Raw genomic sequence first — 57,671 nt, forward strand, 5'->3', positions numbered from 1 at the left:
GATCGCAAGGGGCACCGCCATAGCCGAGGACGGAAGGGCTTGTCCATGACGCATCGACCGCTCGGAGCGAGCCCAGTTGCACCAAGCCAGGAGTGGGAATACGACGGACGATGCGATCAGCAGGATCAACGCGAAGACGCCTGCGACGGATCCATCGCCGATGTCGAAAACGTGCAGAGCTACACCCGCAGCCATCATCGCCAGGGATGTGCGGATCCATGCCAGATAGGTTCGCTCGTTCGCAAGACTGAAGCGAGGGTCGGGTTCCTCTCCTGCAGCAAAGACCCACCGAGGAAACCTCTTTCGACCAACGCTGCCATCCTTACCGCCCATTCTCCAACAACCTCACAATGCGTCGATTTTTGCGATGCAGAAGACGATGCACCGACACCGACGCTACTCTTGACATGAATTCACTTCAATAGATTTGAGGACGGTTATGGCGAACGGGTCACCGGCGGAAACGTCTTCGATATACGACGATGCACTGCGACTGCAGGTCTGGGCGTATCCCATTGTGTTCGCCCAGCGTTTGAGGCTGCGCTTCACGTCTCCTCTGAACCCGCACGCTCGGAGACCGCCGACTTCGGCCGGTGCCGCCCTGAACAGTATGGGGCATCAACGTCGCTTGTCGGACCACACCCTGACGGCCGGGGTAGCGCCGAACGTCGACACTCTGTACTCGCTCGCATTTGTCGACCTCGATGCCGGTACTTTCAAGCTCGAACTCCCCGATTTCGCGGACCGCTATTATTGCGTGCAGATCGGCGAGGCCGACTCGACCACAAACACGGTTTTCGGTAGTCGCACGCACGGATCACAGAGCCCACCGAAAGTACTGCGCAGGTTTCGTCACCATACGGGGCGTGCTGACACTTCCGTCGAATTCGTCGACTGCCTCTCGCGATACGTCATGGTCGCCGTCCGAATTCTGGTCGACCCGTCAAGTACAGCAGACTTGGCGCACGTCCACGACCTACAGGACCGGATTACCCTGACCGGCCCCACGTCCGAACAATCTCTTCACGATGGCGAGGCTCATCTTCTCACGCGCGACCGGACTCAGGAGATGCTGCTTCCGTCTGCATTCCTGGCTTCCACCGAATACGCGCTCGCAGCGCTCAGTTGCGAGGACATACCGAATTGGGTAACCGTGGCCCACGCCCGGTTACTCCTGGCCCTGAATTCGCCCGATCACAACTACAGTTTTGTACAACAGCAATTCAAGGACGGCTTGCAGGCAGGTCTCGACCGTATTCGTGAGCACGTCCGTTCGATTGGAACGATGGTCAACGGTTGGGCCATCAATCACACGGGCTCGGACTTCGGAGAAGACGATCTCCTGCGGGCGGCCGTCGCGTACGCCCAGATCTACATCAACCCCGCCGAAGAAGCCTTGTATCCCGTCTGCGAGCAAGACTCCGACGGCGTCTTGCTCAGTGGCACAGCGCGGTACAAAATTACCTTCTCGCAACGCGAACTACCACCAGCGCAATACTTTTGGTCAATGACGATGTACCACGCCCGCGGGCTGCTGTACGGCAACGAAATCAACCGGTACGCAATCACCGACCGGACACGCGCACTATGTTGGGGCAGCGACGGATCGCTGACCATTCACATACAAACGGAAAGACCACCCGCCGGCATCGAAACCAATTGGCTCCCCTGTCCGCCCGGCGACTTCCGGCTCATGCTGCGACTCTACGGACCCAAAACAGCAGACTGGGTACCACCACCTGTACATCGGGTAGCCGGTCCAGCCTGATCGAACCGCGTACTGATTTACTGCCGACAGAGCGTGTGCGGCATCTACACCGACCCAAGATCACGATCGCTGGCTTTCGGCCGCCCGTGCATGCAACGAAAGGCCGAGCTGTAGACTCGCCCATCAAGCCGACATCAGCAGGCAAGAACTCGCTGATCGCCGCCGCCGTCATAGCCATGTACGGCGTCGGACAGGTAAGCGGCGACGGTGACCGGGTACGACGGGAGCGCCACGTGACCGTTCGCCGTGCACCAGTCCGTTAAGCGTCTCCACGCGGCGGCGTAGGTCTTACGCGTTCCTTACAGCGGGAGGACTCTACAGCGCTCGGGATTCGCTTCGCGACGGCGAGCTGGATCTCGGGCTCCACAGCCAAAATGTGAATCACCAACTCAACTTCTAGACCGTTCGATGCAAAGGCCTCACCCCGGCCTAGCCGGCGCTGTGAAGGTGTTGCTGGTGTGCAGTGATGCCGCAATGTAGGAGACCAGACGCATCACGCCCAGTAGCCGGGATTGTTGTTACCTGGCTGCACAAATCCAAGGTCGTCCAAGCGTGTAGGCCGACATTCGGGGATCTGCAAGACAAGCGAGTTTTCGATGACCTGTGATTGTCTGGGACACTGAACCTCTTGTCGACAACAATTGTCATTATCGGAGGAAGAACAAAAACCGCTGCTCAGCAGCGGTTTTTGCGTGGAGCCCCCTAACGGGATTGAACCGTTGACCGCTCGCTTACAAGGCGAGTGCTCTACCGCTGAGCTAAGGAGGCGTTGTGCGGGGACAGCATATCCGTTCATCGAACGCACAGTCCAAACAGGTACCTTGTCGGTGGATCACCCCAGCTACAGAAAACGGACATGAGCTTTCTGCAAGACTTGACGACCTCGCTGAGTCGTCTGACCGGCGAGCGTCGCGCCACTATCGATACACCCACTGCAGCGCCGTCACCGCTGCAGCCGATCGACCTCACCGACGACGCAGTGGTGGCGGAGGTGCTCGATCTGGCGGTTCGGGTGGGTGAGGTTCTGTTGGCGTCGGGCACCGCTGCGATGGATACGACGACCCAGGTCCAGAATGTCGCGGCCACCTATGGTCTTGCGCGCTGTGATGTCGATGTCACGTACAACTCCATCACCATCAGCGCCCATCGTGGTCCGACGCGTCCACCGTCGACGACGATGCGCATCGTTCATTACCGTTCGATGGATTTCACGCGGCTCGCGGCTGTCGACCGGTTGATCCGCAGCATTCGGTTGAAGCTGATTCCGCCGTCGCAGGCACTCGACACGTTGGACGCGATCACCACTGCCCCGCACCCGTACAACCGTTGGACGGCGACGTTCGCGTGGGCGGGCATGGCCGCGTCCATCGGTGTGTTGCTCGGCGGCGGTGTACTGGTGGCCGTCGTGAGCTTCCTGACGACGATGGTGATCGACCGAATCGGCCGCGTCCTCAACCGGGTCGGTCTTCCGTTCTTCTTCCAGCAGGTCGTCGGCGGCTTCGTCGCGGCGACACCGGCGATCACGCTGTTCAACTTCCAGGATCAGCTGGGCGTCACGGTGTCGCCGTCGCTCGTCATCGCGGCCGGTGTGACGGTGTTGCTGTCGGGCCTGTCGTTGGTGGGCTCGGTTCAGGACGCCATCACGGGGGCGCCCATCACAGCGTCGGCCAGGTTCTTCGAGGTCTTGATGATGACGGGCGGCATCATTGCCGGCGTCGCCACGTCGTTGAAGCTGGCGGCAATCATCGGCAGCGATCTGCCGCTCATCAGCAACACCGCCCCGCCGGACATCCTCGAGGTCCCGACGAAGGTGTTGGCCGGTGCTGCGGCAGCGCTGTTCTACGCCCTGGCGTGCTACGCGGAGAAGCGTGCACTGACGGCTGCGTTCCTTGGCGGTTTCGCCGGGGCGTTGGTGTCGCTGCTGGTGCAGACCGTCGACACGGGTCCGATCATCGCCTCGGCGTTCGCTGCCACGGTCGTCGGCTTCGCCGGTGGTCTGATGGCACGTCGCGCGCTGATTCCACCACTGATCGTCGCGGTCGCGGGCATCACGCCGCTGCTGCCCGGTCTGGCGCTGTACCGAGGCCTGTACGCGATACTCAACGACCAGCTGCTGCTCGGCATCAGTTCGCTGTTCGCCGCGTTCGGCATCGGCTGCGGAATCGCCGCAGGGGTCACACTCGGTGAGTGGGGCGCTCGTACGCTCCGCCGTCCGCGCATCCTCGCGCGCACCGAAGAGCTGCTTCGCCCGACTCTTCGCCGCAAAGAAGAACCGCGCCGTCCGACTGTTCGTCGGCGACGCGGTCCTGTCGAGCTGAAGAAAAAGAAGAAGGCCTAGGCCTCGGGAGTGCCCTCGGCGGACTGACGTGCTGCAGCGTCGGCCTCCATGGCCTCACGCAGGCTGCGGGGGCGCATGTCCGTCCAGTTCTTCTCCACGTACTCCAAGCACGCTGCGCGGCTGTCCTCGCCGAAGACGACGCGCCATCCCTGCGGGACATCGGAGAAGGTCGGCCACAGCGAGTGCTGGTCTTCGTCGTTCACCAGCACGAAGAAGCGTCCGTCTTCGTCATCGAATGGATTGGTACTCATCTCGCCTCACTCGTCGCATACGTAAATAGGCAGTCTTCATGGGTGAAGTGCCCCCTGACCCTAGCAACGCACACTAGCGCAGCGGGCAGTCAGCTCTTCAAGAACTCGAGAATGACGTCGTTGACGGCGTCGGGACGCTCCAGGTAGCCGTAGTGACCGACGTCGGGGATCTCGATGTACTGCGCGTCGGGAATGGCTTTCGCGAGCTCGGCTCCGAGGAACGCGGGAATCATCCGGTCGTGCTCGAACCCGACCGACAGGCAGGGCAGATCGATCTTGCCGTACGCCGAGGTGCGGTCGAAGGAATCGTCCATGCCGATCTGGGCGCGTACCCCGGGAGTGACGGGTGCGACGGAGAATTCCAGCAGATCCAGCCAGTCCCGAGCCGTCCTCGAATCCGCCAGCGTGGTCGGAGAGAGGTTCAGCGCAGCAGTGATGGCTGCCGCGTACTTGGGTGGCAGCTGCGTCTTGGCGTCGGCCAACGCGACCTCACCCTCGCCCAGAGTGCGCTGGAACTCGTCGAGGCGAGCATGACCGGCGAGGAACACAGCTTTCCGGAGGAGCTCCGGGCGTCGGAGAGCAAGCTCCTGGGCGACCCGAGCACCCATGGACGTACCGACGACGAACGCCTTCTCGTCGCCCTCGCGCACCAGCTCGATCAGCGCGGCGGTGTCTGCGACCAGGTCGTCGATGGTGATGCCCTGCACGGACTCGAACGAGGGCGCGATGCCGCGATTGTCGAAGAAGCACACCCGGTATCCCGCCTTGACCAGCGCCGGAACCTGATGCAGATCCCACACACGACCGGGGCTGCCGGTGCCCATGATCAGCACGACCAGCGGCCCGGAACCCTTGACCTGGTAGTTCAGCGTTATCCCGTTCACCGTCGCGGTGGGCATGAAACTCCTCGTCTGTTGCCTTGTGCTCGCGCAGAGTTTACGGCCGACCGTGGACATGCGTCGAACGACGGGTTTCCAGCATCGGCGTTCGGGTAGTTCTCTCCCGCCCTATCGACACGACTGCACAGGAGGCACCATGACCGACGACAGTGCATCGCACGAGGCACGAAAAGGCCTGCTCGACGCCGTCAAAGGCAAGGCCAAGGAGGTCGTAGGCGCCGTGACGGGCAATGACTCGCTGACCACCGAGGGGCAGCTCCAGGCCGCACAGGCCCGTGAGAAGAAGGAAGCCAAGGCCACCGAACTGGCGGCGGAATCACAGGCAGCCGAGGCCGGCGAGGGTCTGGCCGAGGTCAAGAATAGTGCGGACGCCCAGCGAGATTCCGTCGAGGCCAGTGCTCAGGCGTCCGAGGACGAGGCTCGTCGCGCTCAGCAGGCTCAGAGAATCGCTGCCGAGAAGGACAAGGACCGCGCCGTGGCCGCCGAAAGCGCCGACGCGGAGGTCGACGCTCGGGCCGAGCAGATCGAAGCCGCAGCCGACGCCCGGTCGGAGGTTGCGGACGCCGACCAGGACGAGTTGGAAGCCGTTGCCCGGTACCGGCAGGAAGCCGCCGCCGCGGACGCAGCCCGGGACGCCGCCGATCGCATTCGTCGCAATGCGTAGACCAGCCGACATCAAGCATCAGGAGAACCGACAATGAGTGTGCTCGACATACCGCGTTCGATACTGCGTTTCCAGTACCGGATCGTTCGCATCCCGCTCGACCTGTTCGAGAGCAACGTCGTGCAGACGTGGAGTACCGAAGCCCCTGCGCGGCTCGCGTACGAGCGGGCCGTCGGAACCCTCGATCACAAGGTCGGCAAGATCCTCGGCGACGCCGACGTCCAGTCGCGCGGTCAGGACAAGGTCGATCACGCGGACCACATCGGTCTCGCGAAGAAGCTCGACGCGCAAGCCGACGCCGCGGAGACCGAGGCCAAGACCAAGCTCGAGACAGCTCGTCGCACTGCCGAGCAGGAACGTGACGCCGCAGCGAAATCTGCACGCGAGGCGGCCGACAACGCACGGGCAGAAGCCGAGCAGCGCAAGGCCGAGGCCGAAGAAGAGGCCGACCGGAAGGCTGCGGCCCGCAAGAAGCAGGCCGACGACGCAGCGGCGGCGCGGGTGAAGGCCGCCGAGGACGCGGAGCGCAAGCAGAAGGAACAGATCGACAAGGTCGAGAAGGCCGCGTCAGCGCCTGCGGAGTCCGAGCTCGCCGACGCGGCGGAGCGTCAGGAAGAGGCCGAGGACAAGAAGGAAGAGGCAGCGCGGATCGAGAAGCTGTTCCTCGCTGAGAAGGAATCGGACTGATCACCCGGGCACGATAAATCGCTCGCTCGGCCGGCTCGATCGTCCTACGGTCAGGGCATGGGACCTCGTGTTGCGGTGGTGACCGGTGTCGGGCGGATCCGGTCGATCGGCTCCGCCCTCGCTGTCGGACTCGCCGGGGACGGGTGGGATCTGATCCTGAACTACTGGACTCCGTACGACGACCGGCTTGGATACGTCCGTGACGCCGACGACCCCGAGCGCGTGGCAGACACCTGCCGCGCGCTCGGGGTCTCCGTGTCTCTGGCACCGGGTGATCTGAGCGACCCGTCGGTGCCCGCTCGGTTGTTCGACGCCGCTGCACGTCCGGTGACGGGCTTGGTGATGTCGCACTGTGAATCGGAGGACAGCTCCGTCCTCACCACCGACGTGGACAGTTGGGACCGTCACTTCGCTGTGAACGCCAGGGCCACCTGGCTTCTGATCAAGGCATTCGCGGAGCAGCTCGACGGATCCGGAGGCAGAATCGCGGCGTTGACGAGCGATCACACCGCGCACAATCTGCCCTACGGCGCGAGCAAGGGGGCGCTGGATCGCATCGTCACGGCGGCCGCTGTGGAACTGGCGGATCTGAACGTTCGTGCGAACGTGGTGAACCCGGGCCCCGTCGACACCGGCTGGATGACCGAGAACATACGAGAAGCCGCCATTGCTGCAACACCTGCCGGCCGACTCGGAACCGCGGAGGACACGAGCAACCTCGTGCGTTTTCTGTTCTCCGACGCCGGTTCCTGGATCAACGGGCAGGTGCTGTACAGCAATGGCGGCTTCCGAATTACGTGAGACGGACGCTAGATGGCGTCGTCGAGCCGGACCAGGTCGCGTCCGCGAGTTTCGGGCGCGAGGTACGCGGACACCAGCGTGATTGCCGAGTAGACCACCAGCATTGCGGCGATCGGCCACCAGCTTCCGGTCACTGCCGTCAGCGTTGCTGCCATCAGCGGTCCGATGGCCGTGGCCAGGATGCCGCCGATCTCCTTGGCAAGTGCAAGCTGGGTGAATCGTGTTCTGGCACCGAACAGTTCGGCCATCGTGACGCTCTCGAGCGAGAACAGGCCGAGCACACCGATGTTGAGTGCGAGAACGACCGAGATGATCAGGGTTGCGTTGTTGCCGCTGGTCACCAGGTAGATCAACGGGAACGCCAACACCATGGTCGCGGCGCTGAGAATCATGTACATCGGGCGGCGACCGAACTTGTCACCCAGGATGCCGATGACCGGAATGGTGATGAATCCGAGCAGCGAACCGTAGACGATCGCCGTGGTGGCGATGGACTTCTCCAGCAGCAGAGTCGACGCGATGTAGCCCACCAGGAACGTCTGGATCAGACCCGAGTTGCCGGCCTGCCCGAAGCGAAGCCCGAGTGCGACGAAGAACGCACGGCCCTTGCGCTGACGCAGTCCGGACTCGAGAACGCTTTCCTTGGTTTCGGCGTCGACCTGCTCGATCTCCGCACGCGAGAGGGCGACACCGTCGACCACGTCGGCGCGATCCTCGAACACCGGGCTTTCCTTGAGGTTGGAGCGCAACCACACCGCGAAGAGCATCAGGAAGAAGCTCGCGAGGAACGGGATACGCCAGCCCCAGCTGACCAGTTGGTCGTCGGTCAGTACGACGAGCAGGATCGCCCAGATTCCCGACGCCGCAAGCGTTCCCGAGTTGGTCCCCAGCGAGACCAACGAACCGATGAGACCGCGACGCTTGTCCGGCGCGTACTCCACGAGCATGACCGTGGCGCCCGCGATCTCCGCTCCGGCGCCGAATCCCTGGATCAGGCGTAGTGCGACGAGCAGGATCGGCGCGAGGATGCCGATGGTCTGGTACGTCGGCAGCGCGCCGATCAGCGTCGTGGACGCTCCCATCATCGCGATCGTGATGAAGAGGACCTTCTTACGACCGATCCGGTCGCCCATCCGACCGAAGTAGATGGCACCGACGAGGCGGGCGACGTAGCCGACGCCGTAGGTGGCCATGGCTGCGATCAGGCCGATCGCCGGGCTGACGTCGGGGAAGAAGACCCGGTTGAAGACGATGGCGGCGGCCAGCGAGTACAGCTGGAAGTCCATGAACTCCATTGCTGTTCCCAGCCAACCGGACACCGCGGCCTTGGTCAGGTCGCGGGTCGACCGCTTCGGCTTCTCGTCGGCCACGGCTGGGCTCGGCGCTTCGTTCGTGTCGTGAGACATCTTGTGCTCCGTTTGTTCAAGGCTGTCCGGTCGTCCATCGCGGTGTCAACGGAATCCGTTGCACCTACGCCCCTACTGAGACCTACGACCTGCAAGAGATGGTGAGTGGCCCGTGCCACACTGATATACAAGCACTGTTATACCAATGAGTCAACAGTGCTGTCGGACTGAGCTGCGCAGACCTGCCGCCGCACGCGCCAATTCGCTCACTGCAGCCCACTCCTTGGCCTGCAGGAGGTTTCGAGGCGTCAACCAACTTCCGCCGACACACGCGACGTTCGGCAACCGGAGGTACTCGGTGGCGTTGCTCGACGAGATTCCGCCCGTCGGGCAGAACGTCAGATGCGGAAGCGGCCCGGAGAGGGCACCGAGGGCGGCTGCACCCCCGGAGGTCGACGCCGGGAAGAACTTCAGTTCGGTGTGACCCGCGTTCGAGACGTTCATCGCCTCGGTTGCCGTGGACACCCCCGGCAGCCACGGAATCGACCACCCGTGCGCAGCGTCGAGCAGGTCCGTCGGAGCGCCTGGTGACACCAGGAACCGCGCCCCGGCGTCGATCGATTTCTCCGCGTCCCGGCGAGTGAGCACCGTCCCGGCGCCGATGACGATCTCGGGCACCTCGGTCGCGATCGCTTCGATCGCAGCGAGCGCCGCCTCGGAGCGCAACGTCAACTCGATCACGTCGACGCCACCCTCGTGCAGGGCACGCGCCAACGGAACTGCGTCGGACGCATCGTCGACGACGACGACGGGAATGACCGGGCTGATGCCCATGACCTCACGTGTGTTCATGACAGTTCTCTTTCGATGGTCGCTACGGATTCGGTGGTGACTGCGGCAGAGCCGACGAGCAGATCGGCGGCTGCTGCAACCCGGCGACCGAACGGAGAATCCGGGCCGAGGTCGGCACCGAAGATCTGCTCGACGCTCAGTAGCGCCGCTACCGCGTCGTCCTGTGAGGCGGCCCGGGACAGGACGTCCGCCATCGGGTCGTCGAGGGCGCGTCCGGCGCGTAACTCGTCGATCACGTACGCGACCCAGGACGCCACCGCCACAGCGAGCCAGGTCGTCGACGATCCACGTTCCTGGGCGTCGCGCACGGTGCCCAGCAGCCTCGGACCGAGTTTCTGGGAGCCGTCCATCGCGACCTGACGGGTGGTGTGCGGCAACGTCGGGTTGGCGAAGCGCGTGAGCACCTCGTTCGCGTACGCGTCCGAGTTCATGTCCGGATGCAACGTCGGAGCGACGTCGGACACGATCATTCTGTGCGCCAACGACTTCAGGACCGGGTCCGCCACGGCGTCGGCGATGGTCGAGTGGCCCGCCCGCACCCCGAGGTACGCGAGGAGCGAGTGCGACGCGTTGAGCACGCGGAGCTTCATCGTCTCCCACGGCTCGACGTCGGTCACGAACTGCACTCCGACGAGATCCCACGCCGGCCGCTCGGCGGCGAAGCGGTCCTCGATCACCCACTGCCGGAACGGCTCGCACACGACGACGGCATCGTCGCGTAGGCCCGTCTCGTCCTCGAGCCGACGCCTGTCTTCGTCCGTCGTGGCCGGAACGATGCGGTCCACCATCGAGTTCGGAAATGCGACGGCGGAGTCGATCCAGCCCTGTAGTGCGGTCGAATCATCCCTCTGCGCAACGTAATCCCGGACGATCCCCGCCAGAAGGGCCCCGTTGTGCGGTAGGTTGTCGCAGCTCAGGACCGTCACGGGCGCATCGAGCTTCGCTCGCAACGCAAGCCCGGCGACCAGCTGACCCACCACCGTCCCAGGCGATCGACCGGTCAGGTCGGCCACGATCTCCGGGTCGTCCGGCCGGAGCCGTCCGGTCGCCGGGTCGAGCCGGTAGCCCTTCTCCGTCACCGTCAGGGACACGATTCGCACGCGCGGGTCGGCAATGGCGTCGACGACAGCATCCGCGTCGTGCACGGCGCTGATCACCTCGGTGATCGACCCGACGACGGAGGCGCGGTCGATTCCCGGCCCCTTCTCCACCAGCGTGAACAGCCCGTCCTGAGGGCGCAGCTGCTCGGCGACGGCAGCGCTTCGCTGCGTCACCCCGGTGATGCCCCACGACGAATCGCCGGTGAGCAGAGCTGCCTCATGGGTGAACGCCGCCTGGTGGGCACGGTGAAACGCCCCGAGCCCGAGGTGGACGATTCCACGCGTCACGGGCCTCGGTACCTCGGGAGCCGTCGCCGACGAGAGCCTGCTCATACGGCGAGCCGATCGCGGTGCGCACGGACCTCGTCGAGGGACGCGATCAGGCCGGTGCCGCCTCGGCCTCCGACACTGAGCGACGCCGCACTCGCAGCGAGCGCTGTGGCGTCGAGCAGGCTGTCCCCCAACGCTATCCGCGCCGTGAGGGTGCCGGCGAACACGTCGCCCGCCCCGGTCTGATCGACGACGGCCGGTGCCGGAATGGACGGCTGAAAGCGGACGTCGTCGCCGGTCACCACGGTGATGCCCTCGGACCCCTGCGTCACGGCGACAGCTTTCGCGCCCCACTCCATCAACCTCGTGGCTGCGGCCTGCGGGTCGGTGATGCCCAGAAGGTCGTCGATCTCACCGGGAGCCGACGGCACGACGACGGAGCAGTGCGGCGCGATCTCGCGGAGGAAGTTCACGGACTCGGCGGCCGTGGTGAGCCGGGGCCGGAAGTTGGGGTCGTAGACGAACGTCGACGCGTTCTTCGCGGCGAACGCCAGTGCGCGACGTGCGGAATCGGACAGTGCCGCCGTGATTCCGCTGCCCAGCACCGCCCCTGCCGCGGCGAGGACGTCGGCCGGGACGTCGGAGACGTCCAGTCCCGACCCCACGGAACCGGTGCGTGCATAGGAGAACTGACGCTGCCCCAACGGATCGATATGCAGGAAGTACGCGCCCTGTTGGCCGTCGACACGCCTGACATAGGTGTCGTCGATGCCGAGGGACCGGATCCGCGCACACACCGCGTCGCCCAGTTCGTCGTTGGATACCCGGGCGACCAGGGCGACGGACGCGCCTGCGGCCGCCGCTGCTGCGCCTGCGTTCACCACGTCGCCGGAGACACCGAGAACACTCGACGTACCGTGCGCGAACGGCTGCGTCGTCGATATCTCGACGAGTGGCTCGCCGAGGAGGACGACGTCGAAAGCTGTGTTGCTGTTCATTGTTCGTCTCACCAATCGTGCATGCTGCCGTCGAGGCGGCGGTTGACGGGAAGATAGCGGGGGTTGTACGGGTACTTCGCGGCGGCGGCCTCGTCGACGTCGACGCCGATGCCCGGCTTGTTGCCCGGATGCATGAAGCCGTTCTCGAACGTGTAGTCGGTCTGAAAGACGTCGGACGTCGGATCGACGTGGCCCATGTACTCCTGGACGCCGAAGTTCGGAATGGACAGGTCCACGTGCAGGGCCGCGGCGAGCGACACCGGTGAAAGATCGCCTGCGCCATGCGAACCGGACTTGACTCCGTACAGATCGGCGAGCGAGAAGATGCGACGCAGGTGCGTGATTCCGCCTGCGTGCGACACCGACGTGCGGATGTAGTCGATCCACCGGTTGGTGATGAGGTCCTGGCAGTCCCAGATGGAATTGAAGATCTCGCCGACGGCGATCGGAGTGGTGGTGTGCTGACGGATCGTCGCGAACGCGCTCTGATCCTCGGCAGGCGTCGGATCCTCGATCCAGAACATCCGCATGTCCTCGAGGTCGCGGCCGAGACGACCCGCTTCGATGGGCGTCAGGCGGTGATGGACGTCGTGCAGCAGGTGGAACCCGAAACCGTGACGCTCACGGACGGCACCGAGCATCTCCGGGGCGAACTTCAGGTACGGCGCGGTGTCCCACGAATCCTCCTGCGGCGCAGCGTCGGACGCCGGCTCGTAGAAGCCGTTCTTCGGGATGCCGTAGGTCTTGTCCAGACCGGGGATGGCCGACTGCGCACGGACGGCCTTGTATCCCTCGTCGAGATGCCGTGCGACGTCGTCGAGCATCTCGTCGACGCTGGTGCCGCTGGCGTGCCCGTAGACCATGACGCCGTCGCGTGCGGCGCCGCCGAGGAGCTGATAGACCGGCATGTCGGCGGCTTTGCCCTTGATGTCCCACAGCGCGACGTCGACCGCCGCGATGGCCGTCATCGTCACCGGGCCGCGTCGCCAGTACGCGCCCTTGTACAGGTACTGCCAGGTGTCCTCGATGCGCTGGGCATCGCGACCGATCAGCAAGGGGCACAGATGATCACGCAGGTACGACGCCACGGCGAGTTCCCGGCCGTTGAGGGTGGCGTCACCCCATCCGACGATGCCCTCGTCGGTGGTGATCTTCAGCGTGACGTAGTTGCGCCCGGGCGCAGTGACGATGACGGTTGCGTCGATGATCTTCATCGGTTGTCCTCGGAGTTCTGTGAAGCGGTGTCGATGACGATCTTGAGTTGAGTGGGGTCGGACAGTGCAGCGTCGAGCGCTGCGGCCGACTCTTCGAGCGGGAATCTGGACGTGACCAGAACGTTCAGGTTCACGCGGCCCTGAGCGGCAAGGGAAATCGCGTGGGCGAACGCGTCGGGTCCGTAGCGGAAGCAACCCCGGATGTCGAGCTCCCACCGTTGCACCAGGCCGATCGGGAATTCGGCGTCGCCGCGTCCTGGAACGCCGACCAGGGCGAGAACGCCGGCTGGGCCGAGGGATCTGGCGGCGTCGGCGATCGCGGCGGGGTGGCCGGAACAGTCGAAGGCGACGTCGGCGAAACCTGTGTCCAACGACGTTTCTCCGGAGAGCAACGCGACGTCGGCGCCGAGCCGGAGCGCGACGTCCAAGCGCGCCTGCGAGACGTCGGTGATCGTGACGTGCTGGGCACCGAGCGCAATCACGGTCTGCAGCACCAGGAGCCCGATAGGCCCTGCGCCGGTGATCACGACGGTCTTGCCCAGCACCGATCCGGCCCGGGCTGCCGCCCACGCGGCCACGGCCAACGGTTCGATCAGTGCCGCGACGTCGTCGGTGACGGTGTCCGGGAGTGTGTGCGCGAAGGCGTCCGGCATCACGACCGACCCGCGGAGCAATCCGTTGTTCGGCGGGGAGCCGAAGCAGACGACGCTGGGATCGACGTTGTAACGGCCACGCAGTGCGTGCTGGGCGTGCGGTCCCGGCACGGCAGGCTCGATCGCGACGCGCTGACCGAGGCGATGGGACGGGACCCCGTCTCCGACCTCGACGATGCGGCCGAAGCCTTCGTGCCCGAGCACCGTGGGTCGGGTGAGGACGTTGGTGCCGTTCTTGCCATCGGCGTAGTAGTGGAGGTCGGATCCGCACAGACTGACACCGGCGATCTCGACGCGCACCTGACCTGGGCCGACCTCGGCGCGGTCGACGTCTTCGATTCTCAGATCGCGGCGTGCGTGCAGGATCGCAGCACGATCTCGGCCCTGGGTGTTCATCGGTGCCTCGCAGTTCGTCAGTCTTGAATACCAGCACTGCCATACTAGTGCGTAAGTGACGTGCGTCAACTTTCCTGTCCGTGCCGCGCATAGCTCACGTATCCGACCGGCCATTACTGTTGACGCGGTGAGCACCCGAAAAGTCACCGCGCGCGAAGCCGCCTACAAGGAGCTGCGGCACCGAATCGTGTCGTTGAAGCTGCCTCCGGGCAGCCCCCTGTCGGAGAACGAGCTGGCCGAACACCTGTCGGTGAGCCGTACTCCCGTGCGCGAATCACTGATTCTCCTCGCCGAGGAAGGCCTGGTGCAGGTCTTTCCTCAACTCGGTACGTTCGTGTCGCGGGTGGACACCGAGAAGGTCGCCGACGCGCAGTTCGTCCGGGAGGCCATCGAGATCGCGTCGTTGAAGGACGCGGTCGCCGGACGATCCGACGCGGACATCGCCGCCCTGCGTGACAACCTGGCTCAGCAGAGCGAACCAGGCCTGAGCATGGACGACTTCTTCGAACTCGACGAGAAATTCCACCTGGCGCTTCTGGCCGCCGGTGGGCACTCGGCAGCATGGAGGTCCGTCGAGTCCGCGAAAGCGCACCTCGACCGTGCCCGGCGCCTCGGCCTACGGGACACCCGCCCCATTCCTGAGCTCATCGCCCAGCACACCGCCATCGCCGACGCTGTCGAGCAGGCAGATTTCGCAGCCGCGGAGCGCGCGATGCGTGATCACCTGCGCGCAGTGTTCGACGACGTCGAGCGGATCAAGGAAGCAAGTCCACACCTGTTCTCGGACAGCAACGAACGGCCCACCCGACGAGTCATCGCGAGCTGGTGACGCCGGCCCACGTCGCGCGGTAGGCCCTGGGTGAGACTCCGATGTCGGCCATCAGCTGCTGCCGCAGGGACGTGGCGGTACCGAAACCGGCCTCGGCCGCGACACGGTCGATGGTGTGATCGGTGTTCTCGAGCAGTTCCTTGGCGCGCTGCACACGTTGCTGTGCAATCCATTTCGCCGGAGATACACCCACTTCCGCGGTGAATCGACGCGTGAACGTGCGGACGCTCATGGACACCGACGACGCAAACGCCTCGTTTGACAGCGGCTCGTGCAGCCTCTCCAGCGCCCACTCCTGGGCCGCAGCAATCGAACTGGCCGTGGAGCGGCGAACGGGCGGCGCGACGTACTGAGCCTGACCACCGCTCCGATGCGGCGGAACCACCGTTCCCCGCGCAACCCGGTTCGCGACAGCCGAGCCGAAATCGCACCGAATCATGTACAGGCACAGATCGATACCCGACGCCTCCCCCGCCGCCGTCAGTACGTCGCCGTCGTGGGTGTACAGGACATTCGGTTCGAGACGAACCTGGGGATACAACGCCCGGAACTGCTCCGCCGACGCCCAGTGCGTCGTTGCGCGTCGGCCGTCGAGCAGACCCGCAGCGGCCAGAACGAACGCACCTGTACAGATCGACGCGATCCGAGTCCCGGGCCGAATCCGCTGGAACAGTGCGGTGTCCGAGACGGGATCGTCGCCGTAGTCCAGATCCGACGCAGGAACGATCACCGTGTCGGCATCGGCAACAGCCTCCAACCCGCGCTCCACCACGATGCTCACGTCCGAATCCGTGCGCACCGGACCGGGCGTCGCGGTACACGTCACCACCGAGTACAGCGGCTCACCGTCCTCGGACCTCGCCTGGCCGAACAATCGATGGACCGAGCCGAATTCCATCCCCAACAGTCCGTCACGAACGACGACGACCACCCGATGCGGACCTCGGGTGGTGTCACGATCTCGACGTGTACGCATGGCCGAATTCTTTCACATGTTGTCCGGTAGGCCACTGGTTCGGCCGATCGGCTGGTGACAGGCTCAGGACATGAACATTCTTTGGGTTTCCGCGCATCCCGACCCTCGCTCGCTCAACGGATCGTTGCGTGACTCGGCGCTGAAATGGCTCGCCGGGGCGGGTCACACCGCCATGGAGTCCGACCTGTACCGCATGGGATGGAATCCGGTGGTGACCGCGGAGGACTACGCACACGATCCGGCACACCGACTGCACGTGGCCACTGCGTCGTCGACCGCTCTCGCAGACGGGACGATAGCCGCCGACATCGCCGCCGAACAGGACAAGGTACGCCGAGCCGATGCCGTCGTACTGCAGTTTCCGCTGTGGTGGTTCTCGATGCCCGCCATCATGAAAGGCTGGGTGGACCGCGTGTTCGTCGAGGGCTTCGGATACGGAATTCGCAAGGCGGAAGGTGGAACTCGCCGCTACGGCGACGGTCTGTTGGCGGGCACCCGAGCACTGATCGTCACCAGTATGGGCGGCAGTGAACACACGGTGTCGCCGCGCGGTATCAACGGCTCACTGGACGAACTGCTGTTCCCCATTCAGCACGGATTCTTCTGGTACACAGGCATGTCCGTGCTACCACCGGTGCTGATTCCCAGCGCCGACCGAATGACCGACGACGGTTACGCCGCGGCCGAGACGCACCTGCAGGCCCGGCTGGCCACACTGTTCTCCGACCGGCCGATCCCGTACCGCACCCAGAACGGCGGTGAGTACGACGCGAACTTCGTCCTGGACGACACCCATGCCCCCAGCGAATCGGGCCTGCGAGTTCACACCCGCTGAGCTGCACCGAATTCCGAAAGGACCTGCTACCTGCCGCTCACCGGCGTGGTGCCCTCCCACGCCGCCCAGAGCTCTGCGTAACGGCCGCCGGCGGCGACGAGTTCGTCGTGGCCGCCCTCCTCGAGGATCCGCCCGTGTTCCAGCACGACCACACGATCGGCGGCGGCGGCCTGCGTCAGGCGGTGCGCGACGACGAGCGTGCTGCGGCCACGGGTCGCTGCCTGCGCAGCGGCCTCGAGATCGCGCGCACCGGAGCTGCCTGCCTCGGCGGTCGCCTCGTCCAGGACTGCGACGGCAGGATCGGCCAACACGAGCCTCGCCAACGCAAGTTGCTGCGACTGCGCCGCCGTCAGCTCGTGGCCGCCCTCTCCGACCTGAGTGTCGACGCCGTCGGCGAGCGCGTCGACCCACGCGCCTGCGCCGACGGTCGTCAGCGCCGCGTGGATCTCGTCGCGGGTGGCATCGGGAGCAGCCAACTGCAGATCCTCGGCAAGAGTGCCGGAGAAGACGTGCACCTCCTGGCTGACGATCGCGATGTGGCGACGCAGACCGTCGGCGCCGAGGTCGTCCAGGCTCGCACCGCCGATGCGCACCTGCCCGTCCGTCGCGTCGATGGACCCGGCCGCGATGGCTGCGATGGTCGACTTGCCTGCACCCGTGGAACCCACCAGCGCAACGGTTTCCCCGGCACGGACCGTGAGGTCGATGCCGTGCAGCACCTCGTTCCCACCGTCGTACGAGTGACGCAGCCCGGTGACCTCGAGGGTGGCGTCGGCGGGCACCACGCCGGTGCCGCGTGACCGCTGATCCGGGATGTCCATGACGCCGACGAGTCGGGCGAGAGACGCTCCCGCCGACTGCACGTCGTCGAACGAGAACATCAGCATGCCGATGGGATTGAACAGCCGATGGAACAGCAACGCCGCGGCGGTGACCTGACCGACGGTGACGTGGCCGTCCTGGACGAACAGGAAGCCCGCCGCGAGGATGACCGAGAGGCCGACGCATTCGGCGCGATTGCTGCGCGAACCGAATCGCGTGAAGAGGCGAAACACCGTGATGCCGATGTCCCGTGCCTTGCCCGACGCCTTGTCGATCTCGCCCAGGTGCGATTCCTCGAGTCCGTAGGCCCGAACGGTGCGGGCGCCCTGCATGCTGGAGATCAAGGCCTGCGACCGTTCGCCCATGGCGACGCGTTCGGCGGCGTACAGCGGCGCGGACCGGGGTAGGTACCAGCGCAGCGCGAGCACGTACATCGGAATGGCGACCATTCCTGCGAGTCCGAGTCGCCAGTCGAGGCTGAGCATGGCCACGACACTGAGGGTCACCAGCAGCAGAGCGGACACGATGTTGGGGATCACTTCGCCGATGGACTTCGCCATGACCGCCACGTCGTCGCCGACACGAGAGAGCAGATCTCCCTTGCCGACTCGCTCCAGAGTTCCGACGGGAAGGTGCAGTGCGCGTCCGAGCACGCGTTCCCGCAGCGACGCCAGGATGCCCTCGCCGAGCTTGCTGATCAGGTACGAACTCCACGCGGTGAACACGCCACCGACCACGGCTGCGACGGTGATGATCGCGACGACCGAGACGATGGTCGACGTCGGTGCACCGTCGGTGACCCGGTCGACCAGCACGCCGAACACGTAGACCGGCACGAGCGACATCGCCGCTGCGACAGCGGAGATCAGCAACGTGACAGCCCCGAGTCCGCGGCGCCCGTTCAGTTCGCCGCGCAGGAACGCCCACGATCGTCGGCCCGTCGCGATGGGCAGCAGTTCGGGTGTCGTGGTCATCGCAGCACCGTGTCCTTGTAGCGGTCGTCGTGGGCGGCGAGTTCGTGGTGCGTTCCCTCGGCGACGACCCGCCCGTCGTCGACGACGATCACCCGGTGGGTGACCGCGAGCAGCGCGGGACTCGTCGTGATCAGCACCGTGGTCTGGGCCTGGTCACCGTCGTGGCGCAGTTCCTTGATGCCGGCGGCGATGGCATGTTCGGTGACTGCGTCGACGGCGGTCGTCGGGTCGTGCAACACCAGCACCGGAGCGGACACCGACAGTGCGCGGGCCAGCGCGACGCGCTGCCGCTGACCACCGGACAACGAGGCACCCCGGTCGGTCACGGCATGATCGAGTCCGGTCTCGTGCAGCGCCACCACGTCCTCGACAGCCGAGGCCGCCAGGACCGGCGCCAGCTCGTCGTCGGCGCGTGCGGCTCCGGCGGTGATGTTGGACCGCACCGTCCCGGCGAACAGGTCGGTGTTGTGCGGCTCCACCAGCACCGTGCGGCGAACCTCCGTCAGACCGAGCGTGTCGACAGCGGCACCGCCGATGGTGACGTCGCCGACGTAGTCGTCGGACGCGACCTGACCGGACAGCACGGCAGCCAGCGCCTCCCCGTCCTGCGCGCGCAGAGCGACGACTCCCAGCAGCTCACCCGGAGCGACCGACATCTCCAGACCGTCCAACGACCGATATCCGACGCCGTGGACACCCAGATTCGTCGACGACGGTGCGTCCGAGCCACCCTCGGGAAGTACGTGGTCGGCGCCGAGAACGAGGGCGAGCCGGTCCGCGGAACCACGCACCATCGCCGCGACGCCCGGCAGCCGCGACATCGTCGTCAACGGCTCGATCAGAAACTGCGACAACCCGACGACGGTGATCAACTCGCCCACCGAGATTCGGCCCTGCAGCGCGAAGAATCCGGCGGTACCGGCGATGCCGACCGACAGAAGCGCGGTGACCGTCGTCGAAAATCCGAGGTAGACGCTGTTGGCCTTCGCCATCTTCATCGTCGCACCCAGTGCCGTACGGCTCGACGCGTGGAACCGCGCCGCAGCAGCGTTCTCGGCGCCGATGCCGCGCAGCGGCCGAACGCCACTGACCAGATCGGTGGCCATCCCGGAGACACGAGCGACCTCGGCCTGCTGCGTCGTCGCGGTCCGCGTGAGCAGCGGCGCTGCGCGCTGAAGCAGATACATGATGACGGGAGTGCCCACCAGCACGGCGATTCCCAACGGAATGTCCACGATCAGCAACGCCACCGCGCACACGACCGTCGCGGCGATGGCAGCCACCGTCCGCGCGATGACGTCGAGAATCCAGGACGTCTTCTCCGCGTCGGATGTGGACACCGTCAGCAGTTCACCGGACACCAGATCGGTGCGAACACCACGCGGATCGAGTACCCGACCGGCGACCTCGACGCGCATCATGTGCGCCTCACGTTCGATCGCGACGACGATGATCCGCGCCCCGAAGCGGTACGCGAACGACAGCACCACGAACAACCCGGCCAGGCCGAACAGCGAGACGATCATCGCCCGGCCGTCACCGGTGTCGATCGCGCGGCCGACGATCAAACCGATCGCGACGGGCACCATGGTCTCGCAGAACTGATGCACGCAGAAGAACAGTGACGAAATGATCATCCGGGCCCGTTGACGTACGACGGTTCGCCGAAGAATCGCACTGCCTGTCACAGGAGTGGAGCCCGCGGAACGACCCAGGGGGCCAGGAGTGGAGCCTGCGGGAGAAAAACGCATTGCCTGATGCTATTTCATTCCGGGGGTCCGTCGGGACGCTCGCTCGCGGCGCAAAGTGGCGAGAGAGCACCGCATTCTCATAGAGTCGGGGCGCACCATATTCGAGCAGCCACAGAAGATGGAGAACACCATGGCCGCCAAGACCACCACCGACACCGACATCGCCGACGAGGACCTGGAGCCGTTGGCCGACGAGACCGCCAGCCAGGCGCAACGCGTCGTCGCCGCCTATGCGACGGACGCCGACGAGTGCCGCATGCTTTTGTCGATGTTGGGTATCGATCCCACAGCGAAGGTCGACTGACCTACCCCGGTTTCGAGAAGATTGGACAGTAGTGGCTGACGCCTCGCAGGGCTCGGATTTTGTGGTCGTAGCCAACAGGCTGCCCGTCGACCTGGAGAAACTCCCCGACGGCAGCACGCGATGGAAGCGCAGCCCCGGCGGACTCGTCACGGCTCTCGAACCGATCCTGCGCGCCAACAAGGGCGCATGGGTCGGATGGCCTGGGGTCCCCGACGTCGACGTCGAGCCGTTCGTCGAGGACGAGCTCGAACTGTGCCCGGTCGCCTTGACCGAGCAGGAAGTCGCCGACTACTACGAAGGCTTCTCCAACGCCACCTTGTGGCCGCTCTACCACGATGTCATCGTCAAGCCGGTGTACGACCGCTCCTGGTGGAACGCGTACGTCGAGATCAATCGCCGCTTCGCCGAGACCACGTCCGCGGCGGCTGCGCAGGGCGCGACCGTCTGGATTCAGGACTACCAACTCCAGCTCGTCCCGAAGATGCTGCGGATGCTGCGGCCGGACCTCACGATCGGCTTCTTTCTGCACATCCCGTTCCCTCCGGTCGAGTTGTTCATGCAAATGCCGTGGCGCACGGAGATCGTCGAAGGCCTCCTCGGGGCCGACCTCATCGGATTCCACCTCGCGGGCGGCGCCCAGAACTTCCTCTACCTCGCCCGACGCCTCGCCGGCCAGGTCACCTCACGTGGCACCGTCGGCGTCCGGTCACGGCTCGGTTCGGTGCAGGTCGGGTTCCGTACCGTCCGCGTCGGCGCGTTCCCGATCTCGATCGACTCCGGCGACCTCGACGAGAAGTCCCGCTCGAAGGCTGTCCGTGATCGCGCGAAGCAGATCCGCAAGGAGCTGGGCAACCCGAAGCGCATCATGCTCGGCGTCGACCGCCTCGACTACACCAAAGGCATCGACGTCCGGCTGAACGCATTCCGTGAACTGCTCGAAGAGCACCGCATCGACCCGGTGGACAACGTCATCATTCAGCTCGCCACCCCGAGCCGTGAACGCGTCGAGAGCTACAAGGCGATGCGCGGTGAAATCGAACAACAGGTCGGCCGTATCAACGGCGAATACGGCCAGGTGGGCCACCCGGTACTGCACTACCTGCACCGTCCGATCCCCCGCGACGATCTCATCGCGTACTTCGTGGCCGCGGACGTCATGCTCGTCACTCCGCTGCGCGACGGCATGAACCTCGTCGCCAAGGAGTACGTCGCCAGCCGCAGCGATCTGGGTGGCGCCCTGGTTCTCAGCGAATTCACCGGTGCCGCAGCCGAACTGCGTCAGGCGTACCTGTGCAACCCGCACGACCTGGACAGCGTCAAGGACGCCATCGTCTCCGCGCTGGAACAGCCGGCGGAAGAAGGTCGACGCCACATGCGGGCGATGCGGCGCCAGGTCCTCGCGCACGACGTCGACCGCTGGGCGCGGGCCTTCCTCAACGCACTGTCGAACCCGCAGCAGGAGGGCACGCTCCCCACCCGGTCGCAGTAGAACACGTTTCTGTTTCCCGTGACCGGCGGGAGCACGCCTGACCTCGGTTCATGGCCGAATCAACGAGAACACGTTCCAACCGGTGCTAGCGTGCGTATCCATGACCCATACGCTCACCTGGCACGACGACATCAGCCGCCAAGCCCGCGTTCTGTCCTGCGCGATGCGCCTGACGTTGAAGCCGACGTTCTCGCTGTGGCCGTTGACCGACGGTGGCATCAAGGCCATCGGTCAGCTCGACCGTGCCGTCGACAGATTGCCCAAACCCAAGCGTGTGACCATCGAACAGGTTCGATTGGGCGGCGTCCCGTGCGAGAAGACGACGCACCCCAAGACCGCGACCGGATCACTCGACGGCGCGTCCGTGCTCTACTTCCACGGCGGCGGATTCGTGTTCTGCGGCCTCGCCACGCACCGAAGTGCGTGCGCGACGATTGCAGCTCGCGCAGGGGTCCCCGTCTACTCCGTCGAGTACCGACAGATCCCCTACGGCGGCATCGGAACATCGATCGCCGACGCCATGGCGTCCTACCGCGCCGCGCTGGAAACCGTCGCCGATCCCAGCAAGATCATCGTCGCCGGCGACTCGGCGGGTGGATACCTGGCGATGAAAGTCGCCGAACTGGCCGTACTCGACGGTCTCACCCCGCCCGCGGCGGTCCTCGGGTTCTCTCCACTGCTGAACCTCGACCTGAAGAGCCATCCGAAGGAGTTCATGAAGAAGGACGCCTACCTTCCGATGAAGCAGGTCATCGCGTTGGAGGATCGGTGGCTGAACGGGCCCGACGCCATCGCCGGCTCACCGTCGCCGATCGACGTCGACCCGGCGATCTTCCCGCCGGTGTTCCTGTCCACCGCGCAGTACGAGTTGATGCGTCCCGACGTCGAAGCGATGACGGCCTCGCTCGCGGCAGCAGGCAGAACCGTCGAGACGCACGTCTGGAAGGGCCAGGTTCATGCGTTCCCGGTGATGGCGGGCGCCCTGCCCGAGGCACGCGTCCTCCTCGATCTCGCCGTCGCGTTCGCCGCTCGCGTGCTGGCCGACCCGTCTCCGCAGTGAGCACCGTTAAATCGATGGCGTAGCCCAGTTCTGCCCTGATACTTTCCATCCACCCGAGCATTCGAGGCGAGACGAGAGGAGGAGAAACCATGGTCATTCGGCGTACGGCCGTGCCCACGGCCTCCTCCTCCCCCATCATCGGCTGACCCGGGCACCGGGTCGGCCCTTCGAAAGGCTCACCCGTGTCCTCACCGACCACACTGTCCCACTTGGGTTTCGACACCTACTGGCACCATCGATTCCACGAGAACAGCTCACCCGGAGAACCCGGGCGCGTCACCGCGGTCTACCGCGGGTCCAGCGACATCGCCACCGAACACGGAACGCTGCGCGCCCACACCGGACACCTCGACGTGTGCACCGGCGACTGGGTACGCATCGACACCCAGCCGACGGGCGGGGCCGTACTCACGACAGTCCTACCCCGCCGCACAGCCATCGTCCGAGCATCGGCAGGCACGACGTCCCACACTCAGACCCTCGCCGCCAACGTCGACACCGTCGTCGTGACCGTCGCCGCCGACACCGAACTCGACCTCGGCCGCGTCGAACGATACGTCGCCCTCGCATGGGACAGCGGCGCAACACCACTGGTCGTACTAACCAAGTGCGACACCGGCGATTCCAACCGAGTCACCGACCTGAAGGCGTCGTCACCCGGCGTGACCGTACTCGCGATCAGCTCCCGCACCGGTGATGGAATAGAGTGCCTCACCGAGCATCTCGGTGGAACCATCGCCTTGATCGGACCGTCCGGATCGGGAAAGTCGACGTTGGCGAACACGCTCGTCGGCCAGCATGTCCTGAGCACAGGCGATGTACGCGAAGCCGACGGCAAAGGGCGTCACGTGACGGTTCGACGCGAACTCGTGCCGCTTCCCACCGTCGGAATGACGGTGATCGACACTCCCGGACTTCGCTCCGTCGGCCTCGTCGCGTCGGAAGAGGGCCTGCAGCAGACCTTCTCGGACATCGAGGACGCGTCGGCGCGATGCAGATTTCGCGATTGCACTCATCGCAGCGAACCCGGATGCGCAGTACAGGAGGGTATCGACCCCCGGCGGATCGCCAACTACCACCGCCTGCAACGCGAGAATCACTGGGCCACAACGCGACACGACGCCCGCGCCAATGGGCAGAGACTCGCCGAGGCCAAACAGCTCGCCAAGCTCCAGCGGCGCATGTACAAGTCACGTGGCCGATGACGCATTCATCACGCCCCTCGTTCAATCCACCATATTGATGAGCAAAGGTAATGTTTCGCGCATCCGCCGAGGCCATTACTCGCAGTTAACTCGCGGGCAATACGCCGCCCATAGATTCTTGTCAGCTCAAAAGAGCAGCGCCGCAAGGCGAATCACAGAAAAGAGGAATCACATGGGACTCGTAGCCGGCCTGATCGCAGTCGTCGGAGATACTCTTCACCTGCTGCTCGGCGGACTGTAGAACGACCCACTTCCCGCCAGTGACCTGAGCGGGTAAGCCACGAGGACGCGGCCGTCGGGGACGCGTCTCTCTTGTTTCGCCGACCTTCAGTCGAAGAGGGTCGGCGAGTCCGGCTCGTCCACGACGGGCTTCGCAGCCTCCGAGGGTGACGCTTTGCGAACCACGGACAGCGTGGTTGTGCGGACCGACAGTCGATGACCGGCATGATGCTCGAGAAGTGCCAGACCCTGACGGATTTCCAGCACCTTCCACGGTCCGGCGTGCCCGGTCGCCTGAACCAGGTCGCCCACTGCGATCTCGGAAGCCACTGCTCGTCTCCTCTGGTAGTCACATGACTGTCGGACCGACGTCCGGCCCAGCCTAGCTGCCGGGCCGATGAGCGTGTCATCGAGCATGACTTCACCCCGTCCAATCCCGTCGATCCGACCGGTCGACCGCCCTCGGCGGACAAAACGGACTCGACCTCGACAAAACACCCATGTATCAGCGAATTCACCCGAATACTCTGATACGCAATACTTTTCGATTCGACTCCACACCTCGTCACCGATAATCTCCCAGTGTGTCGACTCCCACGCTCCCTGCCGAAACCTTGTCGGTCGTGATCCCGGCCCACAACGAAGAGGCCTACATCGGCCCCTGCCTCGACGCATTGGTCGCGCAGGGTGACGACATCCACGAGATCATCGTCGTGGACAACAACTCCACCGACCGCACCGCCGCTGTCGTCGAGGCCTACGCCGACGCCCACCCCAAGATCACGCTCCTGCCGGAGCGCGCACCCGGCGTCGCGCACGCACGCAATGCCGGATTTCGCGCGGCCCGCGGCGACGTCCTGGGCCGCGTCGACGCCGACACCCGCGTCACACCGGGATGGGCCCGGGCCGTTCTGAACTACCTGTCTGCGGACGGAGCACACGTCGGCGGTGTCACCGGGCTCAATCAGCCGTACGATTCGCCGGTACGCGGCCTCAAAGCGTGGTGGTTCGGTCGGCACCTGAGGAAGGGCGCGATCGGAGGCGGTCGCCTGGTCACCAACCTGCACGGCGCCAACATGGCAATCCGCAAGTCCGCGTGGCACCGCGTCGAGCCACTGGTCAGCACCGACGCCGAACTTCACGAAGATCTCGATCTGGCCCTGTGCCTGACCGCCGTGGACGTCAAGCTGGCTCAGCTGTCCGACATGAATGTCGACGTGTCGCCCCGCCGCGCCCTCACTCCGCCGTCGAAATTCGGTGAGTACATCGAATGCGGTATCAGGACGTTCGAGCGGCACGGGGTCATGACTCCCGAGCGACGCAAGGCACTCCGGTTGCACTGGTGGTGGCACATTCTCGTGTTCGCCGTGTATCGGCCGTACGACCCGGCCAAGGGTCGGTACTCCGTGCGTCGCTTGTTCTCGCCCGCGCCGCCGCGGGTGTTGCCGGTCGGCACGAACACCGCGCCGCACGTCGGCTGACGTACGGCGTCACCGCACGATGGCGGTCTCCGGGGTTCCGTTGTCGATCAACGCAGCAATCGTGGCCGCTTCCATCCCGGGTGAACCGCAGACCAGCACCTGGGAGTCGAGGAACGGCTGCTGCACACTCATGACGTCGGCCAGACTGCCCTCCCAGCAGTGCTCGGGGCCGAACATCTCTGCGACACCCGCGATCTCGGCTCCGATGGCGTCGTGCCAGCGGTCGGGAGCCCACGGATCCGTCAACTGGTCCACGACGGGAACGACGGTCAGCCACGGTAATTCGGACGCCAGTATCCACAGCAGGTCGGCCGCGTAGAGGTCACGTGGTGAGCGTCCACCGACGTACAGCGTCACGTTCGGCGGTGTCTCCCGCCGGGTCAGATCCAGAATCAGCGCACGCAGCGGTGCGAGCCCGGTGCCCCCTGCAATCATCACGACGTCGCGTCCGGAGTGGTCGACCTTCAGACTGCCCGCGGGATTGCCGAACGTCCACACGTCACCCGGCCTCGTCTCGTTGACGATCGATCCACTGACCCACCCAGCCGGCACGGCCCGGACATGGAATTCCAACTTTCCATCGAGCGACGGCGGCAACGCCGACGAGTACCGACGACTCAGCCGCGCATTCTGCGGAACAGTGACGTCGAGCGACTGACCTGCCTCGAAAGGTATCGCGTCACCTTCGAGTCGAACCACGGCCAGGTCATTGCGCAACCGGTGGTACTGCACCACCTCGGCATTCCACGTCTGCATGCGTCCAGAATATGCGGCGGGCCCGGGAGTGGAGCCTGCGGAACGACCCAGTCGGGGGCGGGAGTGGAGCCTGCGGAATGACCCAGTCGATGCTGCAACAAAGACCAGTCACCAAGGGTCGTGGCGGACGAGGGAGAGATCGACTCCTGCGCCCTGCAAGCGGAATTTGGTGGTGTTGATCATCGAGGGTGAGCCGACGATCTGAATGTCACGGCCGTCCCATGATCCGAACTCCGCGACGACCTTCCCGACCTGCCCGACGATCGGCGACGAGCCGCCGAGTTGGTTCCGGTACTGCGGTCCGTCGTACCACCACGGATCGGTCTCTTCCTCGACGATCCCGACGACGGACAGCCACGGATTGATCGCTGCGATCTGCTGGAGAGTCTGCAGATCGTAGAGGTCGCACGGGTAGTGGCCGCTGTAGAAGACGTGGACGGACGGGTTGTCGGCCTTGGTGGCCATCTCCATGAGCTGCGCGCGCAACGGCGCGATTCCCGTGCCCGATGCGATGAGGAGACGATCACGACCGGGCGCGGTGTGCCTCGTCATGCTGCCGAGCGGCGCTCCGATGGTCCATCGGTCCCCGACGGAGGTGCTCCCCACGAGCGCCGGGCTGACCCACCCGCCCGTGACGCGCCGGATGTGGAATTCGATCTCGCCCGCTGCGTTCGCGGGAATCGCCGGCGACAGGTACCGCCACATGCGCGGACGGCTCGGAATCGACACACTGACGTACTGTCCGGCACTGTAATCCAGAGGCTCGTCGAGCATGAGCCGCACGATCGACACGTCGTCGAGAACACGCAGATGCTCGACGACGGTGCCCTGCCACACCGGCGGTCCGTCGTCGGCCTCCGCCGCTTCCATCATCGTGCCCGCCATCACCGCGATGACCTCGCGCCAGGCGGCGTCGACCTCGTCGGTCCAGATCTCGTTGCCCGCGAACTGCTCCAGGGCCGTGATCAGAGCATCTCCGACGGCCGCGTAGTGCGCGTCGACGATCCCGTACTTGCGGTGATCGCGGCCGAGCTGAGCCAGGAACGGCAGCAGGCGGTCGAGGTCTTCGAGCTGATCGATGGCATAGGCGATTGCCGTCACCAACTTGTCCCGCTGGGACTCCATCGACGCGGGGAAGAAATCCCGCACCTCGGGATTGCGAGCGAACAGAATGGCATAGAACGAACGCGTCAGCTTCTCCGGACCACCGTCGACGGCCGCGACCGCTTTGAACGTGGTTCTCACAAGCGAAATCGCCCGAGCATCCATCTCTCGAAGGCCCCCTCACCGCGTAGAAGTCGGCGTCCGACGTCTACCCGGACGTGCGCCAAGGCAGCCGGCACTAGTTTCTCGACCGCCGTGATTTCCAGGCAGTCTAACCCAGTGACTCGGACATGACCCACCGAGCGGATTCACTCGACCTGATTTGACTGCGTTAACCGGGAAATAGCTTGCCACGTTCGGCAATAACCAACCCAGAGGTCGAAATCGCTTGAGTCGCATCGATTTCCAGGCCTTTTCACCGACAGTTCGAGGACCTAGGATTCGGTTGCGTCGAATCGAGAACATTCAGCGGGACCGATCGAAACGGGGTAGGCAAAACGTGACTGTCGCTGTCGGGGCGGACGTGAAGGAACCAGCGAACGGCCGAAAAGTCGGGCCACGTATCGACGATCCCGGCCTGAGCGCGCGCCTCACCGAGTGCCGCGAGTTCTTCGACCAACCGGAACTGCAACACCTACCCGCGTCTCGGGCGACGCAGGCGCTCGCCGAGCTCCGCGCCACGGGCACCTACGTCCAATCCGCCGAGGAGATCCTCGTCGGCGCCAAACTGGCGTGGCGAAACCACGCACGGTGCGTCGGACGGAAACACTGGCGCACCCTGAAGCTGATCGACGCACGGCACGCCACCACGGCACAGGGCATCGCCGACGCCTGCTTCGAGCACCTCCGCGTGGCCACCAACGGCGGCGCACTGCAATCCATCGTCACCGTCGGCCCGCCGCCCCTGCCCGACGGCCGCGAATACCGGATCATCAGCCCCCAACTCATCCGCTACGCCGGCTACCGCGCCGACGACGGCACGATCACCGGCGACCCCGCGCACCTCGAACTCACCGCCCTGGCCCAGCGGCTCGGATGGCGCGGCGAGGGCACCGCATTCGACGTACTGCCACTGATGATCTCCACGCCCGACGAGCCGATCCGCTGGTTCGACGTCCCCCGCGACCTCGTACTCGAAGTCGACCTCGTCCACCCCAACTACCGCTGGTTCGCAGGGCTCGGGCTCAAATGGCACGCCGTACCCGCCGTCTCCAACATGGACCTCGAGATCGGCGGCGTCCGCTACCCCTGCGCACCGTTCAACGGCTGGTACGTCAACACCGAAGTCGGCGCACGCAACTTCAGCGACACCGACCGCTACGACATGCTCCCCACCATCGCCAAGAAACTGCGCCTCGACATGAGCTCGGAACGGACACTGTGGCGAGACCGTGCACTGGTGGAACTCAACCGAGCCGTCATCCACAGTTTCCGCGAAACCGGCGCTTACATGGTGGATCACCACACCGTCGCCAAGCAGTTCGTCGACCACGTCGACCGCGAAGCCCGAGCCGGCCGCGCCTGCCCGACGGACTGGTCGTGGATCAACCCGCCCATGTCGTCCGGCATCACCCCGACCTTCCACCGGCTCTACGATCCACCCGACATGGACATCCGACCCAACTTCGTCTCCCGCGGGGCGTCGGGTTGCCCGTTCGGGTGATGCCAGGCCGAGTGACCGAACGACTCAGTCGGTCACCAACCGAGGGTGAACGCGTGGGTTCCAGCCCAAGCACCTGGTGCAGCACGCGCGCCCACTGAAACCCGCGCAGCCGGGGCCGAGTGCAGATGCAGCCGGGGCCCGGACACGAAAAAGCTCGCCGACGCACAGGCGTCGGCGAGCGTGGGTGGGGCGTCAGCGCTGGTTGCGCGGTTTCCAGACGACGAGGGCGTTGCGCTGAACCGGTACGAGGTCGCGGCGGTAGCTCGCGTGGACGTTCGCGAGTTCCTGGGCGAGCTCGGACACTCGCGCCTGTAGAGCTTCGACTTGGTTGGTCAGCTCGATGATGCGCTTGATGCCGGCGAGGTTGACGCCTTCGTCCTGCGACAACCGCTGCACCTCGCGGAGCAACGCGACGTCGCGGGGCGAATACCGACGCCCACCGCCGGTGGTCCGGTGCGGGGTGACCAGACCCAGGCGGTCGTAGGTGCGCAGCGTCTGGGCGTGCATTCCCGCGAGCTGTGCAGCTACGGAGATGACGAAGACCTGAGCGTCGGGGTCACCGGGAGCGGAGCCTGCGGAATGACCAGAATTACCTTGGCCCGAACCCCCGCCAGTAGGAACAGTCATTACGCACCTGCCCACCCGGCCCGCGGGTCGAATCCGCTGGCCTTCTCGGCTTCCAGATAAGCGTTCAATGCTTCGGTGGCCGGGTCGTCGAGCTTCTGCGGTACAGCGACCTTGACCGTGACCATGAGGTCACCGGGGGTACCTGTCTTCTTCGGGACACCTCGTCCGCGGACGCGCAGCACCCGACCGTCGACAGTTCCCGGCGGCACCTTCACGCCGACGCGGCCGTCGAGCGTGGGAACCGACAGCGTGGTTCCGAGTACCAACTCGCCGTAGCTGACCGGGACGGTGACCGTCAGATTGTCGCCGTCGCGTCCGAACACCTTGTCCGCTCGCACGCGCACCGTGACGAACAGGTCACCCGACGGAGCTCCGCGGAGTCCTGCTTCACCTTGGCCGGCGAGACGGATCTTCTGACCGTCGGACACGCCCGGGGGCACGCGCACGGTGATCGTGCGGGTGCGGTTCTGCACGCCCGTTCCGCGGCAGTCGGCGCACGGGTCGTCGATGATCGAACCGGTCCCGCGGCAGTCGTCGCACGGCTCGCTGAACCCGAACGCTCCCTGGTTGCGGTTGATCACGCCCGCGCCGTTGCACTTGGGGCACACCCGCGGACTGGTCCCGGGCTTGGCACCGCTGCCGTGGCACGTGGTGCAGGACGACGGACTGGTCAGACGCAGCGGAACCGTCACACCCTGCGTGGCTTCACGGAAACCGAGAGTGGTCTCGGTCTCGACGTCGCTTCCGCGTCGCGGACGACTGCTCGCGGTGCGCTGCTGAGTGCCGCCGCGGTTGAACAGGCCACCGAACAGGTCGCCGATACCGCCGTCGCCGCCACCTTGACCGAAGATGTCGCCGACGTCGAACGTCTGCCCGCCGCCGCCGAATCCGCCTGCGCCAGGACTGAATCCACCGCCGCCCTGGCGACCGAAGCCGCCCGACGCGAACAGCCGCCTGGCCTCGTCGTACTCCTTGCGTTTCGCCGGGTCCGTCAGGACCGCATTGGCCTCGCTGACGGCCTTGAACTTCTCCTCGGCCTTGGCGTTGCCGGGGTTGGCGTCGGGGTGATTGTCCCGCGCCAACTTGCGGTACGCCTTCTTGATCTCTTCTGCAGATGCGCTGGAGGAAACGCCCAGCTCCTTGTAGAAGTCCTTCTCGATCCACTCCCGCTGGCTCACCGGGCGTTTCCTCCTTCCGCGCTATCTCTTTTTACTGCTCGTCGGATGCAGGCGCATCCGAGTGCTGTCCAGCATCGTCGACGACGCCGACCATTGCTGTCCGCAGAACCCGCTCGCCGAGCTTGTAGCCCGGACGCATCAGGGTCCCGACGACGGGATTGCTTCCGTCGCCCTCGTGCGAGACGGCCTCGTGGACCGCCGGGTCGAACGCGTCACCCTCGGCGCCGAACGTGGTCAGACCGATGTTGGCGAACACTCCCGCCAACTTGTCCGCCACCGACTTCAGCGGCCCGGTCTCGAGATCGCCGTGCTGACGCGCACGCTCGAGATCGTCGAGGACGGGAAGAAGCTGGGACACGACGGACGCCTTGGCGTTCTCCGCTCCCGTCTGCTTCTCCCGATCGGTTCGACGCCGATAGTTGGCGTACTCCGCCGACACTCGCTGCAGATCCGCAGTGAGTTCGGAGACCTGCGTGTCACGCGGGTCGACGACCACCTCTGCTTCGATGCCCTCGTCGTCCACCGAGTCGGGTTGGGGCGCAGTGCCGGTGCCCGCGAGGGGCTCCGGTACTGCGTCACCTTCCCGAGGCTCACCGGTCTGGGGATCGATCTTTCGCTTGTCCACGAAAGTGACCGGTTCCTGCTCGGTGTGCTGCAGATCGTGATCGCTGTCGCGGGGGCTCACTTCTTCTCCGCGTCGTCGGCCGGCTCGTCGACAACTTCTGCGTCGACGACACCGTCGTCAGCAGCTTGAGCTCCCCCTTCTGCGCCGCCCTGTTCCTTGGCCTGAGCCTCGTAGATGGCGGTGCCGAGAGCCTGCGACTCGGTCGACAGCTTCTCCACGGCGGTCTTCACTGCCGAGATGTCGCTGCCTGCGAGAGCCGACTTGGCCTCTTCGATGGCTGTCTCGACGCGTCCCTTGAGCTCGGCGTCGACCTTGTCCTCGTTGTCCTTGACGAACTTCTCCGTCTGGTGGACGAGCGACTCGGCCTGGTTGCGGACCTCGGCCTCTTCGCGACGAGCCTTGTCCTCGTCGGCGTGAGCTTCCGCGTCGGCGACCATGCGGTCGATCTCTTCCTTGGACAGACCGGAGCCGTCCTGGATCTTGATCGTGTTTTCCTTGCCGGTGCCCTTGTCCTTGGCCGTGACGTGCACGATGCCGTTGGCGTCGATGTCGAAGGTGACCTCGATCTGCGGGACGCCGCGAGGAGCCGGGGGCAGCTCGGTCAGCTCGAAGGAGCCGAGGAGCTTGTTGTGCGAGGCGATCTCGCGCTCACCCTGGAAGACCTGGATCTGCACCGAAGGCTGATTGTCGTCAGCCGTGGTGAAGGTCTCGGACCGCTTCGTCGGGATGGTGGTGTTGCGCTCGATGAGCTTGGTCATCACGCCACCCTTGGTCTCGATGCCGAGGGACAGCGGCGTGACGTCGAGGAGCAGAACGTCCTTGACCTCACCCTTGAGCACACCGGCCTGCAGTGCAGCACCGACGGCCACGACCTCGTCCGGGTTGACGCCCTTGTTGGGCTCGCGTCCACCGGAGAGCTCCTTGACCAGCTCGGAGACGGCAGGCATACGCGTCGAACCACCGACGAGCACGACGTGGTCGATGTCCTTGACGGCGATGCCGGAGTCCTTGACCACTGCCTGGAACGGCGCACGGGTGCGGTCGAGCAGGTCGGAGGTGATTTTCTGGAACTCGGAGCGGCTGAGCTGCTCGTCGAGGAACAGCGGGTTCTTGTCGCCGTCGACCGTGATGTACGGGAGGTTGATCGAGGTGCTCTGTCCGGAGGACAGTTCGATCTTCGCCTTCTCCGCAGCCTCACGCAGGCGCTGCAGGGCCATCTTGTCCTTGGTCAGGTCGATGCCGTTCTGAGCCTTGAACTTGTCCACGAGCCAGGTCACGATCCGCTCGTCCCAGTCGTCACCACCGAGGTGGTTGTCACCGGACGTTGCACGGACCTCGACGACGCCGTCGCCGATTTCCAGCAGGGAGACGTCGAAGGTGCCGCCACCGAGGTCGAAGACCAGAATGGTCTGCTCGCTGTCGCCCTTGTCCAGGCCGTATGCCAGCGCAGCCGCGGTGGGCTCGTTGACGATGCGCAGAACGTTGAGGCCTGCGATCTGGCCGGCTTCCTTGGTTGCCTGGCGCTGCGCGTCCTCGAAGTACGCCGGAACGGTGATGACCGCGTCGGTGATTTCCTCGCCCAGGTAGGCCTCGGCGTCGCGCTTCAGCTTCTGCAGCGTGCGCGCGGAGATCTCCTGCGAGGTGTACTTCTTGTCGTCGATCGAGACGGTCCAGTCCGTGCCGATGTGGCGCTTGACGGAACGAATCGTGCGGTCGACGTTGGTAACCGCCTGGTTCTTCGCGGGCTGGCCGACGAGCACTTCACCGTTCTTGGCGAAAGCGACGATCGACGGGGTGGTGCGTGATCCCTCGGAGTTGGCGACCACAACCGGCTCGCCGCCCTCGAGGACGGACACGACCGAGTTGGTGGTCCCGAGGTCGATACCGACCGCACGAGCCATAGTGTTTCCTCCTGTTTGTTGCTTGATTGGTTCCTAGCTGAGCGAACTGCACTCAAGTCTGCAAGACGTTTTCGACTTCTGTCAAACCGGACTTGAGCCCCATCCACTCAAGGCTACGAAAGCTCCAACGGAGGCGGTTGCAGATTTGTTCCCGGCCGGCGCTCCGCGCCCTTATGTGAGTGGGACAGCACTACGCCGCGACGGCAGATGCTCGTCGCGGCGTAGTTCGTCGTGCGTAGTCGGTGCGCCCTGCGGTGTGCGGGCTGGGAGAAGTCTCTTACTCGTCGCCCTCGATGGGTTCGGCCGGGGAGCAATCCAGGGTCAGGAACTCGACCTTGACGTTGTCCACGTAGTTGGCGTCGAGCTGAGGAGAGAAGGCCACGGCCCCGGCGGGACGGGAGACCCACGCCGCGTCCCCACTGGGAACGGTGATGGTGGCGTCTTCGCCCTTGACGATCTTGTCCTCGGTGACGGCACCGGCGGGGGCCGGGATCGCTCCGTAGTTCACCGAGACGTTCGCGGCGTCGCTCTCGCCGACGTTCTTCACTGTCACCTCGAGTGCGACGACCTTGCCGTCCTCGGGCTTGTCGGCGGTCTTGTCGACGCACGTGGTTCCGAGCGTTACGACCAGGTCGGTCGATTCCGCGACCGAGGATCCGAATTCCGGGGCCGTCGGCTCGGGCTCGGCCGACGCGATGGGCGCCAGGGCGACCGCACCGACGGCGGCGGCGAACACGGCCGTCGAGGCCAAGACTGTGGTGCGGGCAAAGCGACGCATGTGTGACTCCTGTGACTGAAGTGGCTGTTGTTGCGTTCAACTATTACCTATTACAAGCAGACTTTCCATACCAGGCAGTCTCGATACGGACACGGTCCGATACACCGGTTGTCTCGGCTTACACGCCTGTAATTCGGTTTCGACCCCCAATTTTCAGGGCATGCGGGGAACTCTGCAGAAGCAGCGCCGGGTACGTAGGGTTTGGAAGAAAGCGAGGCTACGGAGGCACATGGATCCCGAAGTGCAGCACGAACCGAGCGAGATCACCTACGACGAGAAGTTCTATCCGGCCAGACCCAAGCCGCTGCGCCCCTCCGTACGTCGAGCGAACCGAAACGGTTCCACGCCGCAGGACGGCGAGCCCTCGGCCGACAATGCCGAATACGTCGAGTGGCTCACCGAGCAGTCGATGCTGCGCGACGCCAAGCTCATCGCCGAGCAGCTCTCCGGCAAGGGCAGCATGTGGCAAAACCCGTATGCGGACCCCAATCCGCGTGGTGCCGTCGAGCGCGCACCCGTCTGGTTCACCGCGTACCCGATCTCCGTGATCAACGCTCCGCGCACCAGCTTTCTCAACACCCTCGGCGACGAGGCCCTGTGGCAGGCGTTCTCGGACATCGGGATCACCGCGGTCCACACCGGACCGGTCAAGGTCGCGGGTGGTATTCACGGATGGCGACCGACACCGTCGGTCGACGGCCACTTCGACCGCATCGGCATGCAGATCGACCCGGCGTTCGGCTCCGAGGACGAGTTCCGACGCCTGTGCGTCGTCGCGGCCGCGTACGACGGGATCGTCATCGACGACATCGTGCCCGGCCACACCGGCAAGGGCGCGGATTTCCGGCTCGCTGAAATGGCGGTCGCGGACTATCCGGGCATCTACCACATGGTCGAGATCGAGCCGCAGGACTGGCACCTGCTCCCCCGCGTACGCGCAGGGGCGGATTCGCAGAACATCGATGCCGAGGCAGAGGCCAATCTCGCGCGCGCCGGCTACATCATCGGCCAGTTGCAGCGGGTGATCTTCTACGAGTTGGGCGTCAAGGAAACCAACTGGAGCGCAACGGCTCCCGTCGTCGGTGTCGACGGCGTCGAGCGACGCTGGGTGTATCTGCACTACTTCAAGGCGGGACAACCGTCGATCAACTGGCTGGACCCCTCGTTCGCGGGGATGCGCCTGGTGATCGGCGATGCGTGCCATTCGATCGCCGATCTCGGTGCGGGTGCACTTCGGTTGGACGCCAACGGATTCCTGGGCGTCGAACGCCGCGCCGAGGGTCCAGGCTGGTCCGAGGGGCATCCCCTGTCCGAGGCCGCGAATCACCTGATCGCCAGCGTGGTGCGCAAGATGGGAGGGTTCACCTTCCAGGAGCTGAATCTGACGATCGACGACATCAAAGCCATGGGCACCAACGGCGCCGATCTGTCGTACGACTTCATCAACCGGCCCGCCTACCACCACGCTCTGGTCATGGGAAACACCGAGTTCCTGCGCCTGACAATGACGTTGGCGCGCGATCACGGCGTCGACCCGGCATCGCTGGTGCACGCACTGCAGAATCACGACGAGCTGACCTTCGAGCTCATCCACTTCGCCACACTGCATGCCGAGGACGAGTTCGAGTACTGCGGTGAAGTGGTGAAGGGGTCCGACCTCGGTGATCAGATTCGCGCGGAACTGACCGATCGCCTGACCGGCCGCTGGGCGCCGTACAACCGCACGTTCACCACCAACGGAATCGCCTGCACCACAGCCAGTGTCATCACTGCCTCGCTCGGCATCCGTGATCTCGATCGCATGGACGAGTCCGACATCGAGACGGTGAAGACGGCGCATTTGATGCTCGCGATGTACAACGCGCTGCAGCCGGGCGTGTTCGCGCTGTCCGGCTGGGATCTGCTGGGCATCCTGCCCATCGACGCCGACGACGTGGCCGACCTCATCCGTGAGGGCGACACGCGGTGGATCAACCGTGGCGCGCACGACCTGATGGACAGCTACCCGGATGCGGTGCGCTCCGAGTCCGGTATTCCCCGAGGCCGCAGCCTCTACGGTTCGCTGCCCGAGCAGCTGAAGGACCCGTCGTCCTTCGCCCGCAGGCTCGCGCGAATCATCGAGTTGCGCAACAGGTACGGAATCGCCACCGCCCAGCAGCTGGACGTGCCGACGGTGTCGCACAAGGGCCTGCTGGTGTTGGTCCACGAACTGGGTCAGGGCACCATCCAGGCAACCGTCATCAACTTCACGTCCGACGAGGTGGCCGCGACAATTCAGTCGAAGCATCTCACCGTGGGTGCCGGGGTGTACGACATGTTCGACGATTCGGACATCGGCGTCGTCGACGAGTTGAACAGTTTCCCGTTGACACTGGGCCCGTACCAAGGAATCCCGGTGATCCTGCGCTAGTGCAGAAGCTCCGGTACGTCGACGGATAGGATCTTCACCCGTGACCGAACCGGAGAACACCCGCCGAGAACTTCGCCCGCAGCCGGAGCGCCCCGAGTTCGCCGTCGAGCCGCTCCGGCCGCGCCAGGACTCGAGGGGATCGAGCGTTGCCTTCCGGATGGCCCTCGGTGCTTGGGCCGCCGTGACCGTCGTCGCGCTGGCACTGGCAGCCGTCGTTGCTCTGAAGTACGACGCGGTGCGCTCTGCGCTCGAAACCTCGGTGTCGGACGACGGTTCCGGCGCCACCGCGTCGGAGATCTCGGACACGGTGACCGTGACGTTGCTCGGGAGCGCTGGGGTGGGCGCCGTGCTGCTGATCGTCGCGGCACTCGGTTTGAGCCTCGCGGCATCCGGAAGGTCGCGATCCCATGGGGCACTGAGCGGGCTCCGCTCCCTGTCAGGCGTCGTACTGCTCGTGGCAGGGTTGGCTGCGACGGGCGCGTTCGTGCTGTTCTGGTCCTTCATGTCCGACGCCGGGTCGGTGGCGGCGGGCGCGCTTCAGTGGGCTCCTCTTGTCGGGGCGGGGTGTGCGGGCATCGCCGCGGTGGCGGCGGGGAGCGGCCTCTCCGGGAAGTGATCTTCGCCGCCCGACTGTTGTATACATGCTTAGGCTTGCTTTACTTGCCAGGTGAAAACACCACTCCTCCGCGCTTCCGCCGCACTCGCGCTGATCGTGCTGGCCGCCTCGTGTAGCTCCACCGACGAGTCGACGCCGTCCGCGTCCGGCACCCATGACGTCGTCACCGAATTCGGCACCGTCGCCGTTCCGGACACGATCGAGTCCGTCGTCGTCATCGACGGCAGGCGCGACCTGGACATCGCCATCGCGTTCGATCTGCCGGTGATCGGTATGCCTGTCGAGACCGAAGCTCCGCCGGAAATCCCCGGCCCGCTCACCGAACCGATGAAGAGCCTGCGCGACGCCGGGGTGCCCGAGCTGTTCCCACGCAACGTCATCGACGTCGAGTCGATCGCTCGCGTCGACCCCGACCTGATCATCGGCCGCAACGAAGTGATCGAGGAGATCTACGACCAGCTCAGCGCCGTCGCGCCGGTGCTGCCCGTCGGCTCGAACGGCACCGGCATCACCTGGCAGCAGGACGTCGACGCCATCGGCGACGCCTTGAACATGCAGGACCGCGCGGCCGAGATCGTCGACGAGTACGACGCCCGCGTCGAGCAGATCAAGACCGACCACGCCGACGCCATCGCGAACACCGAGGTTCTGCCGATCACCACATCCGACGGCAGCGGAATCTCGATCGGTCGTGAGCGCGTGTCGGCCGCCGCCCTGATCGACGTCGGCGCCAACTTCAGCAGCGCGTGGGACCGGGCGACGCCCGAGCTGGATCTCGGACCGGAGAACCTGTCGGAGATCTCCGACGCGCAGGCGCTCGTCGCTGCGATCACCTCGGAGGAGGAGTTGCGTGCACTGAACGCCAATCCGCTGTGGACTGGCCTGCCTGCGGTGCAGTCGAACCGAGTCGTGCGGACCGACAAGTTCACCAACGACGGCGGGCCGATCACCGCGCTGTGGAGTCTCGATCTGGCCGAGCAGCTGTACACGCCTACGTCGTAGCCGCGATACCCTCCGCACTACGAGCGGCGACCCCGCACGCCCGCGCGGTGAACTGGTCGAGAAGCGGATGGTCGGCCAGTCTGCGCCACTTCTGGGCGGCGGCGCGCGCACGGTCGTAGCGTTCCGCCTGCCCGGAATCCGGATCGAGGCCGAGCCGCACCCAGGAGTCGATGCCGAATCCGCCGATGAGCCTCTGCAATTCGGCGAGTTCGGCCTCCGGGAGCGTGGGCGTCGTTCCGCGCATCTTGCCCAGCAACCGCAGCTCCTGGAAACCGTGGACGTCGGCGAGCATCCGCCCGGCTTCGGCACGGAACTGTGCAGACTCGGCAATGGGCCGAGCCTCCAGCGTCCGCTGCAACGTCACCAACGCCGAATGCAGTTTCAGCTGATCCGCGCGCTGGCCGAACTGGACGTCGATGACGGATCTGAGCTCGTCGAGCCCACTGCGTTCGACGAGTTCCGCTGCCAGCGTGGGCGAATCCCGCACACCGAGCTTGACGAGCGTGACGGCCATGCGGATTCCGAAGAGGCCGAACCGGTCGACGATCGATGCACGCAGGTCCGCGTCGACCGGCAACAGCCCGGGCCGTGAGAACCTGTCGGCGGACAACATCGCCAACTGCAGGTCCTCGTCGGGCACCTGGGCGAGGACCTCGAAGGCGGCGAACTCCGCCTGTCGCAACGTTTCCGCGGCCAACGCGAGCAAGCCGGCGACGGGCACGACGGCCTGGCACAGTCCGGTCGCCTCCAGTTCCGAGGCGAACCTGGCCGCCACTTCCTTGGCCGACATCATCGCGTCCATCCGGCCCGCGCCGACCTCGTCGGCGCGGGACACGACGCCGACGACGCCGAGAGGCCCCGATTCGCCGCCGACGTGCGCGCCGATCTGACCGAGAAACGACACATCCGTCGCGTTGAGCGTCCGCAGCAGATACACGACGGCATCCGCCCCCGACGACGCGTTCTCCGGCGTCAGCATCGACAGCGTCCGCGCCGAGACGTCCCGAGACAACGACGAGGTACCGGGGGTGTCGATGATGGTGGTGTGCGTCAACGCCCGCGCGGGCCATTCGACGTCGAGTCGGTCGACCTGAGTCGCCGTCAGGTCACCCAGATCGAACGTCAGACGCCCACTGCGACGCTGTACCGGAACGTGAGCGGATCGGTCGCCGTCGTACCAGGCCGTGACGCTCGGGGTCGCACCGCTGCGGTACCACGTCACGACCTTGGTGCACTCGGTCGCATCGGTCGGCGCGATGTCCTGGCCGACAAGCGAATTGAGCAGAGTGGATTTACCCGCCTTCAGCGACCCCGCCAGCGCCACCCGCAGCGGCTGATCCAACCGCTCCAAGCACGCGGTCAACGTCGCCGCACCGTAGGTGTCGATGGAGTACGCGCTTCGAGCCGCGGTGATCAGAGCACGAGCATCGGACAGCGTCGTCACAGTGACTTCTCGCTCGGAACCAACGCAGCCGCCCGCTCGCTCAACTCGGCGACCACTTTCATCTCACGATCCAACTGCGCTGTGCGCGTGCCGCGTTCTGCCTGTTCGACGTTGGCGGCTTCCTGCGCTGCCCGCAACGAATCGTTCAGTGACCGCAGCGTCTGCTCAGCTATCGACGTGAAGTGATCGCGCAGAACCCGTTGGATCTGCCGGAGGCGATCCTTCGATTCCTTGCCCACCTGGAAGCTCACGTCGTCGGTGAATCGCCTGATCGCCATCTTGGCCTCGGAGCGCCTGGTCCGAACGCGGTTCTCCTTGTCCTCCTTGTACGCCTTGGTTCCGAGGAGGACACCCGCGCCGATCGAGATGGGGTTGAGCAGACTCAGGCCGACGAAGGTGGTGATCAGGCCGAACATCAGCACACCGCCGTAGGAACCGCGCATCCCGACGAGCACCTTCTGCGTGATGCCGATCTTGCCCGTCTCCAGATCTGCCAGCGACGCAACGGGATCGAGCACGTCGTCGAGATCGCCGAGATCGAGATCGGGGAGCGCCACCGCCCCTGCGGCAGCGAAGTGCTCGGCAACGAGCTCGGCCAACCACAGCGCGCGCTCGTGCGCCCACACGAAATTGTCGCCGACCGACGCCGCGATCTGCTCCTCCAGCCAATCCCCCAGCTCGGCCCAGTCGGAGCCGGGATCGCCCTCGTCCACGGTCTCCTCCGCTTCGCGGGTCACCCTGCGCAGCCGATCCCGAAGATCATGATCGATGTCCGACGCCAGGTCGGCGATGCCGTCGGCGAGGGTCTGTTGCCATTGGGAGGTCTTCTTGTGCAGTTCCTCGGCGGCGGCTTTGGCTCGTTGCAGACCGGCCACTGCTGCAGCGGCTCGTTCCGGGTCACGAAGAGCGGCGAGTTCGCTTCCCATGGCGAGTGTCAGGTGTTCTGCGACGGAACGGATGTCGAGCGATACCGCCGTTCGGGTGGTGGCGTCGGCGCGCGCGACCACGTTGTCCCGCAGGAACGCGTAGAGGTCGGGGAAACCGGATTCGACGTTCAGTTCCTCGTCGCTGAGTCGTAGTGCGTGCGAGCGGAGCAGCGAGGACAGCGAGATCATCGGCACGTCCAGGCCTTCGCGCTGCAGGTGTGCGCGGTTGGCGTCCACGATCGAACGCCAGTGGGGGTACAGGTCGGTCTTGGTGATCAGCACTGCGACCGACGGGCACAGGCCGAGAACCTGACGGAGGAAGGCAATTTCGGGTTCGGTGAACTCGCGGCTGGCATCGGACACGACGAGCACTGCGTCCGCGGACGGTACGAGGCCGAGAGTTCCTGCTGCATGCGGGTTTCCGTGACCGCCGACGCCGGGGGTGTCCACCAGCACCAGTCCGTCGGCGAGCAGCGGACTCGGAACGTTCACTTCGAGCCTGAGCACTTCGCGTCCCTCGGCTCGCGGGCTGGCCGGGGTGATGTTCTGCAGCTCGTCCAGCGGAACCTCGACGCGCACGGCGTCGTTACCGGGATCGGCAAGCACCAGTTCGGCATAGGAACGCTCGGAGTTCTGCACGACGGTCGGAATGGCCGTCGTCTCGTCGTCGCCGACGGAACAGACGTTCAGGTTCAGCAGCGAGTTGACGAATTGGCTTTTTCCCTGTTTCAACGGCCCGACGACGACGATGCGTCTCCTGGGGTCGAGTACCCGTTCCTTCGCGAGTTCCATCCTCGACACCAGATCGGAGCGACCGACCGTCTGCGCCACTGCCGCAGTTCGATCGAGCAACTCGGCCAGCTGTTTCGCGTGCCCGTCCATGGCCTTCTTTCGGTGCTCGTGCATTCGTCCGACCTGACTCTAACGAGAGAAAAGGCCCCGGGCGGAAGAACCGCCCGGGGCCGTGCTTCTCCCTCGTGGAACGTTACGGGTTGATCAGGTCCGTGTGGTGATCGACCGACGCGATGTCGGCCACCGAGTCCGCGGTGCTGTCGGCGGCGCCGTGCAGGCTGCCCTCCGAGTGGAGCGAGGAGTCCAGCGAGGACTGCGCCGAACCGAACACGTTCGAGTCCACCGAAGACCAGCTGCTGGAGTCGAACTGCGAGTCGTACTGCGAGTCGAACGAGCCGGATGCGCTGCCCGCGGCGTCGGTGACGCTGTCGAAGCCGCCGGACAGTCCGCCTGCCGCGCCGCCGAGAACGTCTGCTCCCGTGGCCACTCCGCCCTGCAGTCCGCCGGCCACGTCACCTGCGACGTCGGCTCCAGCCGACGCACCGCCGGCGAGGCCGCCGGCAACGTCACCTGCGATGTCGGTTCCGGCTGCTGCGCCGCTCGCCAATCCGCCTGCAATCCCTGCACCTGCCGACGCACCCGCGTCGAGTCCGGCCCCGAGGCCTGCACCGAGACCCGCACCCAGTCCGGCGCCTGCCTGTGCAGCAGCGTCCACGCCCGCGCCGACGGTTCCGTCGACGCCGCCTGCGACCGAGCCGCCGAGTCCGGCTGCACCTTGGGCCGCGCCGTCGACCGTTCCTGCCAGTCCGCCACCGAGACCGGCACCTGCCTGAGCAGCACCGTCCACCGCGCCGCCGACTGCACCGGTCAGGCCGCCGCCCAATCCGCCTGCCAACCCACCGCCGAGGGAGCCGAGGCCGGACAGTCCGCCACCGAGTCCGCCGGCCAGGCCTGCACCCGCGTTTCCGACGGCGGCGAGTCCGCCGCCGAGTCCTGCGGTCACACCGCCGACTGCGCCTGCGCCGAGGTCACCGGCTGCGCCGCCGGTCAGACCGCCCGTGGCACCGCCTGCAGCGCCGAGGGCTGCGTCGACTGCTCCGGTCAACGCTCCGCCCAGTTCTGCGCCGCCGCCGAGCGCTGCGCCGAGATCGAGTGCTCCGCTGGTGTCGAGGACCGTGTCCAGTGCGGCGCCGAGGTCGGCTCCTGCCTGTCCACCCACGCCGAAGGCTGCTCCGAGAACACCTTCGAGGTTCGTTGCTGCGTCGAGGTCGACCCCGGCGGACGCGTCGATCGCGGATCCGAGGGCGGCCGTCAGGCTGCCGATTGCGCTGGTGTCGAGATCGAGCGCGGTTCCGACGGCTCCGCCGACGAGTGCGCCCAGGTCGCCGGTTGCGACGCCCGCCAGGTCGAGGTCCGCGAGTGCACCGGCGTCGAGCACGGCGCCGAGAGAGGATCCGATGGTCGACGCCAGGCCGCCGTCGGCCTCGAAGAGTCCTTCCAGACCGGTAGCGAGGTCCAGGCCGCCTGCTGCTCCGGCGACTGCGTCCAACGCTCCGTCGAGGGCGCCGCTGAGAGCTCCGCCTGCACCGAGAGCCGCACCCAGATCCAGTCCAGCGCCGAGTCCTGCAATGCCTTCGAGTCCCGCAATGCCTTCGAGTGCGGCGCCGAGGCCTGCGCCTGCTTCTCCGCCGATTCCGAATGCCGCGCCGAGGATGCCTTCGAGGTTGGCGGCACCGCCCAGGCCCGCTCCCAGCGCGCCGTCGATGGCGGTTCCGAGGGACGTGGTCAGATCTCCGACGACGCCTGCGTCGAGGTCCAGTGCGGTTCCGAGGGTGCCTGCCACGATGCCGCCGAGGTCCAGTCCGGCGAGGCCACCGAGATCGAGGTCTGCCAGCGCTCCGGCGTCGAGCACCGCGCCGAGGGAGGATCCGAGAGCCGCGGCGAGACCACTCTGTACGGCGAACACGCCTTCCAGCCCTGCACCCAATCCGCCGCCGAGGCCCGCGCCTGCGCCGATAGCTGCGTCGAGGGCCGACCCGAGTCCGGCTGCGACACCTCCGCCGAGGCCGAGGCCTGCGGTCAGTGCGGTTCCGAGGCCACCTGCCAGGCCGCCCACGAGGTCGATCTGGCCCGCGTCGACGACGGCGCCGACGACGTTTCCGAGTGCTGCGCCGAGGTTGGCGCCGATCTCTCCGCCGATGCCGAATGCGGCACCGAGTGCTCCGCTGAGGGCCCCTTCGACGCCGGCGATGGCGCCCAGGTCGATTCCGCCGACGGCGCCGAGCGCTGCGTCGAGGGCCGTGTCCAGGCCTGCCGTGACGCCTGCACCGAGCTCCGCGCCGATCCCGGCGCCCAAGCCGAGGCCGCCGCCGATGAGACCGGTCAGAGCGCCGCCGAGGTCGAGGCCGCCACCGAGACCGAGGCCGCCGTCCAGATCGAGGCCACCGCCGATCGCTGCGCCTGCGCCGAGGAAGGCTTCGAGTGCCGCGCCGAACGCTGCTCCCAGCTCGACACCGATCTGCCCGCCTGCCGCCAGTGCTGCGGTGAGGGCGGCGCCGATCTGGGCTGCGATGTCGCCGGCGAAGTCGATGTCGCCGCCGAGTCCACCGCCCAGTCCACCACCGATGACACCGCCGCCGGCGAGTCCGCCGCCCACGACGGCTCCGGCAGTGAGGCCGAGTCCGGTCGACAGCCCGCCTCCGATGGCAGCGCCACCGGCGAGGGAACCGTCGAGGCTGCCTGCCGCACCGGCGCCTGCGCCGAGGATCGCGGAGAGCTGCGAACCTGCTCCGGCGAACAAGCCGGACTCGGCGACGAGCGGGGCGACGGCGACGATGTCCGCGTGGCAGACGTCGCCGAGGCCGGCGGCCGCGAGGGCTGCTTCGGGGTTGGCGCAGTACGCGGCTGCGGCTTCGTCGTCGCGAAGCAGGCTGAGGATGAAGTCGAGTACTGCGTTGGTGGCCATCTGAGGCTCCTTGGATGTTCGGAAGCGGGGTTCCGGGGGGTCGTTCGTGGTTGATCACAAAGCTATGGCCCGGGGGCGGTTCGCCCAACGGGGACGAACCCCCTACTCCATCGGCGCCACCCAGGGTTCCGGCATTAGGGGATCCCGGGCCATTAGGGGATTTGCCCGCGATCGGCCCGTCACCAGCTGTGAGACGTAACGAAAGATGCCATGCTGTCGACATCACCAGCAGCGTCGACGGGTGTCGCTGCCCATTACGAAGTCGGAGATGATGATGAGCGCAGGGATCGGTATTCGGATCGGAACGGTCACCTCGGTGGCCACCCTCGACGCGTCTCACGACCCGTACGCACCGCGTGATTTCGCCACCGACGAGGCCATGCCGACCGTCGAGCGTCGGACCGCCCTCGATCTTCGTCCCGACTCCTCCCCCGATCTGGCCGCCCTCACCGACCGACAGCAGCGACACCTCGTCACCGGGTTCGCTGACCGGGTGGGAGACCCCGTCCCCCTGATCGACGAAGAGGGCAATTCCTACGCCGCCGAGGACCTGTTCGCGACGGCCACCCACGTACTCGTCTCCGAGCTTGCTCACGCGGGTGGTTCCGATGCGACGATCGTCGTCGCCCACCCGGACCGGTGGACCGGCTACACCTCGGACGTGCTGCGTGAAGCGCTCGATCGCGTCGGCCTCCCCGACACCACCCTTGTCCCCGAGTCCTTCGCCGCGATGCGCTGGCTCGAAGGCTCACGCGGGCAGCAGGGCGAGGGCCTGACCGTCATCTACGACCTCGGCGCCACCTCGCTCGGTATCACGCTCATGCGTACCGGGCTCGACGCAGGTGTCATCGGGACCGGCGTCCACTCGCAGGACTTCGGTGGCTCGCAGTTCGACCACATCGTCACCCAGTACGTCCTCGACACCGTCTCCAGTAGTCGCGATTTCGAGTTCGACGCGTTCGATCCGGACACCGTCGGGGCTCTCGTCGAACTGCGCGCACGCTGCAGCGAAGCGAAAGAGCGACTGTCGTACGAGACCGCGACCACGCTGACCGTCGACCTCCCCGGCCTGCGCAGCGAAACACGGCTTGTCCGAGACGAACTCGAAGATCTGATCCGACGACCCATCCTCGATTCCGTCGAGCTGATCCGCGAGACCCTGCACACCACCGGCCTCGACGTCGGCGACGTCACCCAGGTCCTCCTGACCGGCGGAAGCTCCAGCATTCCCCTTGTCGCCGAGCTGATCTCGTCGGAACTGCGCGTCCCGGTCGTCACCGGTCCGCACCCCGGCCGCATCCCCGCCATCGGCGGCGCGATCATCGCGGCCGAGATCTCCGCAGCCGTCGTCGCCGACGCACCGCCCGCGCACCCTGCATCGATGCTCGCCGACGCCACCCGCCCCGCCCCACGCCCGGCCCCGACGTCGGCTCCGGCATCGGCCTCGGCGGAGCCCGCCGGGATGTCCGGCCGGAAGAAGGCAGGCATCGTCGTCGCCGCTGTCGCCGCTCTCGTCGTCATCGCCGGCGGCGGCCTGTCCGTCGGCACGGCATTGACGTCCGACGACAAGCCGGCCGAGACCGTCTCGGAGAACACCGCGGGAACGACGAGCACGACTGCGCCCGGCACGACGGCCGCCGTCGTCGCCGACACCGGCCAGGGCACCGACCCGGCCGCAACCACCCAGAACGGCCTTCCCGCACCGACCGTCGCAGCCGACGGAACCCTCGTTCCCGCACCGGGCATGATCATCGCACCCGACGGCACCGTCGTCGCCGACCCGAACGCCGCGCAGAACCCCGCCGCACCCGTCGCCGGGGGTACCGTCCCTCCGGCCGGCACAGCACCCACCGCACCGGTCGTGACGGTTCCCGACGTGACCGCGCCGAGCGTGAATGTCCCGAGCCCGCAACTCCCGTCGCGCCCCACCTACAACGGCCCCACTCTCGGTGACGTGGGCAACGGAGTCGGCGGGGCTGTCAGCGACCTCGGCAACGGTGTCGGCGGCGTAGTCGGTGGGACCGTCGACGGTCTCGGCGGCGTTCTCGGTGGCCTGACCGGACAAAACTGATTCCGTGCACACTGCGCTGACGAAGTCGGACGTCGCGGCGCTGGCCGCGTCGAGGGGCCGTCCGGTGTCCGCGGTGCTGGCCGCCGCGATCACGACGCTCACCGGCGGTTGCCCGAGGTCGGTCGACGTGGCACTCGACGCCGCCACCCGGGCCGAGGCCGATGTTGCGGTCACCCGGGCAGTGTCCGACGCCGTGTTCGAGGACCGGGTCGAGGCCCTGCGCTCCCTGTCGGAGTCCGCGCAGACGGTTGTTCTGTTGGCGCACTTCGGCGGTGGCTCGGATCCGGAGGTCGTGACCGAGCTGGTCGGCACCGGAGCCGATGTCGGGTCGGCGACGGAGGACGCCGTCGCCGCTGGCTTACTGTCGTCGACGCTGGAATCGCTGCCGGAGGTGGATCGCGCGCTGCAGACCGTCGTCGGGACGCGACGGATGCAGTCGACGGCGACCGAATTGCTCGAATACCGCTGCAAAACCGACACTCTCGATCTCGATACCGCAGTGACTCTGTCACACAGTGGGATCCGACACCCCGAGCTCGCGACGTACCTGACAGCTGCCGCCTCGGCGGCCACTCCGGAACACGCGGTGCGTCTGTACGAGCGTGCCGTGACCGCGGGAGCAGATCCTGTGAGCGTCGCACCGGCGCAGGCCGAGAACTGCTTCCTGCTCGGCGATCTGGACACGGCCGAGGAGCTGGCCGACGCGGCACTCGGGCAACACGATTCGATCGACGTCGCAGCCCTCCGTGTCGCCGTGCGGGTGTCGGCGGCCGTCGCGGCCGAGCGCGGAATGCTGACCCGCGCTGCCCAGCTCTACACCTGGCTCGGGCCGCAGAGGACGGGCGTCGACGCGGATCTGGCGATCGCAGCTGCCCTCGTCGCCGGTAATTCAGCGGCCGCCGAGTCGCTCGCAGCGTCCGACGCCGCCGGTCCACCGACTGCGGCCGGGGCTCGGGCGACGCTCCTCGCCGAAGGCATCCGGCAGTCCATCCGAGCGACGTCGACGCCCGAAGTATCGCTCGCGACAAGCACACTCCTGCAGGCGACCGCCATGTTTTCGGGCACGACTCGTCGCGCGAGTCCCGATTCCGCAGCGGCCGTCGCCGTACTCTTCGCGCTGCACACCGGTGATCTCGCACGCGCCGACGCCACCGCCCGCCGGGCGATCGACGCCTATCCTGCGGCGCATCCACACCGAGCGAGACTCGTTCTGCTGCGCGCGTGGACGTCGATGCTCGCGGGCGACACCGCCGACGCGCAGGCGCACCTCGACTCGGTTCGAATCCCGCTGTCTCATAACCGAAACCGACTCTTCGAAGCAGGTCTTCGCGTCGGCCTGGCCAGGCGATCCGGTGACACCGGAGCGCTGCTGACCGCATGGGACGAGGCCTTGGACGTCGTCGCGTCGTACTCGGTGGATCTACTGTCGTTCCTCCCCGTCGGGGAGCTCCTTCTGGCGGCCGTCCGCGTGGGACAGCCGGAACGCGTCGCGCATCTCACCGCGCAGGCCGACGCGGTGATCGCCGACCTGCACGAGCCCCACGCCTGGTCGTCGTCGCTGCACTGGTACGGCGTCCAAGCCGCGATCCTGGCCGAGCATCCCGCCGATCTCGTCCCGCACGCCCGCGCACTCGCCCAGGCCGCCGAGTCCAACCGGTACGCCGCTGCGCTGGCCGGGGCCGGACGCGCGTGGCTCGGGGTACTACAGGGAAACCCGAACGTCGCCGACGTGGAAGCCTCCGCGCAGTCGCTGACCCGGTTCGGACTGTCGTGGGACGGTGCCCGACTCGCCAGCGAGGCAGCGTTGCGCGTGGCGGACACCCGCGTCGCGACGTCGCTGCTCCAGACTGCTCGCTCCCTCAGGTTGCCCACCGCAGCACCCACGACGGACGAGACCGCGGAGCCCAAAGGTTCGCTCAGCGCGCGGGAAGCCGAAGTGGCCGAACTCCTGGTCCTGGGCGTCACCTACCGCGAGGCAGGTGCACGCCTCTACATATCGGCGAAAACCGTCGAGCATCACGTGGCACGTATCCGGCGTCGGCTGGGCGCCGGATCCCGGTCCGAGTTGCTGTCCATGCTGCGTGCGCTCGGGTACGGCGCCGGATCGGCCGATCTGTAACTTCGGGACCCCCGAATGCGACATCCAGGTCAGTGAGCCGGTGCGTCGTGCGCCTGCTCGGAGCAGACCAGGAAAGCGCAGGCGATGGTGAACCGGCACGTGGCAGACGGTGACAACCCGGTGGACGGTGGGATTCCGGACGTCGGGCTGTACATCGACGATCAGCGCTCGATCGCTGCCGTCTCGCACCCCTACAGCGCGAGCCCGTCGCTGCACATCGCGTCCCTGCACAACACTGTCCTCTACATCCACGCCGACGGATCCGCATCGCTCGGCGGAACCGACGACCCCGATGCGGCCGTGTTCACCGACTACGTCGCAGACGAGGTTCCTTCCGGATACGAGGCAGGCGACCTCGTCGCAATGACTCTCCGCTGCCTCCTCGCCGAGGTGTCCCAGTCCATCGGTGCGGACATGGCGTCGGTTGCCGCCGCCGCGACCTTCCCTGCCACCTGGACAGCCGAGCGCGTCTCGGCCGTCCGCATGGCGATGAACCGGTACGACCTCGCCCACGTTGCACTCGTCGCAGAATCCGAAGCATTGACGGCCTGGGCGGAGTCGAGTCAGTCCACCTGGGCCGGCTCGGACTCGGGCGTCGCCGCAGCACGCGGCGCAGCAGCGATCGCGTCGGAGTATCCGGTCGATGCAGTGACGGAACGGATCGTCGTCGCGCGTACTGCTCGACCCCTCTGGACCCGAACACCGGTGCTCGCCGCAGTCGCGCTCGCCGGCGTCCTGACCCTCGGCGGAGCCGTCACCGCACTGGTGCTGCAAGATTCGTCGGCCCCGGCCCTGCCGGAGATCGAAAGCGCACCGGTCGCTGCATCGCCGTCGACCACACCCGCGCCGCGCGCCACAGTGCCCTTCCCGACAGTCGTACCCATCGCGTCCGACGTACCGGAGATCCCCGCACCGAGCGTCGAATACATCCCCACCGAGCCCGCTCCGACGAGCGAGACCACCACCCCGGAACTTCCACGCACCGTCCCGGTCGCCGAAACCCCTCCTCCCACCAGTACCGAAGAGTCTCCGACGGAAGAACCTTCGAACGGGCCGGAGCCGGGCGCGGACCCCGGTATCGAGGACCCGGATGGAGACGAGCCCGACCCGGGGGTCCCCGATGCGGGAGACAACGCCGACCCGGAAGAGGATCCCTCCGATGCTGGGAGTGCCCCCTTACGTGAGGCACCACAGAACTGATTCAAACCAGCGTCGGCGGGCGTCCGACCTGCAGGTTCCCGTGATAGTCGGCGTCATGCCCTATGGTGGGTCGCTGATGCTCAGCACCCGATGAAGGGACTTCATGCGTAACACGGGGGCACTGCGCGCCGCAGTGCTTTGTTCGACGGCGTTTCTGTCCATAGGTCTCTTCGCGGCTCCCGCTTCGGCGGATCCAGTGAGTGACGCCAACTCCGTGGTGCAGAGCCCCGCCGATCAGCTTCCTCGCGAACTGGCCGACGCTGTGGTGCGTGACCTGAAGATCTCTCCGCAGGAGTACCTGGACCGCGCGGCGCGCGCGCAGGAGTTGTCGACGTATGCGTCCGACTTCCGTGCGTCTCGTCCGTCCGATTTCGCGGGTGCCTGGATCGGTCCCGACGGCAATGCCGTCGTCGCCGTGACATCCGACGCCGCCGCTCAGGCCGTGGCGAAGGACGGGTACGACACTGCGAAGGCTCCGGTGTCCGCGGACGGCCTCGAGAAGTCGTTGTCCGACTTGAATGCGTGGATCGGGTCGCTGCCTCGTGAGGTCGCCAGCCAGGTCAACGGAACGTCGATCGACATTCTCGACAACCAGATCGTCATCGACGTGGTCAACAGCCCGATCGGCAATGCGCTCAATCTGCCGACGCTGCTTGCCAATCTGAAGGTCATTCTGTCCCCCGGCGCTCCGAAGCCCGTCGACCCGTCGCCGATGGGCGGCGACACGTACATCACCACCACGTCCGACATCAAGAGCACGTCGCCGACGGACATCAGCGTCTGCTCGTTCGGCTTCAACGCCACCGACGGCTCGGGCAATCCGGTCAATCTCAGTGCCGGACACTGCAATCCCAACGCTGACACCGGGGCCGGGGGTGCGCCGGTCTATCTGCCGAACCCGGCGAACGTCAACGACAGCACCCAAATCGGTAGCTTCGACCGTTCCAGCCTCGGATCGGCCAGCGGTCTCGACTGGTCCGTCATCGACCTGAACGACAAGGGCGTCGCCTCCGGGCTGGATCGCCCCACCGTCCGCGGCGCCAACGGCAGCACCGTCACCATCACCGGCACTGCTTCTCCCGTGGTGGGCGCACCGGTGTGCAAGTCGGGGCAGTCGTCGTCGTTCACCTGCGGCATCGTGGCGGCGGATCGTGTCGAGACTCTGCTGTACATGGAAGACGGCAGCAGCCGAGCTGTCCGCGGATTCGCCAGCACGGCATGCACTCTCGCGGGCGACAGCGGCGGCGCCATCGTCACCGGCACCCTTGCACTCGGTATCACCAGCGGCTCCAACAGCGGTGGCGCACCGGACTGCACCGAAGCCAACCTGGCTCTCGCGCAGTACGGCGGCACAGCAAGCCTCGGCATCCCCATCGACCAGGTCGCCTCGGAAACCGGAACAACCGTGCGCACCTCGCCGGTCACGTAGTCTCTGCACACCTGTCGCCGCATCTCCTACGAGGTGCGGCGACATTTTTGTCCGCAGAACAAACTCCAGGTTCTATCCGGGGGCTTTTCTTCGAACCGAAGGTATGCTTTCTCGGTCAACGTCTACGTAGCAGGGGGAGCGGAAAGTGTCTGCATTCAACGGAATTTGGCTGGATCTCGCGCAGTATCTCGTGACGCTGTGGCAAACCGCCATCGATTTCCTGCCGGCGCCGCCGCGCTGATCATCGATCTTGGGCCCGCTCGGCCGCTCTGTGCAGCGCCGAGCGGGTTCGGGCCAAGATCGAAGGAAGGTTGCGTAACGCCGACTTCATGCACCCAGAAAGCCACCAGGCCCTCGGAACCGCCGTCACCCGTAGTACGTCGTACCCCGCGTCGGCCCACACGCTCTTGATCTTGTTGACGCCGACGCCCTGATCCAGTTCCACGACGCCGAGCCTGTCGTGGGTGTCGGCAAACCACTCGATCAACTGATGTCCGGGTTGGAGCTTGCCGATCGACGGGTCGTAGTGGGTGAGCCACCCCTCCATCCGACGATGCGTGCGAACGCCGATCTCGTGCGCCACCCATCGCCCGTCGACGACCAGCCCGGCAATGCACAGCCGGCCGGCCCGAGCTTCGCTCCGAAGAAAGTCACGCGCGAACTCCCCGTGCGGCGCCACGAGGTAGTTGACCTTGTCGGTCCCTTCGACGGAATCGGCGGCGAGCGAGACGATGTCGTTCCAGCGCGCGTCGAGATGGGCGACATCTCTGATCTGCTCGACCCGATACTCGGATTGCCGCTCGATCTTTGATCGATACTGACGGAGCCGCTTCAACGACTTGGCACTGCGGATACTCGACGCCGTGTCGCCGGGCCGCAGCACGACGACCGGGACCCTCTCGCGCACGAGTGCGTCCGCGTCCCATGCGCCGTGCCGCCCCAGTCGCACCACCGTCGGGTCGTTCGCGATCATCGAGTCACCCGTGAGCATCCACCCCTGGTCGGCGACGGCACCGAGGAGGACGTCCGAGGCTTCCTCGTCGTCACTCAGAAATTCGAGGGGAACCCCCAACGTGCTGCCGACGACCTTCGCCAGGACGAACGGTCCACGCCTGACCGTGTCGAGGGGAGCCAGAGCAACCACGCGGCAACCGCGACGCACGACGACGAACCTGACGTTCAGCCGCAGCGCGCCGGCGACGTTGAGCACGAAACTCGGTCGGGACGAGAACACTGTGCCAGCCCGGGACGCCAGATCCTCCCAGTCGTCGAGAATCGACTCGGCACTCGACAAGACTTCTACCGTAACCGTCGCGATGCCCGTTTCCACCGCTCCAAAGTACCAAGAGTTCGTAAAGAGAGCTACAAACTACATCCGTTCGCATGACACGGATCGGTGCCTCCGACGCGGCCGTCGGCACCTCTCGCGGAGGGACTTCGCATCGTATGATCGACCCGGAAATTCGGTACACCAGTACCGATAGACGTTCGCCCCTTCAACGAAAGGCCCCCTCATGCTCGGCATTCTCGGCGTCGGCCTGGATCTCCTCGGTTACGCATTCACCATCGCAGCCGAAGCGATCAAACTGACTTCGCCCGGAGTCTTCGTCTGATTGCTCGTCCATACGAAAGAGCCCGCCACCTGATTACAGGTGACGGGCTCTTTACGTTCGAGCGGAAGCTCAGTTGGCGAACTTGGTGGTTCCCGGAGGCGCGTTCAGCGTGTTGATCAGGTCGATGCCCGCAACAACAAGGGTGGGTCCACCGGCAACGATGGTGCCGATGATGCCGCCGATGGTGGCGAACGTCGGAACCGTGCCGAGTCCGACCGGTCCCGCGAGGAAGCCGATTGCACCGATTCCGAAGCCGATTGCCGTACCGGTGAAGCCACCGATTGCAGTAGCGAGGCCGAGCTGCGACGCGAAGGTCTGCTGAGCCTTGAGGTTCTCGTCAGGCGAAGCAACAGGCGTTGCACCGATGCTGCGGGAGTTGGCCGACGCCTTGGTCAGGTCCAGCTGCGGGACGAGACGCAGGGTCTTGCCGTCGTTGTCGACGTTCTGCTCGTACGGGAAGTTCAGACCGCCGAGGTTGAACGACAGCGGCAGGGTGACGACGACCTTGTCGGTCGAGTCGAGAACGTCGACGGTCTTGCCGTCGTCGGCGACCTTGAAGACTCCGGCGTCGATCGTCGTGACGATCGTGCGGTCCTCGAGGTTGGATTCGAAGCCGATGTTCTCGCCTGCGGTGCCCTCTTCCGAGGGTGCGGGGGCATCGGTTGCCGGCTGTGCATAGGCAGTGCCGCTGGCAAGACCCATTGCGGAAGCGACGAACGCTGCCGTAACGACCAGTTTGCTGAGTTTCATGTGGAGATTGTTCCGTTTCTATGCAATCGAGCCTGGCAGTACCGAACAGAGGTAGCCCGTCAGACGCAGATACACCCCAGACTGAATCCGCGAGTAAGTCGGTGCGCGCTGCAGCATATCTCACAACTCCGACCGAACGTTATCCTCTTGGCGCCTATGTGAGTCCCATTGGTTATCACCCGTCACAAGATGTCGACCCGAAATCGGTGAGACCAGTGAAAACAGGGCAATTCAGCCAATTCGAATCTTCGTGCCCCCAATTTTCGGGGCACCTCGACGGGGCACTTAGGGCTGCCTTCTCTGCGGACCCTTGCTTCGCTAGGCATAACGTGACCTACAGAACACACCCTACTGACCGGTTCAGCCCGTCGGCCGGTAGGGGAAAACCCGCGGTCACCAGCAGCCGCATCTAAGCCGCCCCTAAGTTACCAGCCGGTAACAACAAACTTGTTACCGACGGGTAGCGCCGCTACTCTTAGGCTGATCGGGCTGACCCGAGGTAGCACAGCCCCGCTACCACTGAACGAAAGGCCGCTTCATGAACGCCCTGACGATCACGTTGGGCACGGTCGGTTTCCTCCTCAGCCTTGTCTGTTGGGCCTACTTCTTCCGAGGGATCTGGAAGATGGTTGCCGCCATCGCACAAGGCCAGCCGGACAAAACCCGCTTGCGCCCGTTCATCCCGCGCTTCAAGCAGATGATGATCGAGTTCATCGCGCATACGCGCATGACGAAGTTCAGAACGGTCGGATGGGCTCACTGGCTCGTCATGGTCGGCTTCCTCGGTGGCTTCCTGCTCTGGTTCGAGGCGTACGGCCAGACGTTCAACCCCGAGTTCCACTGGCCCCTCTTCGGCAACACGTTCGCCTGGCATCTGTGGGACGAACTGCTCGGCATCGGAACCGTCGTCGGCATCGTCACCCTCATCGTGATCCGTCAGCTCAACCATCCGCGCAAGCCCGAGCGTCAGTCACGCTTCAGCGGCTCGCGCATGAAGGTCGCGTACGTCATCGAGGGCATCGTTCTGCTCGAGGGTCTCGGCATGATCCTCGTCAAGGCCGGCAAGATCGCCACCTACGGTCACGCCAACGCCTACTCGGACTTCTTCACGATGCAGGTCGCCAAGCTGCTGCCCGCAAGTCCCGAGATGGTCTCCGTGTTCGCCTTCGTCAAGTTGATGACCGGCATGATCTGGCTCCTGATCGTCGGCCGCAACATCAACTGGGGCGTCGCGTGGCACCGCTTCACCGCATTCCCCAACATCTACTTCAAGCGTGAGGCCGACGGCGGCGTCGCACTCGGTGCCGCCAAGCCCATGATGTCCGGCGGCAAGGTCCTCGTGATGGAGGACGCCGACCCCGACGTCGACGCATTCGGTGCGGGCAAGATCGAGGACTTCACGTGGAAGGGCTGGCTCGACTTCACCACGTGCACCGAGTGCGGCCGCTGCCAGTCGCAGTGCCCCGCCTGGAACACCGGCAAGCCGTTGTCGCCGAAACTGCTCATCATGTCGCTCCGCGATCACGGAAACGAGAAGGCTCCCTACCTCCTCGCCGGCGGCAAGAAGGACATGGCCGGTGACGAGGTCGGTCTCGTCGACGCCGACGGCAACCCCGATCAGGCGAAGTTGGACAAGATCCCCCAGTCTGCCCGCGACGAGGCGGATCGCAAGCTCGTCGCCGACGCCGTCGAGGGCGGCATCATCGATCCCGAGGTTCTGTGGAGCTGCACCACCTGTGGTGCCTGCGTCGAACAGTGCCCCGTGGACATCGAGCACGTCGACCACATCATCGACATGCGTCGCTACCAGGTGCTGATCGAATCGGAGTTCCCGTCCGAGCTGGCAGGCCTGTTCAAGAACCTCGAGAACAAGGGCAACCCTTGGGGCCAGAACTCCAAGGACCGTCTCAACTGGATCAACGAGATGGACTTCGACATCCCGGTGTTCGGCCAGGATGCAGATTCCTTCCGTGACTACGAGTACCTCTTCTGGGTCGGCTGCGCAGGTGCCTACGAGGACCGCGCGAAGAAGACCACCAAGGCCGTAGCGGAACTGCTGGCGACGGCGGGCGTGAAGTTCATGGTGCTCGGAGCGGACGAGACCTGCACCGGCGACTCCGCTCGTCGCGCAGGCAACGAGTTCCTGTTCCAGCAGCTCGCGATGCAGAACATCGAGACGCTCAACAGCGTCTTCGAGGGCGTCGAGCAGAAGAAGCGCAAGATCGTCGTCACCTGTGCGCACTGCTTCAACGCGCTCGGCAACGAGTACCCGCAGGTCGGCGGTGACTACGAGGTGGTGCACCACACCCAGCTCCTCAACCGTCTCGTGCGGCAGAAGAAGCTCATCCCGGTGGCGTCCGTCAGCCAGGACATCACGTACCACGACCCGTGCTACCTGGGTCGCCACAACAAGGTCTACGACGCTCCCCGCGAGCTCATGGCCGCGTCGGGCTCCAACCTGAAGGAAATGCCGCGTCACGGTGAGCGGTCCATGTGCTGTGGTGCCGGTGGTGCTCGCATGTGGATGGAAGAGAACATCGGCAAGCGCATCAACATCGACCGGGTCGACGAAGCGCTGGAGACCAACCCCAAAAAGATCGCCACGGGTTGCCCGTTCTGCCGCGTCATGCTTACCGACGGTGTCACCGCACGTCAGGAGGGCGGCGCTCACGAGGGTGTCGAGGTCGTCGACGTCGCGCAGCTGATGCTCGAGTCGATCACTCGCGTCGAGTCGTCCGTTCTCAGCGAGAACATCAAGGTGATCCCGCGTGAGCTCACTCCAGAGGAGAAGCTGGAGTCCGAGGAAGCCGCCGAGGTCGAGGAAGCCGAGCGGATCGAACCCGTCGAAGAGCCTGCAGAGGCCAAGTCCGCCCCTGCTGCTCCGGCTCCCAAGGCCGGCGGCTTGAAGATGAAGGGTCTCGCGAAGGCTCCGGGAGCGAAAGCACCAGGAAACGCGAAGCCCGACGCCACCGAGGCAGCTCAGGCGAGCGCCGATGCTCCGGCCAAGCCCAAGGGGCTCGGTATTGCCGGAGGCGCAAAGCCGGGCGGCAAGGGCCTCGCGATCAAGGGCAAAGCACCGGGATCGAAGGCAGCAGCACCGGCACCGGCAGACACGGACGACAATGCAGCGGCACCTGCCGAAGCATCCGAGTCGACGCCGACGGTCAAGCCCAAGGGTCTCGCGGTCAAGTCCGGCTTCAAGAAGCCGGGCGCAAAGGCACCGGGCAAGCCCGCCGAGGCAGCAGAGCCCCAAAGCGCAGCGGAGCCCCAAAGCGCAGCGGAGCCAGAAGCTTCGGACACGACGGCCGAAGCCGCAACGGAAACAGCGGAGTCCAAGCCGACCGTCCAGCCCAAGGGTCTCGCCGTGAAGTCGGGGTTCAAGAAGCCAGGCGCCAAGGCACCCGGCAAGCCTGCTACACCGTCCGAGCAGGCAGCACCGTCCGAGCCGGCAGCACCGTCCGAGCCGGCAGCGGAAGCTACCGAATCGGCTGCATCCGAGTCGACGGCACCTGCTGCGTCG

Annotated in this window: 46 protein-coding genes and 1 tRNA gene (2 of these 47 running past the window's edge); 21 read left to right on the forward strand and 26 right to left on the reverse strand. The window is 65.9% G+C overall.

All coding sequences use genetic code 11. The annotated features are described in order from the left end of the window. Window positions 1–198: the 5' portion of a YidH family protein gene (locus CH290_RS31085; protein WP_249277799.1), read on the reverse strand. Its footprint begins 48 nt before the window's first position; the window shows 198 of its 246 coding nt (coding positions 1–198); its start codon is at window positions 196–198; its stop codon lies off the left edge, out of view. 412 nt (window positions 199–610) lie between these two features. On the opposite strand from CH290_RS31085, the gene CH290_RS01300 reads away from it, so the two are divergent. Then, a complete protein-coding gene (locus CH290_RS01300; protein ID WP_254924983.1) occupies window positions 611–1,768 on the forward strand; it encodes a DUF1214 domain-containing protein in 1,158 nt (385 codons plus the stop codon). 693 nt (window positions 1,769–2,461) lie between these two features. Here CH290_RS01300 and CH290_RS01310 read toward each other — a convergent pair. Next, window positions 2,462–2,536: transfer RNA gene (locus tag CH290_RS01310), tRNA-Thr, on the reverse strand. An 88-nt stretch (window positions 2,537–2,624) separates the two neighbouring features. On the opposite strand from CH290_RS01310, the gene CH290_RS01315 reads away from it, so the two are divergent. Next, window positions 2,625–4,106, forward strand: a complete 1,482-nt coding sequence (locus tag CH290_RS01315; protein ID WP_019663792.1) for a threonine/serine exporter family protein — start codon at window positions 2,625–2,627, stop codon at window positions 4,104–4,106. Here the strand turns inward: CH290_RS01315 and CH290_RS01320 are convergent. Next, complete coding sequence (locus tag CH290_RS01320; RefSeq protein WP_019663793.1) at window positions 4,103–4,357, reverse strand: MbtH family protein; 255 nt, start codon at window positions 4,355–4,357, stop codon at window positions 4,103–4,105. The genes CH290_RS01315 and CH290_RS01320 overlap by 4 nt on opposite strands. A gap of 89 nt (window positions 4,358–4,446) precedes the next feature. Then, a complete protein-coding gene (locus tag CH290_RS01325) occupies window positions 4,447–5,256 on the reverse strand; it encodes an alpha/beta fold hydrolase (protein WP_020110789.1) in 810 nt (269 codons plus the stop codon). 136 nt (window positions 5,257–5,392) lie between these two features. On the opposite strand from CH290_RS01325, the gene CH290_RS01330 reads away from it, so the two are divergent. From CH290_RS01330 to CH290_RS01340, 3 genes are read left to right on the forward strand one after another with little or no spacing between them, the layout of a single operon-like run. Beyond that, complete coding sequence (locus CH290_RS01330) at window positions 5,393–5,920, forward strand: hypothetical protein (RefSeq protein WP_020110788.1); 528 nt, start codon at window positions 5,393–5,395, stop codon at window positions 5,918–5,920. A gap of 33 nt (window positions 5,921–5,953) precedes the next feature. Beyond that, complete coding sequence (locus tag CH290_RS01335; protein WP_033189160.1) at window positions 5,954–6,607, forward strand: hypothetical protein; 654 nt, start codon at window positions 5,954–5,956, stop codon at window positions 6,605–6,607. 57 nt (window positions 6,608–6,664) lie between these two features. Then, window positions 6,665–7,408: an SDR family oxidoreductase gene (locus CH290_RS01340; protein ID WP_033189159.1), complete on the forward strand. Its 744-nt coding sequence runs from the start codon at window positions 6,665–6,667 to the stop codon at window positions 7,406–7,408. An 8-nt stretch (window positions 7,409–7,416) separates the two neighbouring features. On the opposite strand, the gene CH290_RS01345 is transcribed toward CH290_RS01340, so the two are convergent. The 6 genes from CH290_RS01345 to CH290_RS01370 all read right to left on the reverse strand — a co-directional run bounded on the left by CH290_RS01345 (window position 7,417) and on the right by CH290_RS01370 (window position 14,237). Beyond that, window positions 7,417–8,814 (reverse strand): MFS transporter, encoded by a 1,398-nt coding sequence (locus CH290_RS01345; RefSeq protein WP_019663798.1) that lies wholly within the window; start codon window positions 8,812–8,814, stop codon window positions 7,417–7,419. Window positions 8,815–8,964: 150 nt separating this feature from the next. Next, window positions 8,965–9,606: a bifunctional 4-hydroxy-2-oxoglutarate aldolase/2-dehydro-3-deoxy-phosphogluconate aldolase gene (locus CH290_RS01350; protein ID WP_033189158.1), complete on the reverse strand. Its 642-nt coding sequence runs from the start codon at window positions 9,604–9,606 to the stop codon at window positions 8,965–8,967. Then, the gene (locus tag CH290_RS01355; protein ID WP_230620968.1) at window positions 9,603–10,994 is read right to left on the reverse strand and encodes a mannitol dehydrogenase family protein; all 1,392 of its coding nucleotides are present in this window, start codon (window positions 10,992–10,994) and stop codon (window positions 9,603–9,605) included. Before CH290_RS01355 ends, CH290_RS01350 begins: the two co-directional genes overlap by 4 nt. Before the next feature lie 41 nt (window positions 10,995–11,035). Beyond that, complete coding sequence (locus CH290_RS01360; RefSeq protein ID WP_033189156.1) at window positions 11,036–11,974, reverse strand: PfkB family carbohydrate kinase; 939 nt, start codon at window positions 11,972–11,974, stop codon at window positions 11,036–11,038. Window positions 11,975–11,982: 8 nt separating this feature from the next. Further along, on the reverse strand, window positions 11,983–13,188 hold the full coding sequence (manD, locus tag CH290_RS01365) for a D-mannonate dehydratase ManD (protein ID WP_019663802.1): 1,206 nt from the start codon (window positions 13,186–13,188) through the stop codon (window positions 11,983–11,985). Continuing rightward, a complete protein-coding gene (locus CH290_RS01370) occupies window positions 13,185–14,237 on the reverse strand; it encodes a zinc-binding dehydrogenase (protein WP_019663803.1) in 1,053 nt (350 codons plus the stop codon). The genes manD and CH290_RS01370 overlap by 4 nt, the downstream gene beginning before the upstream one ends. A 127-nt stretch (window positions 14,238–14,364) precedes the next feature. On the opposite strand from CH290_RS01370, the gene CH290_RS01375 reads away from it, so the two are divergent. Further along, the gene (locus CH290_RS01375) at window positions 14,365–15,066 is read left to right on the forward strand and encodes a GntR family transcriptional regulator (RefSeq protein ID WP_033189155.1); all 702 of its coding nucleotides are present in this window, start codon (window positions 14,365–14,367) and stop codon (window positions 15,064–15,066) included. Here CH290_RS01375 and CH290_RS01380 read toward each other — a convergent pair. Then, window positions 15,050–16,042, reverse strand: coding sequence for a GlxA family transcriptional regulator (locus CH290_RS01380; RefSeq protein WP_170947625.1), 993 nt, complete (start codon window positions 16,040–16,042; stop codon window positions 15,050–15,052). The two genes, CH290_RS01375 and CH290_RS01380, sit on opposite strands and share 17 nt — an antisense overlap. A gap of 70 nt (window positions 16,043–16,112) precedes the next feature. On the opposite strand from CH290_RS01380, the gene CH290_RS01385 reads away from it, so the two are divergent. After that, window positions 16,113–16,877, forward strand: coding sequence for an NAD(P)H-dependent oxidoreductase (locus CH290_RS01385; RefSeq protein ID WP_033189153.1), 765 nt, complete (start codon window positions 16,113–16,115; stop codon window positions 16,875–16,877). 26 nt (window positions 16,878–16,903) lie between these two features. Here the strand turns inward: CH290_RS01385 and CH290_RS01390 are convergent, their stop codons facing one another. Next, window positions 16,904–18,673, reverse strand: coding sequence for an ABC transporter ATP-binding protein (locus CH290_RS01390; RefSeq protein WP_033189152.1), 1,770 nt, complete (start codon window positions 18,671–18,673; stop codon window positions 16,904–16,906). Next, window positions 18,670–20,310: an ABC transporter ATP-binding protein gene (locus CH290_RS01395; protein ID WP_019663808.1), complete on the reverse strand. Its 1,641-nt coding sequence runs from the start codon at window positions 20,308–20,310 to the stop codon at window positions 18,670–18,672. The genes CH290_RS01390 and CH290_RS01395 overlap by 4 nt, the downstream gene beginning before the upstream one ends. Before the next feature lie 244 nt (window positions 20,311–20,554). Here CH290_RS01395 and CH290_RS01400 point away from each other — a divergent pair, with 244 nt between their 5' ends. The 4 genes from CH290_RS01400 to rsgA all read left to right on the forward strand — a co-directional run bounded on the left by CH290_RS01400 (window position 20,555) and on the right by rsgA (window position 24,482). Next, window positions 20,555–20,728 carry a hypothetical protein gene (locus CH290_RS01400; RefSeq protein ID WP_167336916.1) on the forward strand — a complete coding sequence of 58 codons (174 nt, stop codon included), beginning with the start codon at window positions 20,555–20,557 and terminating at the stop codon, window positions 20,726–20,728. Window positions 20,729–20,759: 31 nt separating this feature from the next. Further along, on the forward strand, window positions 20,760–22,217 hold the full coding sequence (locus CH290_RS01405) for an alpha,alpha-trehalose-phosphate synthase (UDP-forming) (RefSeq protein WP_019663810.1): 1,458 nt from the start codon (window positions 20,760–20,762) through the stop codon (window positions 22,215–22,217). A 100-nt stretch (window positions 22,218–22,317) separates the two neighbouring features. Then, the gene (locus CH290_RS01410) at window positions 22,318–23,277 is read left to right on the forward strand and encodes an alpha/beta hydrolase (protein ID WP_019663811.1); all 960 of its coding nucleotides are present in this window, start codon (window positions 22,318–22,320) and stop codon (window positions 23,275–23,277) included. Window positions 23,278–23,459: 182 nt separating this feature from the next. After that, window positions 23,460–24,482 (forward strand): ribosome small subunit-dependent GTPase A, encoded by a 1,023-nt coding sequence (gene rsgA, locus CH290_RS01415; RefSeq protein ID WP_033189151.1) that lies wholly within the window; start codon window positions 23,460–23,462, stop codon window positions 24,480–24,482. A gap of 327 nt (window positions 24,483–24,809) precedes the next feature. Here the strand turns inward: rsgA and CH290_RS01420 are convergent, their stop codons facing one another. Next, window positions 24,810–25,031, reverse strand: coding sequence for a hypothetical protein (locus tag CH290_RS01420; RefSeq protein ID WP_019663814.1), 222 nt, complete (start codon window positions 25,029–25,031; stop codon window positions 24,810–24,812). Window positions 25,032–25,285: 254 nt separating this feature from the next. Between CH290_RS01420 and CH290_RS01425 the strand changes: the two genes are divergently transcribed. After that, window positions 25,286–26,182, forward strand: coding sequence for a glycosyltransferase family 2 protein (locus tag CH290_RS01425; protein WP_033189150.1), 897 nt, complete (start codon window positions 25,286–25,288; stop codon window positions 26,180–26,182). 9 nt (window positions 26,183–26,191) lie between these two features. Here CH290_RS01425 and CH290_RS01430 read toward each other — a convergent pair whose 3' ends face one another. Both CH290_RS01430 and CH290_RS01435 read right to left on the reverse strand, forming a co-directional pair. Next, entirely contained in the window at window positions 26,192–26,938 is a 747-nt protein-coding gene (locus CH290_RS01430) for an FAD-binding oxidoreductase (protein ID WP_020110773.1), read from the reverse strand. A gap of 108 nt (window positions 26,939–27,046) precedes the next feature. After that, complete coding sequence (locus tag CH290_RS01435) at window positions 27,047–28,207, reverse strand: globin domain-containing protein (RefSeq protein ID WP_026347560.1); 1,161 nt, start codon at window positions 28,205–28,207, stop codon at window positions 27,047–27,049. A gap of 358 nt (window positions 28,208–28,565) precedes the next feature. Between CH290_RS01435 and CH290_RS01440 the strand changes: the two genes are divergently transcribed. Continuing rightward, window positions 28,566–29,705: a nitric oxide synthase oxygenase gene (locus CH290_RS01440; protein ID WP_371828343.1), complete on the forward strand. Its 1,140-nt coding sequence runs from the start codon at window positions 28,566–28,568 to the stop codon at window positions 29,703–29,705. Between the two features lie 192 nt (window positions 29,706–29,897). Here the strand turns inward: CH290_RS01440 and CH290_RS01445 are convergent, their stop codons facing one another. From CH290_RS01445 to CH290_RS01465, 5 genes are all read right to left on the reverse strand, one after another. Beyond that, complete coding sequence (locus tag CH290_RS01445; protein WP_080748706.1) at window positions 29,898–30,332, reverse strand: heat shock protein transcriptional repressor HspR; 435 nt, start codon at window positions 30,330–30,332, stop codon at window positions 29,898–29,900. Continuing rightward, window positions 30,332–31,510: a molecular chaperone DnaJ gene (gene dnaJ, locus CH290_RS01450; RefSeq protein WP_019663819.1), complete on the reverse strand. Its 1,179-nt coding sequence runs from the start codon at window positions 31,508–31,510 to the stop codon at window positions 30,332–30,334. Before dnaJ ends, CH290_RS01445 begins: the two co-directional genes overlap by 1 nt. Before the next feature lie 31 nt (window positions 31,511–31,541). Beyond that, a complete protein-coding gene (gene grpE, locus CH290_RS01455) occupies window positions 31,542–32,195 on the reverse strand; it encodes a nucleotide exchange factor GrpE (protein WP_020110770.1) in 654 nt (217 codons plus the stop codon). Then, window positions 32,192–34,036 carry a molecular chaperone DnaK gene (gene dnaK / locus CH290_RS01460; protein WP_019663821.1) on the reverse strand — a complete coding sequence of 615 codons (1,845 nt, stop codon included), beginning with the start codon at window positions 34,034–34,036 and terminating at the stop codon, window positions 32,192–32,194. Before dnaK ends, grpE begins: the two co-directional genes overlap by 4 nt. 277 nt (window positions 34,037–34,313) lie before the next feature. Continuing rightward, on the reverse strand, window positions 34,314–34,814 hold the full coding sequence (locus CH290_RS01465; RefSeq protein ID WP_230620967.1) for a Pro-kumamolisin, activation domain family protein: 501 nt from the start codon (window positions 34,812–34,814) through the stop codon (window positions 34,314–34,316). 229 nt (window positions 34,815–35,043) lie between these two features. Here CH290_RS01465 and treS point away from each other — a divergent pair, with 229 nt between their 5' ends. The 3 genes from treS to CH290_RS01480 are packed head-to-tail and all read left to right on the forward strand — an operon-like array spanning window position 35,044 to window position 38,842. Beyond that, window positions 35,044–37,224 (forward strand): maltose alpha-D-glucosyltransferase, encoded by a 2,181-nt coding sequence (gene treS / locus CH290_RS01470; protein WP_033189147.1) that lies wholly within the window; start codon window positions 35,044–35,046, stop codon window positions 37,222–37,224. Between the two features lie 40 nt (window positions 37,225–37,264). Beyond that, the gene (locus CH290_RS01475; RefSeq protein ID WP_033189146.1) at window positions 37,265–37,840 is read left to right on the forward strand and encodes a hypothetical protein; all 576 of its coding nucleotides are present in this window, start codon (window positions 37,265–37,267) and stop codon (window positions 37,838–37,840) included. A gap of 51 nt (window positions 37,841–37,891) precedes the next feature. Next, window positions 37,892–38,842 carry an ABC transporter substrate-binding protein gene (locus tag CH290_RS01480; protein ID WP_020110766.1) on the forward strand — a complete coding sequence of 317 codons (951 nt, stop codon included), beginning with the start codon at window positions 37,892–37,894 and terminating at the stop codon, window positions 38,840–38,842. Here CH290_RS01480 and CH290_RS01485 read toward each other — a convergent pair. The 3 genes from CH290_RS01485 to CH290_RS01495 all read right to left on the reverse strand — a co-directional run bounded on the left by CH290_RS01485 (window position 38,832) and on the right by CH290_RS01495 (window position 44,969). Next, window positions 38,832–40,286 (reverse strand): dynamin family protein, encoded by a 1,455-nt coding sequence (locus tag CH290_RS01485; protein ID WP_033189145.1) that lies wholly within the window; start codon window positions 40,284–40,286, stop codon window positions 38,832–38,834. The genes CH290_RS01480 and CH290_RS01485 overlap by 11 nt on opposite strands. After that, window positions 40,283–42,094, reverse strand: a complete 1,812-nt coding sequence (locus CH290_RS01490) for a dynamin family protein (RefSeq protein ID WP_027498629.1) — start codon at window positions 42,092–42,094, stop codon at window positions 40,283–40,285. The genes CH290_RS01485 and CH290_RS01490 overlap by 4 nt, the downstream gene beginning before the upstream one ends. Window positions 42,095–42,197: 103 nt before the next feature. After that, window positions 42,198–44,969 carry an IniB N-terminal domain-containing protein gene (locus tag CH290_RS01495; RefSeq protein WP_033189144.1) on the reverse strand — a complete coding sequence of 924 codons (2,772 nt, stop codon included), beginning with the start codon at window positions 44,967–44,969 and terminating at the stop codon, window positions 42,198–42,200. A gap of 241 nt (window positions 44,970–45,210) precedes the next feature. Between CH290_RS01495 and CH290_RS01500 the strand changes: the two genes are divergently transcribed. The 4 genes from CH290_RS01500 (at window position 45,211) to CH290_RS01515 (ending at window position 51,788) form a co-directional block, all read left to right on the forward strand. Further along, window positions 45,211–47,040 (forward strand): Hsp70 family protein, encoded by a 1,830-nt coding sequence (locus CH290_RS01500; protein WP_230620966.1) that lies wholly within the window; start codon window positions 45,211–45,213, stop codon window positions 47,038–47,040. 4 nt (window positions 47,041–47,044) lie between these two features. Next, window positions 47,045–49,159 carry a LuxR C-terminal-related transcriptional regulator gene (locus tag CH290_RS01505; protein WP_033189142.1) on the forward strand — a complete coding sequence of 705 codons (2,115 nt, stop codon included), beginning with the start codon at window positions 47,045–47,047 and terminating at the stop codon, window positions 49,157–49,159. 84 nt (window positions 49,160–49,243) lie between these two features. Beyond that, entirely contained in the window at window positions 49,244–50,359 is a 1,116-nt protein-coding gene (locus CH290_RS01510) for a ribonuclease E domain-containing protein (protein ID WP_033189141.1), read from the forward strand. A gap of 103 nt (window positions 50,360–50,462) precedes the next feature. After that, window positions 50,463–51,788: a S1 family peptidase gene (locus CH290_RS01515; RefSeq protein ID WP_230620965.1), complete on the forward strand. Its 1,326-nt coding sequence runs from the start codon at window positions 50,463–50,465 to the stop codon at window positions 51,786–51,788. Window positions 51,789–52,029: 241 nt separating this feature from the next. On the opposite strand, the gene CH290_RS01520 is transcribed toward CH290_RS01515, so the two are convergent. Both CH290_RS01520 and CH290_RS01525 read right to left on the reverse strand, forming a co-directional pair. Beyond that, complete coding sequence (locus CH290_RS01520) at window positions 52,030–53,082, reverse strand: GNAT family N-acetyltransferase (protein WP_141216114.1); 1,053 nt, start codon at window positions 53,080–53,082, stop codon at window positions 52,030–52,032. 388 nt (window positions 53,083–53,470) lie between these two features. Next, window positions 53,471–54,151 carry a DUF8020 domain-containing protein gene (locus CH290_RS01525; protein ID WP_033189138.1) on the reverse strand — a complete coding sequence of 227 codons (681 nt, stop codon included), beginning with the start codon at window positions 54,149–54,151 and terminating at the stop codon, window positions 53,471–53,473. 538 nt (window positions 54,152–54,689) lie between these two features. Between CH290_RS01525 and CH290_RS01530 the strand changes: the two genes are divergently transcribed. Beyond that, on the forward strand, window positions 54,690–57,671 hold the 5' portion of the coding sequence (locus CH290_RS01530) for a heterodisulfide reductase-related iron-sulfur binding cluster (RefSeq protein ID WP_033189137.1). It continues 528 nt past the right edge of the window; 2,982 of the gene's 3,510 nt are visible here — the first part of the coding sequence; the start codon lies at window positions 54,690–54,692; its stop codon lies beyond the right edge, outside the window.

Origin of the sequence: Rhodococcus sp. 06-156-4 (assembly GCF_002259345.1) — a bacterium.
Classification (GTDB): domain Bacteria; phylum Actinomycetota; class Actinomycetes; order Mycobacteriales; family Mycobacteriaceae; genus Rhodococcoides; species Rhodococcoides fascians_E.

Bases quoted from the DNA above. Each gene is read 5' to 3' on its own strand.
- CH290_RS01300 (WP_254924983.1), top strand. From the start codon at position 611: ATGGGGCATCAACGTCGCTTGTCGGACCACACCCTGACGGCCGGGGTA.
- CH290_RS01315 (WP_019663792.1), top strand. From the start codon at position 2,625: ATGAGCTTTCTGCAAGACTTGACGACCTCGCTGAGTCGTCTGACCGGC.
- CH290_RS01320 (WP_019663793.1), bottom strand. From the start codon at position 4,357: ATGAGTACCAATCCATTCGATGACGAAGACGGACGCTTCTTCGTGCTG.
- CH290_RS01325 (WP_020110789.1), bottom strand. From the start codon at position 5,256: ATGCCCACCGCGACGGTGAACGGGATAACGCTGAACTACCAGGTCAAG.
- CH290_RS01330 (WP_020110788.1), top strand. From the start codon at position 5,393: ATGACCGACGACAGTGCATCGCACGAGGCACGAAAAGGCCTGCTCGAC.
- CH290_RS01335 (WP_033189160.1), top strand. From the start codon at position 5,954: ATGAGTGTGCTCGACATACCGCGTTCGATACTGCGTTTCCAGTACCGG.
- CH290_RS01340 (WP_033189159.1), top strand. From the start codon at position 6,665: ATGGGACCTCGTGTTGCGGTGGTGACCGGTGTCGGGCGGATCCGGTCG.
- CH290_RS01345 (WP_019663798.1), bottom strand. From the start codon at position 8,814: ATGTCTCACGACACGAACGAAGCGCCGAGCCCAGCCGTGGCCGACGAG.
- CH290_RS01350 (WP_033189158.1), bottom strand. From the start codon at position 9,606: ATGAACACACGTGAGGTCATGGGCATCAGCCCGGTCATTCCCGTCGTC.
- CH290_RS01360 (WP_033189156.1), bottom strand. From the start codon at position 11,974: ATGAACAGCAACACAGCTTTCGACGTCGTCCTCCTCGGCGAGCCACTC.
- manD (WP_019663802.1), bottom strand. From the start codon at position 13,188: ATGAAGATCATCGACGCAACCGTCATCGTCACTGCGCCCGGGCGCAAC.
- CH290_RS01370 (WP_019663803.1), bottom strand. From the start codon at position 14,237: ATGAACACCCAGGGCCGAGATCGTGCTGCGATCCTGCACGCACGCCGC.
- CH290_RS01380 (WP_170947625.1), bottom strand. From the start codon at position 16,042: ATGCGTACACGTCGAGATCGTGACACCACCCGAGGTCCGCATCGGGTG.
- CH290_RS01385 (WP_033189153.1), top strand. From the start codon at position 16,113: ATGAACATTCTTTGGGTTTCCGCGCATCCCGACCCTCGCTCGCTCAAC.
- CH290_RS01390 (WP_033189152.1), bottom strand. From the start codon at position 18,673: ATGACCACGACACCCGAACTGCTGCCCATCGCGACGGGCCGACGATCG.
- CH290_RS01395 (WP_019663808.1), bottom strand. From the start codon at position 20,310: ATGATCATTTCGTCACTGTTCTTCTGCGTGCATCAGTTCTGCGAGACC.
- CH290_RS01400 (WP_167336916.1), top strand. From the start codon at position 20,555: ATGGCCGCCAAGACCACCACCGACACCGACATCGCCGACGAGGACCTG.
- CH290_RS01410 (WP_019663811.1), top strand. From the start codon at position 22,318: ATGACCCATACGCTCACCTGGCACGACGACATCAGCCGCCAAGCCCGC.
- CH290_RS01430 (WP_020110773.1), bottom strand. From the start codon at position 26,938: ATGCAGACGTGGAATGCCGAGGTGGTGCAGTACCACCGGTTGCGCAAT.
- CH290_RS01435 (WP_026347560.1), bottom strand. From the start codon at position 28,207: ATGGATGCTCGGGCGATTTCGCTTGTGAGAACCACGTTCAAAGCGGTC.
- CH290_RS01445 (WP_080748706.1), bottom strand. From the start codon at position 30,332: ATGACTGTTCCTACTGGCGGGGGTTCGGGCCAAGGTAATTCTGGTCAT.
- dnaK (WP_019663821.1), bottom strand. From the start codon at position 34,036: ATGGCTCGTGCGGTCGGTATCGACCTCGGGACCACCAACTCGGTCGTG.
- CH290_RS01465 (WP_230620967.1), bottom strand. From the start codon at position 34,814: ATGCGTCGCTTTGCCCGCACCACAGTCTTGGCCTCGACGGCCGTGTTC.
- treS (WP_033189147.1), top strand. From the start codon at position 35,044: ATGGATCCCGAAGTGCAGCACGAACCGAGCGAGATCACCTACGACGAG.
- CH290_RS01490 (WP_027498629.1), bottom strand. From the start codon at position 42,094: ATGGACGGGCACGCGAAACAGCTGGCCGAGTTGCTCGATCGAACTGCG.
- CH290_RS01495 (WP_033189144.1), bottom strand. From the start codon at position 44,969: ATGGCCACCAACGCAGTACTCGACTTCATCCTCAGCCTGCTTCGCGAC.
- CH290_RS01510 (WP_033189141.1), top strand. From the start codon at position 49,244: ATGGTGAACCGGCACGTGGCAGACGGTGACAACCCGGTGGACGGTGGG.
- CH290_RS01515 (WP_230620965.1), top strand. From the start codon at position 50,463: ATGCGTAACACGGGGGCACTGCGCGCCGCAGTGCTTTGTTCGACGGCG.
- CH290_RS01525 (WP_033189138.1), bottom strand. From the start codon at position 54,151: ATGAAACTCAGCAAACTGGTCGTTACGGCAGCGTTCGTCGCTTCCGCA.